57 protein-coding genes and 1 pseudogene (1 of these 58 running past the window's edge) are annotated in these 57,671 nt (G+C 40.7%); 30 read left to right on the top strand and 28 right to left on the bottom strand.

Translation table 11 applies throughout. From position 1 onward, the window contains the following. The 5 genes in view from ABJV04_RS13490 to ABJV04_RS13470 are tightly spaced (at most 3 nt apart) and all read left to right on the top strand, a layout consistent with a single transcriptional unit that may run on beyond the window. Positions 1–665: the 3' portion of an FAD-dependent oxidoreductase gene (locus ABJV04_RS13490; RefSeq protein WP_348492063.1), read on the top strand. The gene continues 625 nt to the left of window position 1, outside the view; the window shows 665 of its 1,290 coding nt (coding positions 626–1,290); the start codon falls outside the window, past its left edge; its stop codon occupies positions 663–665. After that, complete coding sequence (locus ABJV04_RS13485) at positions 665–1,408, top strand: DUF1365 domain-containing protein (RefSeq protein WP_348492062.1); 744 nt, start codon at positions 665–667, stop codon at positions 1,406–1,408. The genes ABJV04_RS13490 and ABJV04_RS13485 overlap by 1 nt, the downstream gene beginning before the upstream one ends. Then, the gene (locus ABJV04_RS13480; protein WP_348492061.1) at positions 1,398–2,651 is read left to right on the top strand and encodes a cyclopropane-fatty-acyl-phospholipid synthase family protein; all 1,254 of its coding nucleotides are present in this window, start codon (positions 1,398–1,400) and stop codon (positions 2,649–2,651) included. Before ABJV04_RS13485 ends, ABJV04_RS13480 begins: the two co-directional genes overlap by 11 nt. A gap of 3 nt (positions 2,652–2,654) precedes the next feature. Continuing rightward, positions 2,655–3,161, top strand: coding sequence for a chalcone isomerase family protein (locus ABJV04_RS13475; RefSeq protein WP_348492059.1), 507 nt, complete (start codon positions 2,655–2,657; stop codon positions 3,159–3,161). Between the two features lie 2 nt (positions 3,162–3,163). Next, positions 3,164–3,712 (top strand): DUF3833 domain-containing protein, encoded by a 549-nt coding sequence (locus tag ABJV04_RS13470; protein ID WP_348492057.1) that lies wholly within the window; start codon positions 3,164–3,166, stop codon positions 3,710–3,712. Positions 3,713–3,736: 24 nt separating this feature from the next. On the opposite strand, the gene ABJV04_RS13465 is transcribed toward ABJV04_RS13470, so the two are convergent. Both ABJV04_RS13465 and pomA read right to left on the bottom strand, forming a co-directional pair. Continuing rightward, the gene (locus ABJV04_RS13465) at positions 3,737–4,666 is read right to left on the bottom strand and encodes a flagellar motor protein MotB (RefSeq protein ID WP_348492056.1); all 930 of its coding nucleotides are present in this window, start codon (positions 4,664–4,666) and stop codon (positions 3,737–3,739) included. Positions 4,667–4,669: 3 nt separating this feature from the next. Then, positions 4,670–5,434 (bottom strand): flagellar motor protein PomA, encoded by a 765-nt coding sequence (gene pomA / locus ABJV04_RS13460; protein WP_348492055.1) that lies wholly within the window; start codon positions 5,432–5,434, stop codon positions 4,670–4,672. 314 nt (positions 5,435–5,748) lie between these two features. On the opposite strand from pomA, the gene ABJV04_RS13455 reads away from it, so the two are divergent. Genes ABJV04_RS13455 through dxs form a run of 3 tightly spaced genes read left to right on the top strand, consistent with a single transcriptional unit; the run spans position 5,749 to position 8,791 of the window. After that, positions 5,749–6,000: an exodeoxyribonuclease VII small subunit gene (locus ABJV04_RS13455; RefSeq protein WP_348492054.1), complete on the top strand. Its 252-nt coding sequence runs from the start codon at positions 5,749–5,751 to the stop codon at positions 5,998–6,000. After that, positions 5,997–6,890: a (2E,6E)-farnesyl diphosphate synthase gene (gene ispA, locus ABJV04_RS13450; protein WP_348492052.1), complete on the top strand. Its 894-nt coding sequence runs from the start codon at positions 5,997–5,999 to the stop codon at positions 6,888–6,890. Before ABJV04_RS13455 ends, ispA begins: the two co-directional genes overlap by 4 nt. A gap of 38 nt (positions 6,891–6,928) precedes the next feature. After that, positions 6,929–8,791, top strand: coding sequence for a 1-deoxy-D-xylulose-5-phosphate synthase (dxs, locus tag ABJV04_RS13445; protein WP_348492051.1), 1,863 nt, complete (start codon positions 6,929–6,931; stop codon positions 8,789–8,791). 154 nt (positions 8,792–8,945) lie between these two features. Here dxs and ABJV04_RS13440 read toward each other — a convergent pair whose 3' ends face one another. The 8 genes from ABJV04_RS13440 to nrdR form a co-directional block, all read right to left on the bottom strand. Continuing rightward, positions 8,946–9,434, bottom strand: coding sequence for a phosphatidylglycerophosphatase A (locus ABJV04_RS13440; protein ID WP_348492050.1), 489 nt, complete (start codon positions 9,432–9,434; stop codon positions 8,946–8,948). Continuing rightward, positions 9,431–10,396 (bottom strand): thiamine-phosphate kinase, encoded by a 966-nt coding sequence (gene thiL, locus ABJV04_RS13435; RefSeq protein ID WP_348492049.1) that lies wholly within the window; start codon positions 10,394–10,396, stop codon positions 9,431–9,433. Before thiL ends, ABJV04_RS13440 begins: the two co-directional genes overlap by 4 nt. A gap of 1 nt (position 10,397) precedes the next feature. Continuing rightward, entirely contained in the window at positions 10,398–10,829 is a 432-nt protein-coding gene (nusB, locus tag ABJV04_RS13430) for a transcription antitermination factor NusB (protein WP_348492048.1), read from the bottom strand. 2 nt (positions 10,830–10,831) lie between these two features. Beyond that, entirely contained in the window at positions 10,832–11,305 is a 474-nt protein-coding gene (gene ribE, locus ABJV04_RS13425) for a 6,7-dimethyl-8-ribityllumazine synthase (RefSeq protein ID WP_348492047.1), read from the bottom strand. A gap of 65 nt (positions 11,306–11,370) precedes the next feature. Continuing rightward, positions 11,371–12,468, bottom strand: coding sequence for a bifunctional 3,4-dihydroxy-2-butanone-4-phosphate synthase/GTP cyclohydrolase II (gene ribBA, locus ABJV04_RS13420; protein ID WP_348492046.1), 1,098 nt, complete (start codon positions 12,466–12,468; stop codon positions 11,371–11,373). A gap of 46 nt (positions 12,469–12,514) precedes the next feature. Further along, the gene (locus tag ABJV04_RS13415) at positions 12,515–13,177 is read right to left on the bottom strand and encodes a riboflavin synthase (protein WP_348492045.1); all 663 of its coding nucleotides are present in this window, start codon (positions 13,175–13,177) and stop codon (positions 12,515–12,517) included. A 35-nt stretch (positions 13,178–13,212) separates the two neighbouring features. Next, positions 13,213–14,346: a bifunctional diaminohydroxyphosphoribosylaminopyrimidine deaminase/5-amino-6-(5-phosphoribosylamino)uracil reductase RibD gene (gene ribD, locus ABJV04_RS13410; protein ID WP_348492044.1), complete on the bottom strand. Its 1,134-nt coding sequence runs from the start codon at positions 14,344–14,346 to the stop codon at positions 13,213–13,215. 32 nt (positions 14,347–14,378) lie between these two features. Next, the gene (gene nrdR, locus ABJV04_RS13405; RefSeq protein ID WP_303474342.1) at positions 14,379–14,834 is read right to left on the bottom strand and encodes a transcriptional regulator NrdR; all 456 of its coding nucleotides are present in this window, start codon (positions 14,832–14,834) and stop codon (positions 14,379–14,381) included. 68 nt (positions 14,835–14,902) lie between these two features. Between nrdR and ABJV04_RS13400 the strand changes: the two genes are divergently transcribed. Further along, the gene (locus tag ABJV04_RS13400) at positions 14,903–15,373 is read left to right on the top strand and encodes a DUF6265 family protein (protein WP_348492043.1); all 471 of its coding nucleotides are present in this window, start codon (positions 14,903–14,905) and stop codon (positions 15,371–15,373) included. Positions 15,374–15,385: 12 nt separating this feature from the next. On the opposite strand, the gene ABJV04_RS13395 is transcribed toward ABJV04_RS13400, so the two are convergent. The 3 genes from ABJV04_RS13395 to ABJV04_RS13385 form a co-directional block, all read right to left on the bottom strand. Next, positions 15,386–15,790, bottom strand: a complete 405-nt coding sequence (locus ABJV04_RS13395; RefSeq protein WP_348492042.1) for a rhodanese-like domain-containing protein — start codon at positions 15,788–15,790, stop codon at positions 15,386–15,388. A 137-nt stretch (positions 15,791–15,927) separates the two neighbouring features. Continuing rightward, positions 15,928–17,184, bottom strand: coding sequence for a serine hydroxymethyltransferase (gene glyA, locus ABJV04_RS13390; RefSeq protein ID WP_348492041.1), 1,257 nt, complete (start codon positions 17,182–17,184; stop codon positions 15,928–15,930). A gap of 209 nt (positions 17,185–17,393) precedes the next feature. Further along, positions 17,394–18,386, bottom strand: a complete 993-nt coding sequence (locus tag ABJV04_RS13385) for a Gfo/Idh/MocA family oxidoreductase (protein ID WP_348492040.1) — start codon at positions 18,384–18,386, stop codon at positions 17,394–17,396. A gap of 225 nt (positions 18,387–18,611) precedes the next feature. On the opposite strand from ABJV04_RS13385, the gene ettA reads away from it, so the two are divergent. From ettA to ABJV04_RS13370, 3 genes are all read left to right on the top strand, one after another. Beyond that, entirely contained in the window at positions 18,612–20,279 is a 1,668-nt protein-coding gene (ettA, locus tag ABJV04_RS13380) for an energy-dependent translational throttle protein EttA (RefSeq protein ID WP_348492039.1), read from the top strand. Between the two features lie 115 nt (positions 20,280–20,394). Next, the gene (locus ABJV04_RS13375) at positions 20,395–20,748 is read left to right on the top strand and encodes a PilZ domain-containing protein (RefSeq protein WP_348492038.1); all 354 of its coding nucleotides are present in this window, start codon (positions 20,395–20,397) and stop codon (positions 20,746–20,748) included. Between the two features lie 163 nt (positions 20,749–20,911). Beyond that, positions 20,912–21,790 carry a diguanylate cyclase gene (locus tag ABJV04_RS13370; RefSeq protein WP_348492037.1) on the top strand — a complete coding sequence of 293 codons (879 nt, stop codon included), beginning with the start codon at positions 20,912–20,914 and terminating at the stop codon, positions 21,788–21,790. A 15-nt stretch (positions 21,791–21,805) separates the two neighbouring features. Here the strand turns inward: ABJV04_RS13370 and radA are convergent, their stop codons facing one another. Continuing rightward, entirely contained in the window at positions 21,806–23,170 is a 1,365-nt protein-coding gene (gene radA, locus ABJV04_RS13365; RefSeq protein ID WP_348492036.1) for a DNA repair protein RadA, read from the bottom strand. A 137-nt stretch (positions 23,171–23,307) separates the two neighbouring features. Here radA and ABJV04_RS13360 point away from each other — a divergent pair, with 137 nt between their 5' ends. Beyond that, positions 23,308–25,815: a PilZ domain-containing protein gene (locus ABJV04_RS13360; RefSeq protein WP_348492035.1), complete on the top strand. Its 2,508-nt coding sequence runs from the start codon at positions 23,308–23,310 to the stop codon at positions 25,813–25,815. A gap of 131 nt (positions 25,816–25,946) precedes the next feature. Further along, positions 25,947–26,720: an inositol-1-monophosphatase gene (gene suhB, locus ABJV04_RS13355; protein ID WP_348492034.1), complete on the top strand. Its 774-nt coding sequence runs from the start codon at positions 25,947–25,949 to the stop codon at positions 26,718–26,720. A gap of 277 nt (positions 26,721–26,997) precedes the next feature. Here suhB and secF read toward each other — a convergent pair whose 3' ends face one another. The 6 genes from secF to ABJV04_RS13325 all read right to left on the bottom strand — a co-directional run bounded on the left by secF (position 26,998) and on the right by ABJV04_RS13325 (position 33,018). Beyond that, positions 26,998–27,939, bottom strand: coding sequence for a protein translocase subunit SecF (gene secF, locus ABJV04_RS13350; protein WP_348492033.1), 942 nt, complete (start codon positions 27,937–27,939; stop codon positions 26,998–27,000). A 9-nt stretch (positions 27,940–27,948) separates the two neighbouring features. Beyond that, positions 27,949–29,793 (bottom strand): protein translocase subunit SecD, encoded by a 1,845-nt coding sequence (gene secD, locus ABJV04_RS13345; protein WP_348492032.1) that lies wholly within the window; start codon positions 29,791–29,793, stop codon positions 27,949–27,951. Between the two features lie 61 nt (positions 29,794–29,854). Beyond that, the gene (gene yajC, locus ABJV04_RS13340; RefSeq protein ID WP_348492031.1) at positions 29,855–30,187 is read right to left on the bottom strand and encodes a preprotein translocase subunit YajC; all 333 of its coding nucleotides are present in this window, start codon (positions 30,185–30,187) and stop codon (positions 29,855–29,857) included. A gap of 21 nt (positions 30,188–30,208) precedes the next feature. Continuing rightward, positions 30,209–31,321 (bottom strand): tRNA guanosine(34) transglycosylase Tgt, encoded by a 1,113-nt coding sequence (gene tgt, locus ABJV04_RS13335; protein ID WP_348492030.1) that lies wholly within the window; start codon positions 31,319–31,321, stop codon positions 30,209–30,211. A 171-nt stretch (positions 31,322–31,492) separates the two neighbouring features. Next, positions 31,493–32,533 (bottom strand): tRNA preQ1(34) S-adenosylmethionine ribosyltransferase-isomerase QueA, encoded by a 1,041-nt coding sequence (queA, locus tag ABJV04_RS13330; RefSeq protein ID WP_348492029.1) that lies wholly within the window; start codon positions 32,531–32,533, stop codon positions 31,493–31,495. Positions 32,534–32,730: 197 nt separating this feature from the next. After that, positions 32,731–33,018, bottom strand: coding sequence for a DUF6471 domain-containing protein (locus ABJV04_RS13325; protein WP_348492028.1), 288 nt, complete (start codon positions 33,016–33,018; stop codon positions 32,731–32,733). Positions 33,019–33,235: 217 nt separating this feature from the next. Here ABJV04_RS13325 and ABJV04_RS13320 point away from each other — a divergent pair, with 217 nt between their 5' ends. From ABJV04_RS13320 to ABJV04_RS13265, 12 genes are all read left to right on the top strand, one after another. Next, a complete protein-coding gene (locus tag ABJV04_RS13320) occupies positions 33,236–33,625 on the top strand; it encodes a DUF2170 family protein (RefSeq protein ID WP_303474361.1) in 390 nt (129 codons plus the stop codon). A 25-nt stretch (positions 33,626–33,650) separates the two neighbouring features. Then, positions 33,651–34,331, top strand: coding sequence for a PspA/IM30 family protein (locus ABJV04_RS13315; protein ID WP_348492027.1), 681 nt, complete (start codon positions 33,651–33,653; stop codon positions 34,329–34,331). Between the two features lie 16 nt (positions 34,332–34,347). After that, on the top strand, positions 34,348–35,400 hold the full coding sequence (locus ABJV04_RS13310; RefSeq protein ID WP_348492026.1) for a potassium channel family protein: 1,053 nt from the start codon (positions 34,348–34,350) through the stop codon (positions 35,398–35,400). Positions 35,401–35,439: 39 nt separating this feature from the next. Next, complete coding sequence (locus ABJV04_RS13305; RefSeq protein WP_348492025.1) at positions 35,440–36,087, top strand: YjfK family protein; 648 nt, start codon at positions 35,440–35,442, stop codon at positions 36,085–36,087. A 33-nt stretch (positions 36,088–36,120) separates the two neighbouring features. Then, positions 36,121–36,537 carry a DUF350 domain-containing protein gene (locus ABJV04_RS13300; RefSeq protein ID WP_348492024.1) on the top strand — a complete coding sequence of 139 codons (417 nt, stop codon included), beginning with the start codon at positions 36,121–36,123 and terminating at the stop codon, positions 36,535–36,537. Between the two features lie 11 nt (positions 36,538–36,548). Further along, complete coding sequence (locus ABJV04_RS13295) at positions 36,549–37,160, top strand: DUF1190 family protein (protein WP_348492023.1); 612 nt, start codon at positions 36,549–36,551, stop codon at positions 37,158–37,160. 76 nt (positions 37,161–37,236) lie between these two features. Next, entirely contained in the window at positions 37,237–38,403 is a 1,167-nt protein-coding gene (locus ABJV04_RS13290; protein WP_348492022.1) for a glutathionylspermidine synthase family protein, read from the top strand. A 4-nt stretch (positions 38,404–38,407) separates the two neighbouring features. Next, a complete protein-coding gene (locus ABJV04_RS13285) occupies positions 38,408–38,965 on the top strand; it encodes a rhomboid family intramembrane serine protease (RefSeq protein ID WP_348492021.1) in 558 nt (185 codons plus the stop codon). Between the two features lie 110 nt (positions 38,966–39,075). Further along, positions 39,076–39,810: a VC0807 family protein gene (locus ABJV04_RS13280; RefSeq protein ID WP_348492020.1), complete on the top strand. Its 735-nt coding sequence runs from the start codon at positions 39,076–39,078 to the stop codon at positions 39,808–39,810. Between the two features lie 30 nt (positions 39,811–39,840). Beyond that, positions 39,841–40,509 carry an ABC transporter ATP-binding protein gene (locus ABJV04_RS13275; protein WP_348492019.1) on the top strand — a complete coding sequence of 223 codons (669 nt, stop codon included), beginning with the start codon at positions 39,841–39,843 and terminating at the stop codon, positions 40,507–40,509. Beyond that, the gene (locus tag ABJV04_RS13270; protein ID WP_348492018.1) at positions 40,502–42,991 is read left to right on the top strand and encodes an FtsX-like permease family protein; all 2,490 of its coding nucleotides are present in this window, start codon (positions 40,502–40,504) and stop codon (positions 42,989–42,991) included. Before ABJV04_RS13275 ends, ABJV04_RS13270 begins: the two co-directional genes overlap by 8 nt. Continuing rightward, complete coding sequence (locus tag ABJV04_RS13265) at positions 42,976–44,088, top strand: lipocalin-like domain-containing protein (protein WP_348492017.1); 1,113 nt, start codon at positions 42,976–42,978, stop codon at positions 44,086–44,088. The genes ABJV04_RS13270 and ABJV04_RS13265 overlap by 16 nt, the downstream gene beginning before the upstream one ends. A 48-nt stretch (positions 44,089–44,136) precedes the next feature. On the opposite strand, the gene ABJV04_RS13260 is transcribed toward ABJV04_RS13265, so the two are convergent. After that, positions 44,137–45,429, bottom strand: a complete 1,293-nt coding sequence (locus ABJV04_RS13260) for an alkaline phosphatase (RefSeq protein ID WP_348492016.1) — start codon at positions 45,427–45,429, stop codon at positions 44,137–44,139. Positions 45,430–46,018: 589 nt separating this feature from the next. Between ABJV04_RS13260 and ABJV04_RS13255 the strand changes: the two genes are divergently transcribed. The 3 genes from ABJV04_RS13255 to ABJV04_RS13245 all read left to right on the top strand — a co-directional run bounded on the left by ABJV04_RS13255 (position 46,019) and on the right by ABJV04_RS13245 (position 50,961). Next, a complete protein-coding gene (locus ABJV04_RS13255; protein ID WP_348492015.1) occupies positions 46,019–47,617 on the top strand; it encodes an isocitrate lyase in 1,599 nt (532 codons plus the stop codon). A 117-nt stretch (positions 47,618–47,734) separates the two neighbouring features. Beyond that, positions 47,735–48,673, top strand: a complete 939-nt coding sequence (locus ABJV04_RS13250) for a LysR family transcriptional regulator (protein WP_348492160.1) — start codon at positions 47,735–47,737, stop codon at positions 48,671–48,673. Between the two features lie 116 nt (positions 48,674–48,789). Beyond that, entirely contained in the window at positions 48,790–50,961 is a 2,172-nt protein-coding gene (locus ABJV04_RS13245; RefSeq protein WP_348492014.1) for a malate synthase G, read from the top strand. 79 nt (positions 50,962–51,040) lie between these two features. Here ABJV04_RS13245 and ABJV04_RS13240 read toward each other — a convergent pair whose 3' ends face one another. From ABJV04_RS13240 to ABJV04_RS13210, 7 genes are all read right to left on the bottom strand, one after another. Beyond that, positions 51,041–52,060: an NAD-dependent epimerase gene (locus ABJV04_RS13240; RefSeq protein WP_348492013.1), complete on the bottom strand. Its 1,020-nt coding sequence runs from the start codon at positions 52,058–52,060 to the stop codon at positions 51,041–51,043. 9 nt (positions 52,061–52,069) lie between these two features. Continuing rightward, a complete protein-coding gene (gene tviB, locus ABJV04_RS13235; RefSeq protein WP_348492012.1) occupies positions 52,070–53,350 on the bottom strand; it encodes a Vi polysaccharide biosynthesis UDP-N-acetylglucosamine C-6 dehydrogenase TviB in 1,281 nt (426 codons plus the stop codon). 236 nt (positions 53,351–53,586) lie between these two features. After that, positions 53,587–54,708, bottom strand: a complete 1,122-nt coding sequence (locus tag ABJV04_RS13230) for a nucleotidyltransferase family protein (RefSeq protein ID WP_348492011.1) — start codon at positions 54,706–54,708, stop codon at positions 53,587–53,589. Between the two features lie 2 nt (positions 54,709–54,710). Continuing rightward, complete coding sequence (locus ABJV04_RS13225; RefSeq protein ID WP_348492010.1) at positions 54,711–55,559, bottom strand: HprK-related kinase A; 849 nt, start codon at positions 55,557–55,559, stop codon at positions 54,711–54,713. A gap of 5 nt (positions 55,560–55,564) precedes the next feature. Then, on the bottom strand, positions 55,565–55,822 hold the full coding sequence (locus ABJV04_RS13220; RefSeq protein ID WP_348492009.1) for a hypothetical protein: 258 nt from the start codon (positions 55,820–55,822) through the stop codon (positions 55,565–55,567). A 41-nt stretch (positions 55,823–55,863) separates the two neighbouring features. After that, positions 55,864–56,520 (bottom strand): hypothetical protein, encoded by a 657-nt coding sequence (locus ABJV04_RS13215; protein WP_348492007.1) that lies wholly within the window; start codon positions 56,518–56,520, stop codon positions 55,864–55,866. A gap of 146 nt (positions 56,521–56,666) precedes the next feature. Next, positions 56,667–57,437 (bottom strand): serine protease, encoded by a 771-nt coding sequence (locus tag ABJV04_RS13210; protein ID WP_348492005.1) that lies wholly within the window; start codon positions 57,435–57,437, stop codon positions 56,667–56,669. Positions 57,438–57,535: 98 nt separating this feature from the next. On the opposite strand from ABJV04_RS13210, the pseudogene ABJV04_RS13205 reads away from it, so the two are divergent. After that, a pseudogene (locus ABJV04_RS13205) lies at positions 57,536–57,671 on the top strand (phospholipase); the annotation flags it as partial.

The raw sequence follows: 57,671 nt of genomic DNA, 5'->3' as shown, positions 1-57,671 counted from the left end.
ACACCATAATTGGGGGTTCTAGAGAATATATCGCCCCACTAACAGCAGGCTTTAAAGACAGAATTTTACTGAACAGCCCCATAAGTCAGGTGGAGAATAAAGATGGAAAATACTGTATCTCTTTGGCTAAAACCGATGAAGATAATAACGCTAGATTACTTGAATTTGACGAAGTTATATTTGCCTGTCACAGTGATCAAGCACTAAAAATGATTAAAAACCCCACGGATCCTCAACAAGACATATTATCGGCGATGCCCTACAGCGCCAATGAAGTTGTGTTACATACAGACACCTCTGTGTTACCCAAACGCAAGTTAGCCTGGGCTAGTTGGAATTATTTGCTCAAGGGAAATTCAAACGAGCAACAAGAACCCACATCGTTAACCTATAACATGAATATTTTGCAGCGTTTAAGTTCACACCATACTTTTTGTGTAACTTTAAATAATAGTGAGCATATTGCCCCAAATAAGATTCTGAAAAAATTCGAATATCACCATCCGCAATTCAGTTTACAAAGCGCCAAAGCTCAGTCCCGCCGAAACGAGATTTGTGGTTTGGACGGAATGCATTTCTGCGGTGCTTATTGGTACAACGGTTTTCATGAAGATGGCGTGCGCAGCGCTTTGGATGTTTGTAGTCGATTTGGAGTTGAACTTTAATGGACAGTGCGCTTTATACAGGCCAGGTTTTTCATGCTCGACATATCCCTAAAAAGCATGCATTTAGCTACAAAATTTTTATGTTTTGGCTCGATTTAGACGAGATTGATGAGTTGTGTGAAAGCGTAAAAGGTTTCTCTAAAAATCGTTTTTCTGTGGTTAGATTTAAGCGTTCCGACTATTTAGGTAACCCGCAACACGACCTCAAATCATCAGTAGTGCAAAGGATGTCAGAATTAGCACAAAAACCCCTCACAGGAAAAGTCTTTTTGCTGGGGCAATTGCGCATGTTTGGTTTGTATTTTAGCCCGGTGAATTTTTATTATTTACAGCAAGCCGATGGTACTTTTAGTCATTTGCTTGCTGAGGTAAGCAATACACCATGGAATGAAAGGCACCATTACCTCGTTGATTTAGCCGTTCAACAAGATTGTGATAAAGCATTTCATGTTTCGCCATTTAATCCCCTCGATATGCAGTATAAATGGAATGTAAAGCAGCCTGACAAAAGGCTCAAACTGTCACTTAGCTGCTTTAAAAAGCAGAAGCATTTTGAAGCTTATTTAAATCTAGAACGTGAACCATTGAACTCAAAACATCTTTTACGCGTATTACTAAGCATACCGAGTATGACAATAAAAACCGTAGTAGGAATTTATTGGCAGGCATTGAAATTGTTTGTTAAAGGTGTGCCGTTTTATGGTCATCCTGGCAATAAGGAAAAAAAAGCAAATGTTAAATAGTGAAAACACCCTGACAGGAACGGAAACTTTATCCGCAACGGACCGTATTTGCAGAAATATATTGCTTAAAATTTTCAGTCAAATACCCCAAGGAATGATGACGATTAAAGAGCGTGGTGTGTTAGTTGACAGGTTTGGTGATGCCAAATCAGACCTTCACGCCGAAATTAATTTTCTCGACCTTACGGCTTATCGCAAATTACTGTTTGGCGGTAGTGTTGCCTCTGGAGAAACATTTACAGAAAATTTGTGGGAAACCCCAAATTTGACCGACGTAATTCGCATTTTTGCCAGAAACCTACCAATGCTAGATGCTTGGGAAGCAAAAATGAAGTGGATAGCCACTCCCCTTCGCCAACTAAGCCACTTAAAAAACAAAAACTCTAAGCATCAAGCGAAAAAGAACATCTCAGCTCACTATGATTTAGGCAATAAGTTGTATACGGAATTTTTAGATAACAGCATGATGTATTCTGCGGCTATTTATCCCACAACTGATACTAGCTTAGAGCAAGCACAACAAATAAAACTAAAAACCATCTGTGACAAATTGCAATTAACCGAGCACGATCACCTTTTAGAGATAGGTACCGGTTGGGGAGGATTGGCCATATTTGCTGCTAAACATTATGGCTGCAAAGTCACTACAACCACTATTTCTGATGAACAATTTGCCTATGCTCAACAATGGGTGTCTCAAGAAAACTTATCAAATCGTGTCACCTTACTTAAACGAGACTACCGTGAGTTAACCGGTAAGTTCGACAAACTAGTTTCCATAGAGATGATTGAAGCCGTGGGAAAAGAGTACTTACCTAACTTTTTTGAAAAGTGCTCTTCGTTATTAAAAGAAGATGGTTTGATGCTTTTACAATCCATCACTATCGACGATCGCCGCTACGAAAGTTACAGTAAAGATGTGGATTTTATTCAAAAACACATATTCCCAGGTGGATTTTTGCCGTCTCAGTTTGAGTTGAATCGCCACTCAAAATTGCATAGTGATTTAATGATCCGCGACTCACATGACATCGGTCTCGACTATGCACAAACCCTCAATCATTGGCACCAACGTTTTTTAGCTAAACGCGATGTGCTGGCCAAAGAAGGTTACGATGACAGGTTTGTGCGTATGTGGCGCTACTACTTCAGTTATTGCGAAGGTGGCTTTTTAGAGCGCACCATCTCTACTGTGCAACTAGTACTCAGTAAACCATCGTTTATCGGACAAGTGGTCAGATAAACGATGTTTAAATCTTTCGGATTTTATTTCATTTTAGTGTTGAGCATTAACCCAGCGAGTTTAGTCATGGCGAGTCCAATTGCGGAGCTAACAAAAGTTGGCTCAGCCAAGTTAGAAGTGTTCTTTTTCGATATTTATTTCTCCACCTTGTACAGCAAAAATGGCAAATATAATGAAGACGAACGGCCATTAGCACTACAGATAAAATACCTAAGAGCAATTAACAGCGACGACTTACTGGAGCGCACCGAACAAGAATGGCAAAAGTTAGGTTATGCCTCTGAAAATGTACAAAGCTGGTTGCAAACACTTGACTCCATTTGGCCAAACATCAAAAAACACGACGTACTAACCTTAAGGGTTAAACCTAACGGTCACAGCGAGTTCTTTTTTAATGATGCGCCCATAGGGGTGATAGAAGATGAAAACTTTGGACCAAGTTTTTTAGCCATCTGGTTGGATGAAAACTGCAGTTACCCGAAGCTTCGTAAGCAACTCATTGGAGGTTAGGCATGAATATTATTCGTTACAGTACTCTATGCGCTGCAATCATAGGTTTAACCGGCTGTTCAACCTCAATAGATGATTATCAAAACACCACCCCAGAGTTTAATCTAAAGGAATACTTTTCCGGCAACGTTACTGCTTGGGGAATTGTCCAAGATTTCAGTCAAAAAACCGTGCGTCGATTTTGCGTCGATATTATTGGTACTTGGCAAGGTGATAACGGCAAACTGCACGAAACCTTTTATTATGCTGATGGTGAAACCCAAGTTCGAGTATGGCAACTCAATATCCAGCAGGATGGCTCTGTAACAGGCTCTGCTGGAGACGTAATTGGCCAAGCAAGTGGTGGAGCAACTGGCATGAGTTTCAATTGGAATTATACTCTCAGAGTACCTATTGATGACTCTGAATACGATATTAAAGTCGACGATTGGATGTTTATGATGGATGAAAACCGGATGATGAATCGTTCCTACATGAGTAAGTTGGGCATCAGCGTAGGGGAAATATCCATCTTCTTCGATAAAACCCAGCCCGTCAGAAAATGTCAGTAAAAAATTCGATTACGCCATTTGCCTTTAGGGTTCAACCACTGAGATAGGTTTTGAATACATGGGTTTACCTTGGTTAATGGCAATTTCTACTCGACGATTTCGGCTTCTATCGCCAGAGTTTTCATTAGTAGATAAGGGCGATGTATCGGCTTTACCCACTACTACCATGCGCTGTTCGTCGAAACCATCAGCTCTCCTAATTTCTTCAGCCACCGCCACTGCTCTTTGCGCCGACAAGTCCCAATTAGAGCGATACAACTCATTGGATATCTGCTGACTATCACTGTGGCCAGAAATTTCAATTTCGCCAGGCACATCTGCTAATAACTCACCGATAGTTTTCAAGATAGGTCTGAATTGGGGTTGCAAAAATGCAGAACCTGCTGAAAATGAACCATTTTCTCGGATCCGAATAATAATTTGTTGACCTAACGACTCCATTTCAATAGAACCGTCGAGTATTTGTTTTTGCAACTGTTGAGCAACTTTTTTCATCAGTTCATTGGTTTGCTCTTGGCTGGATTGTTGTTGCGCAGAGGAAGAAGATTGATCAGTGGCAGTTTGTTGTGCCGCACCACCTCGTTGTTCACCCCGTTGTTTTTGACGTCCTCCGGCAGAGTCTTCGTCCCCTGCTTGGAATTCCAGCATTTCTTGCGTCATATCAACAGTCTGTTGTTGGATATTTTCAATCGGTGTGGGATCTGGCCTACCAGGTCGAAATTCCATGGCAATAACACTAGTACCTTTAGGAATATCTTTTACTTCGATTTTATTTTGAACCCCAAAAGCGAACTTCATAGAGCCGGCGATTTGTTTAAATTTCAACACATCCATTTCGGAAAACGCTAACAAAAGCACAAAGAAGCACATCAGCAGAGACATTAAATCCGCAAAAGTTCCCATCCATGCAGGAAGTCCCTCGGGGGGACATTTGGGGCATTCTTGCTCTGCCATTGACTATTCTTCCTCTGTTGCCGTACCGCGTTTATTCGCAGCAAGATAACTTTTCAATATCCCTTCGATAACCCTAGGGTTCTGCCCATCGGCAATACCGATAATGCCATCTAAAACCAGACTTTGATTCAGTTTTTCTTCATTGGCACGGTTATTCAATTTAACTGACATGGGTAAACAGATTACATTGGCAAAAAAGGCACCATACAGAGTAGTTAGTAGTGCCACTGCCATTGCCGGGCCGATTGCTTTTGGATCATCCATATTCGATAACATGGCGACCAAACCGATCAGGGTTCCAATCATCCCCATAGCCGGAGCGACATCTCCCATGCCTTTATAAATAGTTGCACCGAACTCATGGCGTTCTGTTGTCATTGCAATATCTTTAGCAAGGGTATCTCTAACCACATCTACATCGTGGCCATCCACTAACATGTCGACACCCTTTTGCATGAATGCATTTTCTATTTCAGCTTCTTCAAGGGCTAAAAAACCGCCTTTTCTTGCTGCATCTGCCATTTCTACAATTTTTTCAATCAGATCATCAGGCGATTCAATTTTAAACATGAATGCTTTCCCGCCGATTTTACCCGCGCCGAAAAACTGCCCTAGCGTGTACTGTGATAACACCACAAACAAGGTGCCCCCAAATACGATTAGGATAGATGGGACATTCATAAACATACTAATGTCGCCGCCCATAACCATAGCCATGACGACGAAACCGATTGCACCAAGCATACCTATAAGGGTCGCTAAATCCACATTGTCCTCCCTAGGATTCGATAAGCTAATCGAAAAAAGACCCGATTACCTTGCTATTTTTAGGCATTTGACCGGATAAGTCACTGAATTATTCCATTTTATCGACTGTACAAGCCAATTCTAAAGGAGTTATCTCCAAGTTATAGGAAAACATAGCATATACAATCCCAGTTTGGCATAAATGAAACACTAAATTTATTCCCTTCCATCGCTTTCAAAGTACTGAGTTAGCGTAAAATCCATTGACCATAAATGGAGGCTCAGGTATCGTTCCCCACTTTCAAAATATTCGCTATTTAAGGACACTGTACCAGATGAGTAAAGACAACGAACTGCCTGAAAATTCGTTTGAAGATACCATGCAAGAACTCGAGCAACTGGTTGCAGAAATGGAACAAGGAGACGTGCCCTTAGAGCAAGCACTAGCTAAGTTTGAAAGAGGTATTTCGTTGGCTCGAAATAGTCAAAAAATGCTTAAAGCTGCAGAGCAACGAGTTCAAATACTAATGCAACAAGATCAAGAAGATATTCTTCAGGATCTAGATCAACAACGGATAGATGAGTGAACCCTTTAGTTCAAAACCAGAAGCGTTACCACCACCGCATTGACAACCTACTCAATCAATATTTTGTAGAGCAAACGTCTGCAGCACCTCGATTGACACAAGCAATGCAATACGCTTTGCTTAATGGTGGTAAACGAACTCGTCCGTTTTTAGTCTATGCAACAGGAGAAATGCTAGGCGTTCCCTTAGAGAAACTGGATGTGCCTGCTTTTGCAGTGGAGTGTATTCACGCTTATTCATTGATCCATGATGATTTACCGGCAATGGATGACGACGAACTAAGACGTGGGAAACCCACTTGTCATATTGCATTTGATGAGGCAACGGCTATTTTGGCCGGTGATGCATTGCAAACATTAGCATTTGATATGCTAGCTTCGCCAGATTCAGTCATTCAAGATCCGAGTAAGCAATTAAAATTAGTGAAATTGCTAGCTGAGGCATCAGGAATACATGGCATGTGCGCAGGTCAAGCCCTTGATTTAGCGGCCACTGACACGCCAATTTCTCAATCCGAATTGCAGCAACTACACAACTTGAAAACCGGTGCATTGTTCAAAGTATCTGTTTCAATGGCCACCATACTAGCCGACGATCTCGATCCAAAAGTGACTCAAATGCTCGACCAATATAGTCAAGCGTTAGGCTTAGCGTTTCAGGTTCAAGACGATATTTTAGATATTGTCGGTGACTCAGATGTAATCGGAAAACCCCAAGGCTCGGACCAAGCCCAAAATAAATCCACTTACCCTTCCTTGTTAGGATTAGAGGGTGCAAAAACATATTTGCAACAACTTCATCAACAAGCACTTCACGCATTAGACGCTTTGCCATACAATACAACGTTATTGCGCGAATTTTCCGATTTTGTTGTTAATCGACGTTTTTAGACTCGCTCGCCACAAACATAATTAATACTAGGCAAAACATGACACTAGATTTAGCTCACTACCCTATCTTGGCAAAGGCCAATACGCCTGAAGATTTGCGTAAATTACCGCAAGAACAATTAAGACAGTGTGCAGATGAATTGCGTCAATACCTTTTGTCATGCGTAAGTAAAAGTAGTGGTCATTTCGCGTCTGGTTTAGGAACTGTTGAGCTAACAGTCGCCCTGCATTATGTGTATAACACTCCCTTTGATCGCTTGATTTGGGATGTGGGCCACCAAGCCTATCCACACAAGATCCTTACTGGTCGCCGAGAAAAAATGACCAGCATACGTCAAAAAGATGGTTTACATCCGTTTCCTTGGCCACTAGAAAGCGAATACGACACCTTTGCTGTAGGTCACTCATCTACCTCCATTAGTGCCGCTTTGGGTATGGCTGTAGCAGCGGAAAAAGAAGGCAAAGATCGCAAAGTAGTAGCAGTAATCGGTGATGGCGCGATGACCGCGGGTATGGCCTTTGAAGCTCTAAATCACGGTGGCGATATAAATAAAGACGTGTTGGTGATTCTCAACGATAACGAAATGTCGATATCAGAAAACGTTGGAGCCCTAAATAGTCATTTAGCACGACTGTTAACTGGCAACTTTTTTAATTCCATTCGCGATGGTGGCAAAAAGTTATTAAGTAATGTCCCACCGATTAAAGAATTTGCCAGCCGAGCAGAAGAACATATTAAAGGTATGGTGGTACCAGGCACTATATTTGAAGAGCTTGGATTTAATTATATTGGCCCCATCGATGGCCATGACGTTAAAGGTGTGGTTGAAACCTTACGCAATATGCGCTCGATTAAAGGCCCACAAATTCTTCACGTAGTGACTAAAAAGGGCAAAGGCTTTGAGTTGGCTGAAAAAGATCCGATCAAATTCCATGCTGTGCCTAAATTTAATCCAGCAGACAATGGTTTACCCAAGTCGGCTCCAAGTGGCCCAACTTTCTCAAATGTCTTTGGTGACTGGTTATGTGATATGGCCGCATTAGACTCTAAATTGATGGCCATAACACCTGCCATGCGTGAAGGTTCTGGCATGGTTAAGTTCTCTCAAGAATTTCCGCAACAGTATTTTGACGTGGCGATTGCCGAGCAACATTCAGTGACCTTTGCTGCAGGTTTAGCCAAAGAAGGGTTAAATCCAGTGGTAGCGATTTATTCAACATTTTTACAGCGAGCATATGATCAATTAATTCATGATGTCGCCTTACAAAACCTGCCGGTACTTTTTGCAGTAGATAGAGCGGGATTAGTGGGAGCGGATGGCCCAACTCATCAAGGTGCATTTGATATCCCGTTTATGCGCTGTATTCCAAACTTAATTATCATGGCCCCTTCTGACGAAAACGAATGTCGTCAAATGCTTTACACTGGCCATAAATTAAACCAGCCAGCAGCGGTACGTTATCCCCGCGGTACTGGTGTAGGTGCTAAGATTGAAAAAACCATGGAAGAAATTACCATTGGTAAATCTCGTACCCTCAGACACGGCAGTAAAGTCGCTATTCTTAATTTTGGCACCTTATTACCTTTTGCCTTAGAAGCAGCAGAACAACTCGGTGCAACTATGGTCGATATGCGCTTTGTTAAACCCCTGGATACGGCTGTGATTGACACATTGGCCGAAGACTTCGAGTTGTTTGTCACCCTTGAAGATGGAGCCATTACGGGTGGAGCAGGAAGTGCTGTGGCAGAATATCTACTCAGTCAAAAATACAACAGTAAGCTGTTGCAACTAGGTTTACCAGACGAGTTCATTATGCAAGGTACGCAACAACAGATGTATCAAGAACTGCAACTAGACGGTGCGGGAATTGTTGCGAGAATAACCGACTTTCTAGACTAATTGAGAATCTTTAATTCGGCATGTTAAGTTGGTTAATGTGCCTAATAAGCACAGCCCGAGGTAAATTAAGGTTTGTTTGGAGATTTTAAGACTAAGAAATAAGAAATGATGACAATTTTGAATGTCATTTCAACAATGCACTTAAGTCAGTAGCTTAAAGCACACCGAAGCTCAGTAACAAATGTAAACTTGATAACGCTGCAATACCGGCCAGCACATCGTCAGCCATAATCCCAAAGCCACCATGGACATACTTATCTAAGTAACTAATTGGCCAAGGTTTGAGAATATCAAAGAAACGAAATAACACGAAACCCACCAGCATAGTTTGCCAGCTCAGTGGTACTGCAATCATGGTAATCATCATGCCTGCAACTTCATCCCAAACGATAGATGAATCATCATGCACCCCCATATCATTGGCGGTTTTACCGCAAATCCAGATACCGGCAACGCTGGCTAACACACATAATAAAATATAGATATTTAGAGAAACGGATTCGAGTAACAACCAAACCAATGGCACGGCAGCAAGGGTGCCAAAGGTACCTGGCATTTTAGGGGCAAGACCAGAGCCTGCTCCTAACGCCAAAAAGTGTGCTGGGTTACTTAGCGTAACACGGCTTCGCTGTTCAGCGTTCAAGCGCTGAAGTGCTCAAAACATGCACCCTGTTGTTCATAAGGCTCATCATCAAAAACCAATTCAAGTTTTCGTTTTACGCCTGTCAGTTGACCAATGCAAGTGGCATTTATATTGGCGTTAGCTAAACCAGTTTCTAAGTTGCCTTTTTGCTCTTCATTTACCGTAAATAACAGCTCATAATCATCACCAGAGCTAAGGGCATATTGAATGGCTTGATCTAAATCCACCGTTTCTTTCAAGGCGACTGATAGGGGTAAGTTATTAACATGGATTTTAGCCCCACATTCAGAAGCATTCAGAATGTGCTGAAGGTCTTGTACTAAGCCATCGGATATATCAATGCAAGAACTCGCTGTGCGCCGCAATGCGGTGCCTGCTAGTAATCTCGGAGCAGGATAATTCAAGCGGTTTAACAAATAGTTAGCCGCCAGCTCAGAGCTCGATAAATTACCTAATTTAATATCCAGTCCTGCCCCTGCATCACCTATAGTGCCAGTAACATAAACCAGGTCGCCAGGCTTGGCCGTACTGCGCATTAACGCGTGCTCTTCAGGTACGAAGCCCTGAGCAGTAATAGTAATGGCTAAAGGACCTTGAACGGTGTCGCCCCCTATTAACTGGATAGAATAGTACTTTGAAATTTCGAATAGGGATTGAGAAAAGGCTTCCAGCCAGCTTTCATCTATCTCAGGTAATGATAACGACAAACTGAACCAAGCAGGTTCGGCCCCCATGGCAGCTAAATCACTTAGGTTAACCGCTAATGCTTTGTGTGCTATCGCTTCCGGCGGTGTATCAACGGGAAAGTGTACGCCACTAATTAGGGTGTCGGTTGTAATTGCAAGGTTTAAGCCTTCAGGCACTCGAGTGACTGCACAGTCATCTCCAATGCCATGAATTACATCTTTGCGTGATTCTCGCTCTTGTTTAAAAAAGCGATCAATAATGTCAAATTCTTTCACGTTACTCTTTTGAAGATAGTTCGTGTTTTCTGAGGGTTTTAATCGCTTTATCAAGCACACCATTAATAAATTTATGGCTTTCGTCGGCACCAAAAGATTTGGCCAACTCAATAGCTTCGTTAATAACGACTTTATAAGGGACATCAATACGCGCGGTAAGTTCGTAGGTAGCGATGCGTAAAATCGCTTTTTCAACCACATCTAACTCTTCAGGCAAACGCCCTAGGTAAGGTTTCATGGTCTTATCTAGACTTTCATGGTCTTTTACAACATTGCGCAACAATTCTTGAAAATAAGCCATATCAACTTTTTCCATATTGTTACTTGTGGCAATTCCCAATTCGATTTGTTCAACAGGGTTGTTACTCATTTGCCAAGAGTAAACAGCTTGTACTGCAAGTTCCCTTGCTTTTCTACGTGCAGATGGCTTCACGTTTATGCCTCTTCTATTTGTGCAATCACATTAACCATTTCCAATGCACCCATGGCCGCATCAGCGCCCTTGTTACCTGCTTTGGTACCTGAACGTTCAATGGCTTGCTCAATGCTATCGGTAGTAATCACCCCAAAAGAAACTGGAATACCATATTCCAATGAAACCTGCGCTAGACCTTTATTGCATTCACCTGCTACAAAATCAAAGTGCGGAGTTCCACCACGAATAACTGCCCCTAAGGCAATGATGGCATCATATTTTTTTTGTTCAGCCAATTTTTTAGCGACTATAGGCAGCTCATAAGCACCCGGAACTCGAACCAAGGTAATATCTTGATCACTGACTTCACCTACGCGATCTAGCGTGTCTAATGCACCGTCGACTAAGCTCTCAACAACAAAACTGTTAAAGCGAGATACAACCAACGCAAACTTTTTGCCTGTTGCGCGAACATTACCTTCAATGATATTCATATTTGTGAAGCCCTGTAAGAAAAACGGCGCGGATTATAGCACAACCCAATGGAAACCCAAATGGATTAATACACGTAATCCACAACTTCTAAACCAAACCCTGATAAGGCGTGATATTTTTTCGGTTTACTGATTAAACGCATCTTGCGCACACCCAATTTCGCTAGAATTTGACTGCCCACACCAACAGTTCGCGATGTTCCTTGATTTTTTGCCAGGGTAGCTCGGCTACCGAGATCTTCTGCCTCAAATTGTTTAACCTGGGCAATCAAATCTTCTTCCTTACCTAGCAATACCAACACGCCACCTTCATCAGCGATTTTTTGCATTGCTTCAGGTAAACCAACACTGCGCTCGGCCGATCTTTCTGAAGCAAACAAATCGTTAAATGTGTTATGCAAGTGAACTCGAACCAAGGTCGCTGAATCTCCGTCGATTTCGCCTTTGCACAAAGCAAAATGGACCTGATCGTCAATCACATCTTTAAAGGTATGCAGGTCGAATTCACCAAAACGTGTAGGTAATTTGCAGCTAGCAACTTGCTCAATGGTGGTTTCATTCAGGTTTCTGTATTCAATTAAATCGGCAATCGTGCCCATTTTCAAATTATGCTTTTTGGCAAATACTTCCAACTCCGGTCTACGTGCCATGCTGCCATCGTCGTTTAAGATTTCAACAATCACTGAAGCCGGTTCTAAGCCGGCCAATCTTGCCAAGTCAACACCGGCTTCGGTATGTCCCGCGCGATTTAAAACCCCACCTTCTTTGGCAATTAACGGGAAGATATGGCCAGGCTGCACTATATCTTCTGCTTTTGCATCTTTGCTCACAGCGGCTAAGATAGTTTGCGCCCTGTCTGCTGCAGAAATCCCTGTTGTTACGCCCTCTGCCGCTTCAATTGATACGGTGAAGTTAGTCGAAAATTGGGCGCTATTGTTATCCACCATCAACGGCAACTTTAATCGCTCACAGCGCTGTGCTGTCATCGGCAAGCAAACTAGTCCTCGAGCATGGGTGACCATAAAATTAATTGCTTCAGGGGTCGCATGTTCTGCGGCCATAATCAAATCACCTTCGTTTTCCCGGTCTTCATCATCCATCAGGATAACCATCTTGCCTTGTTTGATGTCTTCGATTATTTCTTCGATGCTATGCATTGCCATTGTGTGGGGTACTCTATTATTTTAAATTATTCAGTTTAAATTCGGGTTACTTCAAATAACCATTCTCAGCTAAGAATTGAAGATCAATGCCCTGTTGCTTTTGACTATGTGCGGCTTTATCTCCTAAAATCAAGCGCTCTAGATACCGGGCTATCAAGTCCACTTCTAAATTCACTAAGCTACCAACTTGGTAATTACCTATTATGGTTTCTTGCAGTGTATGGGGGATCAAAGTCAGCATAAATTTGGCACCATCCACATCATTAACAGTTAAGCTAACACCATCAATGGTTATAGAGCCCTTTTCGGAAATATATTTGGCCAGTTCATCGGGGGCTTGGATCCAAATTTCTAACCAACGATCGATAGGATTAATGGCAACAATTTTGCCAACTCCGTCAACGTGGCCACTAACAATATGCCCACCGAAACGTGAACTCGCTTGCATGGCTTTTTCTAAATTTACTTTGTCGCCGACGGTGTAATTAGCAAAGCCTGAACGTTTAATTGTTTCAGGAGAGACATCCACGCTGTAGTGTTTATCTGAAAAATCCACAACGGTTAGACACACGCCGTTGGTGGCGATACTGTCACCTAATGCAACATCAGACATATCGAGTTTCTGCACGGCAACGGTCAAACGAATATCATCGCCCTTAGGTTGTAATTTTGCGATGTGACCGACATCTTCTATTATTCCAGTAAACATTTTTTATAATCCGATATTTGCAGAAGTTTAAATTGCTATTCAGAGGCTGAGTTAAAATGGGCTGTCATCTTCAAATCATCACCTACCATTCGAACCCCAGACCATTTTAATAGTTTAGCTTGATTCATTTGCGTCAGTTCATCCATCACAAATAAATTCTGACCTTTGTCACCTAATAGTTTGGGCGCTTGATATAAAATCAATTCATCCACTAGATTTTGTTGTACTAATGCTCCAGCGAGCATGCCACCAGCTTCAACCCAAATTTCATTTAATTGTTTGTCAGATAGAACCTGTAGCATCGCCACCAAATCAAGTTTATTGCCAATACTGTCTATCTGAATTTGTTCTACGCTGTCTCTAATTAACGGGTTCACTTTACGATTGATAATTAAGGTTTGACCTTCCAGGTCGAACATTTTGAGATTGTCAGTGAGTTGATTTTTACCATCTACAATAATTCGTAAGGGTTGCCGAAGCTCAGACTCTAACACCAAACTTTTAGCATGATTTAATTCGTTAAATCTTACATTTAGACTTGGGTTGTCAGCTAAAACCGTTCCAGATCCAGACAATATTCCGCAGCTTTTAGCCCGATGGTCTTGCACATCCGCTCTTGCATGTGGGCCAGTAATCCATTGGCTTTTGCCATTTGCTAACGCCGTTTTACCATCTAGACTAGCGGCTAGTTTAACCGTTACCCAAGGGCGGTTTAGTGTCATTCGCTTAATAAAACCACGATTGAGCTGATGTGCTTGCTCACTCAATAGACCGTGAGATACATCAACTCCCTGTTCGGCTAACCGTTTTAACCCCCTTCCCGCGACGTTGGGGTTTGGATCCACCATAGCTGCGACCACTCGTTTCACCCCCGCTTGGATAAGCGCATCGGCACAGGGTGGCGTTCGACCAAAGTGACTGCAGGGTTCTAGTGTGACGTAGGCGGTTGCGCCTTGGGCTTGCTTTCCAGCCTGCTTTAAGGCGTGTACTTCAGCGTGGGGAGTCCCCGCTTTATGATGCCAACCTTGGCCGATCACTTCACCATTTTGATTAGCGATAACACAGCCGACATTAGGGTTTGGCGTGGTGGTATATTGACCTTTTCGAGCCAGCTTTATGGCAATACTCATAAAGTGGTGATCTAAAGTCGAAAAATTGTAGGAAGGCATTAGGTTGCAAATTCCCTAAACAGATAATTCAATCAGGGTTTTTCACCTAATTTGGCAATTTCTTCACCAAACTCTCGAATGTCTTCGAAAGAACGATAAACCGAAGCAAAGCGCACATAAGCCACTTTATCTAGCTCTTTAAGAGCGTCCATAATCAAGCCGCCTAAAAACTCGCTACTGATTTCCCGCTCTCCAGTTGCACGCAAAGAAGATTTCAGCTGACTAATGCAATGCTCTACTTTTTCAGTGCTCACTGGACGCTTTTCTAACGCTCGTAGCAAACCAGCTCGAAGTTTATCTTCGTTGAAAGGTTCTCGCGAACCATCCCGTTTGACCACGCGAGGCATGACTAATTCTGCAATTTCAAAAGTCGTAAATCGCTCGTGACAGGTTGTACACTCTCGTCTGCGACGCACCTGATGACCTTCGGCAACCAATCTGGAATCGATAACTTTAGTTTCTTGTTCAGAGCAGAAAGGACAAAACATAGTCTTATTTTCTTTTCACTATCTATAGATGCTCGCTAAACTAGCATAAAAAAGCAAAAAGGTGATATATGCAAAGGTTAATTTATCTATTATCAATAGTGATAATTATGCTGAGTTCATCGGCAACAGCTGCCGATTCAAAATGTGTTGACCTATCTCAACTGCATTGGATTGTAGGTGACTGGCAAACGATGCCTGATGGTAATACTCAAGAAAAGTGGTTGCAAATAAGCGAGGATACATTCACCGGTTCAGGTAGTAGTCGAGATGCTTCTGGAGATTTACAGCAACACGAAAGTATGCGTTTAGTGCAGATGCAAAGAGAAATCTTTTATTTAGCAAAAGTAGGCCACAATAGTCTTCCTGTGGCCTTTAGGGCTAAAAACTGCGAGTCAAATAGCGTCACCTTGGAAAATCCAAACCACGACTTTCCAAAACAAATAGTTTATCTACGCAAAGGTAACAAACTCGTGGCCGAGGTATCAGGTAACAATGGCAAAGGATTTACAGTGCATTATGAATTGAAGCCCGATAATTGATCATTGTGCTGGTTAGATAGATTCATCTTTAACCAGCTCAAACCCTTCATCTAACCATCCTGTTATGCCACCAATTAATTTTTTTACTGGGCGTCCCAATTCAGCAAGCTTTAGGGCTGCCTTGTCAGCACCATTACAATGGGGACCGGCACAATACACCACAAATAAGGTGTCACTAGGATATGATTGAATTGTCTCAGGTTTAATATTCTTGTGGGGTAAGTTTATTGCGTTAGGTAAATGCCCTTGGTCAAAAAGCAATAAACTTCTTACATCTAGCAGCACAAAATCTTGACGGTTATTGCTGATGGCAAAATGCGTGTCCCAACAATCCGTTTCTAAACTAAGTAAGCTCGCAAAATGAGCTTTAGCGACTTCCGCTGCAGCCGCAGGGACTCTTGATACTACTGATGACATAAACGCCTCCATTAAAATGTGAATTTTATTATCAACAACTTAAATGGAATGACCAAGTACCTTGTCGGCCAAATAACGAAGCTTTTGAGACAAAAAAGCCGCTTTAAAAAGCGGCTAATTTTTATTTTGAATAAATGCTAGCCGTAGACTGGGAATTGCTCACACAATGCAACAACTTCAGCTTTCACTCGATCAATAGTGTCAGTACTTTCGATATCATCCAGCACATCACATATCCAATTGGCCACTTGTTTAGCTTGCTCTTCGCCAAAACCTCGGCGAGTAATAGCTGGAGAGCCAATGCGTAAACCACTGGTTACGAAGGGTGAACGAGGATCATTGGGTACTGAGTTTTTGTTCACTGTAATATTGGCACTACCCAAAGCAGCGTCAGCGTCTTTACCAGTGATATCTTTATCAATTAGGTCAAGCAAGAATAAATGGTTATCTGTGCCATCAGAAACGATTTTATAACCACGTTCTTGCATCACGCTCACCATGGCTTTTGCATTTACCACAACTTGTTTTTGATATTCTTTAAATTCTGGCTCTAAGGCTTCTTTAAACGCCACCGCTTTTGCCGCAATCACGTGACACAAAGGACCACCTTGATTACCAGGGAACACAGAACTGTTTAACTTTTTATAAATAGTCTCATCACCACAGGCTGATAAAATCAATCCACCACGAGGGCCTGCCAAGGTTTTGTGGGTTGTGGTAGTAACAACATGAGCATGAGGTAATGGATTAGGGTAAATTCCCGCAGCGACTAGACCTGCAACATGGGCCATATCAACTAACAAGTAAGCGCCTACTTTGTCGGCAATCTCACGAAATTTCTGCCAATCAACAATGCCTGAATAGGCTGAGAATCCACCAATAATCATTTTAGGTTTGTGCTCTAGTGCTAATGCTTCCACTTGCTGCATATCAATTTCGCCAGTGTCTTCATTTAGACCATATTGCACAGCATTATAGGTTTTGCCTGAAAAGCTTACATGGGCTCCGTGGGTAAGATGACCACCATGAGCTAGACTCATTCCTAACACAGTGTCTCCAGCGTCAAGTAACGCCATAAATACCGCTGAGTTAGCTTGAGAGCCTGAATGCGGTTGTACGTTGGCGTAATCAGCACCAAATAGTTGCTTAGCTCGCTCTATGGCTAAATCTTCAGCGATATCCACGTATTCACAGCCGCCGTAATAACGCTTGTGTGGGTATCCTTCTGCATATTTGTTGGTAAGTTGAGAACCTTGCGCTTCTAATACGCGAGGACTACAGTAATTTTCAGATGCAATAAGCTCAATGTGATGCTCTTGACGTTGAGTTTCTTTTACGATTGCATCATATAACTCGGGGTCAAAGTCAGCAATATTCATATTACGTTTCAGCATGGTGTCTCCTCAACAACTCGGCACAAAGTTCGGGTGAAAACGCTTAATTTCACCCTCGCAGGGATAAAAAATGAGCGCTTATTCTAGTCATTTTGATTGTTTTGTACATACCTTTGCAGAAAAATGATCCAAACCCTTAAGTATAATTTATAGCTGTTAGGTAGACACCTGCGAAATTCTTCACCAACAGCTGATTTATGCCTGGATAATCAATCGAGGGACTCGATGACTTCTGGGTATTTGAGATGTATCTGTTGGCGAATTGTATCTAAGGTAGTCATTACATTAATACTGTCTGCGTGATTCATTCTTGGATCACAACTTCTATTAAGGAGAATTGACTCCATGGTAGATTCTATTTGATATTCAAAACCATTGACTGGATGAGGAAAGTCCAATGTGCGGATCAATTTATCGTCTTGGTATAACTGAGCTTGCCCACCCGTCCAAAAATAAGCAGGGATGGATATATACCCTTTCTTGCCGTGTATACTCATGGTGTTCGAACATTGAGCCGCCATCGTGCAGGTAAATTGGCTTATCACGCCAGAAGGATAAGTCATATTGACAGCCGTATTTAGGTCAAGACCATCTTTAGATAGTCTGGCCGTAGCCTGAATATCGCTAGGGTATTCGGCTAATAAATATTGACTTAAACTAACGCTGTAGACCCCTAAATCTAATAATGCACCTCCTGCCAGTGCAGGATCGGTCATACGATGATTTTTTAGGTGTGAAAAAGCAAAACCGATTTGCGAATTTATATATTCTATTTCACCAATTTGCTGTTCTTCAATCCACTCTTTAAGCTGCTCGAAACATGGCATAAAACGGCTCCACATCGCTTCTTGAAGCACACATTGGTGTTGTTCACTAAGGCTGACTAACTCCTTCGTTTGCTGAGCATTTACTGTGAGTGGTTTTTCCACCAACAAGTGTTTACCCGCCTTGAGGCATGCTCTTGCTAAGGGAAAATGCTGGGAATGGGGAGTAGCAATGTAGATAACATCAATGTTTGGGTCGGCAATTAGCGACTCATAATCTCCATAGGCCACAGAGGCTCGGTATTGTTCAGAAAATGCCTTAGCACGTTCCAAGCTTCGACTAGCAACGCCGTACAATTTTCCTTGCACTGAACTTGCTAACGCAGTCGCAAATTGATTTGCAATGCCTCCAGGTCCAATGACGCCCCAATTCAACATTATTCATCCTTATTTAGTTGCTTTGATATTTATTCTGAAGTCAGAGAATAAAATTTCAAGCTTTTGATCCTGAGCTTCTAACTGTAAATAAGTCTAACTGATAGTTAGTTGCTAACAATACTTGAATATTCAATACACCATGATATTCAAAAAATATTCTTTCAGCATTGGACTGCGAGCCGGTCTGGATTACACTATCGTTTTATCCTTCACTAGATTGGCACTATGGCACAATACGTATATAGCATGCACAGGGTGGGAAAAATTGTCCCCCCGAATAGACACATACTCAAAAATATTTCTTTAAGCTTTTTCCCGGGCGCGAAAATTGGCGTTTTGGGTCTAAACGGCGCCGGTAAATCGACTTTACTGCGCATCATGGCTGGTATTGACACAGATATAGAAGGAGAAGCTCGACCCTCTCCCGAATTAAAAATTGGTTACCTTCCCCAGGAGCCGCAGCTCGATGAAAGTAAAGATGTGCGCGGAAATATTGAAGAAGCCGTTGCCGACGTTGCTCACGCCTTAAAACGTTTAGATGAAGTTTATGCAGAATATGCAGAAGAAAATGCAGATTTTGATGCGTTGGCAAAAGAACAAGGTCAACTAGAAGCGATCATTCAAACCAAAGATGGGCACAATCTTGAAAACGCCTTAGAACGTGCAGCAGATGCCCTTCGCCTTCCCCCTTGGGATGCAGATGTCAGCAAGCTGTCAGGTGGTGAAAGACGTCGGGTAGCCCTATGTCGATTGCTTCTAGAAAAGCCAGATATGTTGCTTTTAGATGAGCCAACTAACCACTTGGATGCAGAATCAGTGGCATGGCTTGAGCGTTTTCTTCACGATTACGAAGGCACTGTTGTGGCTATTACCCATGACCGTTACTTCCTTGATAATGTAGCAGGCTGGATTTTGGAGCTTGACCGCGGTGAAGGTATTCCTTGGGAAGGCAACTATTCATCTTGGCTAGAACAAAAAGATCAGCGCCTTGCTCAAGAAGAGCGCACAGAAAGTGCTCGTCAAAAATCCATTCAACAAGAATTAGAATGGGTACGTTCGAATCCCAAAGGTCGCCAAGCTAAAAGCAAAGCAAGAATGGCAAGATTTGATGAATTAACCACAGGCGACTATCAAAAACGGAATGAAACCAATGAGTTGTTTATTCCCCCTGGAGAGCGTTTGGGTGACAAAGTCATTGAAGTAAGCGGACTATCCAAATCTTACGGTGATCGACTACTTATTGATGATTTGTCTTTCAGCATACCCAAAGGAGCCATTGTCGGTATTATTGGTCCCAACGGCGCGGGGAAATCAACTCTATTTCGCATGCTCACAGGTCAAGAGCAACCTGATTCCGGTGAAATTGTGTTAGGTGACACCGTACAATTAGCAAGTGTTGAACAGTTTCGCGACCATATGAACGAAAAAAATACCGTTTATAAAGAGATTTCCGATGACTCAGATATTATCCGAATTGGTAACTTTGAACTAAACAGTCGTGCGTATTGCAGTCGTTTTAATTTTAAAGGCACGGATCAACAAAAATTTATCAAAGATCTCTCTGGTGGTGAACGTAATCGAGTTCATCTGGCCAAGCTATTAAAAGCCGGTGGCAACGTATTGCTGCTAGATGAACCTACCAACGATCTAGATGTTGAAACCTTACGAGCGTTGGAAAATGCGATTCTGGAATTTCCAGGCTGCGCTATGGTTATTTCCCATGACCGTTGGTTTTTAGATAGAGTCGCGACTCATATCATGGATTATCGGGATGAAGGGAAAATAAACTTTTACGAGGGTAATTACACTGATTACGAAGCTTGGTTAAAAGAAACTCTAGGCGAAGATGTAGTTGAACCTCACAGACTTAAATACAAAAAAATAAGTAAATAGTCCTAACAACAATGGGTTAAATAGTAAAAACAATGTGCTCGGGGTAAAATCTTGGGCGCATTTACGCTCTTTTTATGCTTAAATATTGTTATTAATGGCAACGTTGAGGCTTATAATGGAAAAACGTCAATTTAATCGCGTAGATTTTTCAGCTCCTGCCATTTTATTTCAGCAAAATCACCATTGGCAAACCCACATCATTGATATTTCGTTAAATGGTGCACTTATTGGCTATCCGGATGACTTTGTCGGCAATTTAGAGCATGAGTTTGAGCTGAATGTTGAAATTGAAGGCACAGCTCAGGTAATCACCATGTTTGGTGAAATTGTACACAATGCTAACCATTGTTTAGGTTTCCACATTAAGTGCATGGATATTGACAGTATTTCAGATTTACGCAGATTAGTGGAACTAAATTTAGGTGACATATCACTATTGCAGCGAGATTTAGCATCTTTGGTTTCTTAATCCTAAGTATAATAAACATTCGTTTAAATATTGGATACACTACGTTAAGAATAAATAATCAGATCATAGTCAAACGTTATAAAGTGTTTTGCGGAATAAACTTAAGAAAGGAGTTTGAGTTATCTTCAGAGTTGTTGATCAGTTATTTGAAAAAGACAAAGTTTTGATTCTTATTGTAGAAGACGAACCCATTAGTGCTTTAATTGCAGCTAAAGCTCTTTCAGATAATTTTATTACCCATCATGTTAGCTCAGGGCAAGAAGCATTAGATTTTTGCGATCATAGGCTACCAGACATCATATTGATGGATATCAACATGCCTGTAATGGACGGCTTAACTGCGTGTAGAAAGCTTAAAGCTAACGAGAACACCCAAGAAATACCGATAATATTTGTTAGCTCTCAAAACTCACCTGAGGCCGAAGACGAATGCTGGGAAGCTGGCTGCACAGATTTTATTAACAAACCCTTTTCAGTGACAACGTTACGCCATAGAGTAAATTCACATTTAGCTGCTAAATTAATGTCAGATAAATTGAAACGCTTGGCGACTATCGATGGATTAACAGACGTGCAAAACCGCCATTATTTTGATGGCTTTTTAGCTGATCAAATAAAATTGTGTACACGCATGAAACATCACTTAGGCCTTATTTTAATCGATATCGATAATTTTAAGCTTTACAATGATACCTATGGACACATCAAAGGTGATGAATGTTTACGCGAAGTGGCGGATACTTTGAGGAAAGTACTAAAACGTCCCACCGATTGCCTAGCAAGATATGGTGGAGAAGAGTTTGCAATTGTTCTTCCCCATACAGACATTAGCGGCGTTAAATATGTTGCTGATAATATGCTCAAGGCTATACGTGACTTAAATTTACCCCATAAATTATCAAGTTTAAGCCGAGTGACTATTAGTGCTGGCGGTATTTGCGTCTCACCTCAGAATTTAAGCCAAACGGCACTCATTCAAAAAGCTGATAAAAACTTGTATACAGCAAAAGACGCAGGACGCGATCAATTTATTGTTGCCTGAATTCCGTTTAGGGATTTATAGGGCTTCCAAAGCTTCCGAAAGACGCGACACTGCAACGATTTCAATACCTGCTATGGGTTGCTTAGGTTTATTGCCTTTTGGAACAATTGCGCGTTTAAAACCGTGCTTGGCTGCTTCTTGAATGCGTTCAGTGCCATTAGGTACTGGACGTATCTCACCTGCTAAACCAACTTCACCAAATGCAATTAACTCTCTGGATAAAGTATGATTTCTAAAGCTTGAAATCATAGCTAACAAAAGGGCTAAATCAACACTAGTTTCAGCAATACGCACACCGCCCACTACATTGACAAACACATCTTGATCGTTCATTTGTACGTTACCGTGACGGTGCAATACTGCCAACAACATAGCTAACCTATTAGCCTCTGTACCTACGGCAATGCGCTTAGGGTTTGCCATTTGTGAATAATCCACTAAGGCTTGAATTTCCACTAGCAAAGGACGAGTTCCTTCCCAAACAACCATGACAATGCTGCCTGGTGATTGCTGCTCTTCACGACTTAGAAAAATTGCAGATGGATTGCTCACTTCCTTTAGACCTTTATCGGTCATCGCAAACACACCCAACTCGTTTACTGCGCCAAAACGGTTTTTATTACCTCGTAAGGTGCGGTAACGACTATCACTTTCACCCTCAAGCATCATTGAACAATCTATACAATGCTCCAGCACTTTAGGACCCGCTAAATTTCCCTCCTTAGTAACATGCCCCACTAAAAACATCGCAATGTGATGTTGTTTGGCAAAGCGAGTTAAAAATGCAGCACTTTCTCGCACTTGAGAAACACTGCCAGGAGCGGATTGAATATCACTCACATGCATAACTTGGATGGAATCAATTACCATTATGTCGGGTTTATGTACCAGCGCTAACTCGCAAATTGTTTCTACATTCGTTTCAGCTAGCACTTTCAATTTAGAGGTAGGCAGGCCTAAACGTTGGGCTCGCATTGCAACTTGTTGCAGGGACTCCTCACCAGTGACATATAACGTATTTCGCCCTTGGGCCAAATGACACATTACCTGTAATAAAAGAGTACTTTTACCCGCCCCTGGGGATCCTCCAATTAACATTGCAGCACCCGGCACTACACCGCCACCTAAAACTCGATCAAGCTCTTTAAAACAAGCACTGAAACGAGGCAAAGCTTGTAAATCAATTTGATCGAGGGTTTCTACTTTTGCATGGGTTTGACCTGCATATCCTTTTAAGTTTCGTTCTGGCGAATGTTTATCATTACTAAGAACGACTTCAGAAATTGTGTTCCATGCCTGACAATCATTACATTGTCCTTGCCAGCGAGGGAACTCTGCTCCACAATCAGTACATACAAAAGCGATTTTACGTTTAGCCATAAGTTATTGAACTACATTAAATTAGGGCTAGTTGATTAATTCAACTAAACCGGTAAGTTGGGATCAAAGGTTATTTATTCGTTGCCGATAAAAGAATATCATAACGACGCCTTAACCATAGCGAACATTTGATTGGCATGAGTCAAGATTTAGAAAAGTACCACGACATTATAGAACAGTTAAAACCAATGATAAATGAACCTGAGTTCAATCAGGTACTGTCACAGGTAGCTTCGGGCATCCCGAAACAAAAACGCTTCTTAATCAAAATGGAGTTAAAACGCCTATCTCGCCCATGCCTGCGTCTCATCGATCTCAGAGGCCAAGTAGCTGGTGACTGTCGAGAATTTACGTACCAAGATAAAACACATTATTTAGATGACACTGCCATAGATGTTTTCGAAAAGCAGGTGCGACTCTTTGGTGAATATACCATGGGAGTGTATGAGGCAGTTAAAAATACCGAAAACAGTTATCGCGTGATTTATCAAAAACAACGCGAAGAAGCTGAAAAAGAAGGTACGGTAGTAGAAGAACGTAAACCACACCACGCTTCTGTTTTGCGCTTTGGGGAATATGCTAAACGCTGTGAAGAGCGTATGAACTTCGCAGTCAATATTGAGTTGTTTACGGAATTAAATAAAAGTATTCAAGCCACCACTATAGATGTTTCAGTTAGTGGTTTAAAAGTTAAAGTCGCCAATGAACACCTTTTTAAAGTAGGTGATCGCGTAACGGTTCAGTTTAGGGGTTTAGAAGGCGAATACTCCATAGATCGTAAAGCCGGCGTGGGGTACAACATTGTTGATGTAGAGAGTAGCAAACGCGAACAGCGTATCTCATTGCAAAAAAATGATGAACAAGCTCAGCACTCTTTTAAAGACTTCTTTGAAAAGTTCATACATGGCAACAAACGTCGCTACAAAGTAAATATGGATAATACGCTCACTGCGATTAACCTGAAAACCTACGAACAATATTTTATTCCTAATGTAACCTCAGTTCCCATTTACATCGAAAGAGTCAATGATGTTTATGTCCCTAAATACGCTTTAATCAATAACTGCAATAAAGATCCCCTATATTATTGGAGTGATGAATTATTTGAATTGCGGCTAGGCTATGTAATTGGGCATCAGCGTGTTGCAAGGCTTTTGAGCCAACCTGAAAACAATCAAGAAACCATTGTCTACTCGTTCAATCATATAAAAGATGACAAAGTCTATTTTTATTCTGCCACGCAAGAAGAGCTGTTTGAGCGTCCTGATTTGATGAAGGTTTTTCTAGGCTATGGTGGCCGGAAAGCAAGTTGGCGAGTGTTCAAGTTACAGATTACAGATGTTGATCTAAACCAAGTCCATATACCACTGTCATTACCCGATTCGGTTAGCAGCGCAGTTAAACGTCAAAATCATCCTCCCGCCCCAAGATTGATGTCTCGTCTTAAAAATCTTAGGTACATGGCACTTTTAACCGATATCACTGATGAAGTCGGCACGCAAAATTATGAAAAAATTCCCATTCGGCGCGGGGAAATATCGCAATTAAAAGTATTCGGACATCCAAGGAATAAGCTACCTCCAACGGTGCAAATGTTCCGTTTTAAATACCATAATCAACGCAAAGAAACCCGCTATCAATTGCGAACTAAAGTGCAATTAAACTTTGGAGATATGACAATTGAAGGTAGCAGTGAAGATGTGTCTACTCGAGGAATGCGCATTGAGTTAAATGACTTTTTCCATGGTGAGGAAAATGATTTAGTTAAACTTAGTTTTCCACTTTTGCAGAATGTCACCAAAAAATTTAAACTTTCCGATTTACCTTATGTAGTCAAAGGTATTTCATACGGACGCAATGTATTGCACCTTCAAGCCGTCGTCGATTCGGTTAACAAAACTGCACAACGCTTTTTTGAGGAGCTTATTCGCAACAACCGTGGAAAATTAAAAGCCCATAATGAAGAAGAAGAAATACCAGGAATTGGTTCAGCATTGCGTAACCTTTATGCTAAGAATGTATTAAATACCGCTTTTTTTATTCGTAAAGAAGGAATTGATTTCCTGCCCGATGCAATTGTAACGAGTAACCCTAACAGTCGACTGAATAATCTATTAGCCTTTGACGCTGAAAGTGGTCAGTACAATATGCATTTTTTGTATTCCACTTATGGAGTTGAGTTAGACTTTATTCAATACACTCTAAAACGAATTAAGACCAATAAAAAACCAGTAATGCGCGAAATATTTGTGGCCTTTGATCCAAGTCGTGAATATATTGATGAGGCCATTAAAAGCCGTTTTTCAGACCAATTTCACGGCGATAAAGAACGCAAGAATTTTATCAATCAAGCCCGTGAGGCCGGCCAATTTATTGCGGTCAAAGTGTTTCTGGCCAGAGCTGGCCGCCCCGATATCGAGCGCCTACAAGCAGAAATTAGTTATGTCGGTATTTATGCGATTCATAAAGCGAAAATTCTTGAAGAGCAGCTTTGGAATATTATTGGTGTAGGTGATTTAGTCGATGTAACCGATGAAGTATTGATTCGACACAACTTTAGCCAACAACAGATCATTGATAATCAGCAAATGCCGGCTTATCACAAAGTAAATTCGGACAAAATCGAAAATCTATTAAAAGCCTAGTCTGTATTACTAGAATTTGATTGCATCTACACGTAAAACTGGTAGACTTCGCGGCGAAATTTTGTGCGGTTTTGAAATCAATAGATAACTCAAAACTGCTCGTCCGTTCTTTTAAAAATTGGTGGTAACTTATGCATCCTATGCTGAATATTGCGGTGCGCGCTGCTCGCGCTGCTGGAAATGTGATAACTCGTGGTTTTGAAAATCGTAATGATTTGTTGTTGGAAAAAAAAGGTGAGAACGACTTCGTCACTAAAATCGACAAAGAAGCCGAAAAAATCATTATTGAAAAAATTCAGCAATCTTTCCCCGATCACTCATTTTTAGGTGAAGAAGGCGGCATAGTAGAAGGCAGTGACGAATTTAAATGGATCATTGACCCTCTAGACGGTACCACTAATTTTATTAAAGGCATTCCCCACTTCGCTGTATCCATAGCCCTAATGCACAGAGGTCGTATCGACCAAGCGGTTGTATTTGATCCAATCCGTGGTGAATTATTTACCGCAAGTAAAGGCGCTGGTGCACAATTAAATGGTTTTAGAATTCGTACAGGTAAAGCAAAAGACCTAAACAGCACTGTTCTTGCCACAGCATTCCCATTTAAAGCCAAAGAAACATCTGATGATGCCATCGCTCGATTCTCAAACATTTTCAAACAATGTGGAGACGTTCGTCGTTGCGGCTCTGCAGCCTTAGATTTAGCTTATGTAGCTGCAGGTCGATATGATGGTTACTGGGAACGCGGTATCAAGCCTTGGGACATTGCTGCCGGTGAACTATTAGTTCGTGAGTCTGGTGGCCTGGTAACCGACTTTAAAGGCGGAAACGACCCTCTGCATAAAGGTGAGATAGTAGCTGGTAACCCTCGCGTGGTTCAGTCACTGGTCAAACACTTAAAATAATTAGTGATGATAATCACTGCTGATTAATTTCGTTTTCAGCGATTAAAAAGGAAGCCTTTGGCTTCCTTTTTTTATGCCCTATGTCCCATCCTGAAATACGTTGAGATAAAGAAGACTTCTTTATCTCAATATCAAATGAAATACGCAGTAAACGCTCACAACGAGAGTAAAATTATTTAGCCTCCACTCCTGTCTTGTTTGCTTAATATAAAAACAGAGTGGATTACAGATATAAAAAAACCGGGTTAAAAACCCGGCTTTTTGAAACACAAAAAGATTAAGGAAGAGGATCTAAGTCCGCACCTTCTTTTTCCACCACTGTGGGCATTAAATCTTCGCGACTTATCCCCAACATTAATGCCACCAAACTGGCTACATAAATAGACGAATAGGTTCCGATTACCACACCAAATAGTAATGCTGTAGCAAAACCATGTATAAGTGCGCCACCTTTATAAAACAACGCCATCAAAACCAAGATAGTGGTCAATGATGTAATAATGGTTCGATTTAAGGTTTGCGTCAAAGAGGTGTTAATGATCTCTATAGGCTCACCTTTGCGGATTTTACGGAAGTTTTCACGAATACGATCCGATACAACAATGGTATCGTTTAGTGAATAACCGATTACCGCTAGCACCGCAGCCATAACCGTTAAGTCGAATTCAAGTTGTAACACTGAAAACAAGCCTAAGGTTAAGATCACATCATGAGCCAATGCAATAACCGACCCTAATGCAAAACGCCATTCAAATCGCATAGCAACGTAAATAAGAATACAAATCAGCGCAACCAACATAGCGAGGCCGCCCTGCTCTGTTAATTCTTCACCAACGTTTGGACCAACAAACTCAATACGACGCATGTCAACATTGTCGCCTGCTGCCCGCAAAGTACTCAATACTTGGTCACCCACCTCTTGTGCTTTAACGCCATCACGAGGAGCTAGACGTATTAGCACATCTTCGCTACTACCGAAGTTTTGTACTACTGCATCACCAAAATCAGCGGCTTCAAGTTGCAGACGAATTTGGTCTAACTGAGCTGGTTTGTCATAACCAACTTCAATCAAAGTACCACCAGTAAAGTCCAAGCCCCAATTGAGCTGATTAACCCCCAAAGAGACTAACGAACCAATAATCAATATTCCCGATATAATCATGGCGGGAATGCGCATTGACATAAAATCAATACTTTCTTTTAGTTTAAAAAATCGCATGTCCGGCTCCTAAATCGACAATTTCTGAAGACGTCTACCACCCCAAACACCGTTTACGATTACACGGGTTAAGATAATTGCGGTAAACATCGAAGTAGCTATACCTATCATTAACGTGATAGAGAAGCCTTTGATTGGTCCGGTTCCCACTGCAAAAAGAATAATTGCAGCAATAAAGGTCGTGATATTCGCATCTAAAATGGTAGAAAACGCACTATCATAACCGTAATGGATAGCTTGTTGCGGGCTTCGTCCTTCACGTATCTCTTCGCGGATACGCTCGAATATCAACACATTGGCATCAACAGCCATACCAACTGTCAGTACAATACCAGCCATACCAGGCAGCGTTAAGGTAGCGCCAGGAATCATTGACATAACACCAACAATCATCACTAAGTTAGCCGCCAGTGCAAGATTGGCAACTAACCCAAAGGAACGGTAGTAAAACAGCATAAAGGCAAGAACTAAGGCAAATCCCCATAAAATGGCTTGCATGCCTAAGTCTATGTTTTCCTGTCCCAAGCTAGGGCCTACGGTACGCTCTTCAACAATAGTGATAGGCGCAATCAAAGCACCAGCACGTAACAATAAGGACAAATCACGGGCTTCTTTAGGTGAATCTAAGCCAGTAATTTCAAATCGACTTCCTAACTGCGCACGAATGGTTGCCACACTAACAACTTCACGCTCTGGAACGAAAATGATTTTACCTTTTTCATTTTTTTCACCCGTTGCTTTATATTCGATAAAGACGGTTGCCATGGGCTTACCAATGTTGCCCTTAGTGGCTAAAGACATTTTGCTACCACCAGCAGAGTCTAATGAAATGGACACTTTTGGCATGCCATATTCATCAACGCCAGCGTTTGCATCAATAATGTGACTACCTTCTAACATGACTTTTTTAAGCAGTAATTGCGGCACACCTTGTTGGTCTTCAACAATTTCAGAACCTGGAGGTACGCGGCCATTTAATGCATCACGTAAATCATGTTCTTGATCTAGCATTTTAAATTCTAAGGTAGCAGTCGCATTTAGAATTTCTTTCGCGCGAGCCGTATCTTGAATACCTGGTAGCTGTACAACGATGCGGTCGGCACCTTGACGCTGAATAACAGGTTCAGCTACACCAAGTTGGTTTACTCGGTTACGCATTATGGTGATATTTTGTTTTACCGCATAATCCCGAATCTCAGACAGTTTCTGTTCTGACATTTTGGCCACGAGAATCAAATCACCTTGCTCAACTAAGGTAATATCACGGTTACGATTTTTAAGGAAAAATTCCGCTTTATCCAAGGTCTCTTGATCACGAAAACGAATCTGTACAGACTCATCAATAATGCTCACTCGTGAATAACGAATTTTCTCTTCACGTAGTGACGTTTTAAAATCACCTTCCATATCCGTTAAAGATTTGGTGATGACCGAATTCATATCCACTTCCATTAAGAAGTGCACACCGCCACGTAAATCCAAACCTAACTTCATGGGTGTACCGCCTAAGCTGTCCAACCAATCAGGAGTATCAGGGGCTAAATTCATCGCTACTGTGTAGTCTTTGCCTAGTGATTCGGCGAGGGTTTCGTTAGCCAACCTTTGTGCACTATCATCGTAAAGACGAACCAATATTTGCTCATCTTCAAGTACGATAGACTTTTTTTCGATACCGGCATCGGCTAAGTCTTGATTAACTTTATCTATCAAAGGCAAATCTAGGACTGCGTCACGACCAGCAGATATCTGCACAGCATAATCTTCACCATAAAGATTAGGGGAGGCGTATAAAGCGCAAACGGCAACAACCATCAACACTAAAATATACTTCCACAGGGGAGTTTTATTTAACACTTGCTATTCCTTTTCTACTTAAACGAAAAAGGCAAACTTGCGTTTGCCGTTTTCAATTTAGTTAGATTGATTTCATTGTACCTTTAGGTAGCACAGCAGTGACTGCGCCTTTTTGAATCACAATATTGGTATTGTCATTTAACGAAATCTCAATAAAGTCCTTTTCTTCAGACACTTTTGAAACTTTACCAACCATACCACCTTGGGTAAGCACTTCATCACCTTTACCAATAGAAGCTACTAGGTTTTTATGCTCTTTAACCCGTTTTGCCTGTGGACGATACAGCATAAAATAGAAAATTAATCCGAAAACACCTAACAAGATAAGCATTTCGAAACCACCGCCTTGTGCGCCAGCTTCTTGTGCGTAAGCATTAGAAATAAAAAAACTCATAAATTCCTCATATATTTTTAGTTATAAAGCCGGAACCGGCATGTTCTTCTGTGCGTAAAATTGTTCAACAAACTGATCAAGTTTTTGTTCAGCTATAGCATCACGTAACCCTTGCATAACTCGTTGATAGTACCGCAAGTTATGGATGGTGTTTAATCTAGCACCGAGTATTTCATTACATTTGTCCAAATGATGTAAATATGACCGTGAATAGTTTTTACAAGTGTAACAGTCACATTTCTCATCTAAAGGTCCAGTATCTGTTTTGTGCTTGGCATTACGTATTTTAATAACGCCCTCAGTAACAAATAAATGACCATTTCGGGCATTTCGAGTTGGCATAACACAATCGAACATGTCGATTCCACGGCGAACCGCTTCAACAATGTCTTCTGGTCGTCCTACTCCCATTAAATAACGTGGCTTTTCAGCTGGGATTTTATCTGCTGTGTGATCCAAAACCCGAATCATATCTTCTTTTGGTTCACCTACGGATAAACCACCAATGGCATAACCATCGAATCCGATATCTTCGAGACCTTTCAAGGATTGATCGCGTAGACCTTCGTACATGCCACCTTGAATAATACCAAATAACGCTGACGGATTACCTTCATGAGCTTGTTTACTGCGTTTAGCCCAACGTAAAGATAACTCCATGGAGCGTCGAGCTTCAGGCTCAGTGGCGGGATAAGGAGTGCACTCATCAAAAATCATCACGATGTCTGAACCAAGATCGCGTTGCACTTCCATAGACTTTTCTGGAGTAAGCAGTATTTTTTCACCATTAATTGGCGATCTGAACGTTACCCCTTCTTCAGTGATTTTACGTAAATCTCCCAAACTAAACACTTGGAAACCACCACTGTCCGTAAGGATCGGCTTATCCCAATGCATAAAGTCGTGCAAATCACCATGTTGCTTCATGATTTCAGTGCCTGGACGTAACATCAAATGAAAGGTATTCCCTAAACAGATGTGTGCACCTGTCTCGTCTAACTCTTCCGGCGTCATCCCTTTAACGGTGCCATAGGTACCAACAGGCATAAACGCTGGGGTTTCAACCACACCTCGGTCAAACACTAATCTACCGCGGCGTGCTTTGCCATCGGTTGTATCTAATTCAAATTTCATTTTTAACCTTTTAAAATTTCTGCATACCGGAAAACAGTCCAGTGCTGAAAAACAGCGGGGATTATAAAGGAATAATGAGCAAGCTGAAATCATCTAAATAGAATTTCAGCTTGAAAGTTGCCTTAATAAGCGAAATGAGACGATTTATCGCCTAAATTTACACATCAGTGGTTACGATTTTTCAATAAACATGGCATCACCGTAACTGAAAAAGCGGTATTCGTTTGTTATCGCCTGTTCATATGCGCCCATCACGTTTTCTCTACCCGCAAACGCGCTAATCAACATGATTAATGTGGACTCAGGTAAGTGAAAATTAGTCAGCATTGCATCGACTATTTCAAATTGATAACCGGGATAAATAAAAATATCAGTATCCTCAAAAAAAGCCCCAAGGGGTTTACCTTTTTTAATGCTTGCAGCAGCGGCAGATTCCAATGAACGAACCGAAGTTGTGCCTACGGCAATTACTCGTTTACCCTTGGATTTAGCTGAGTTAATGGCATCCACAACATCTTCAGGCACTTCAGCGTATTCAGAGTGCATGTGGTGATCTTGAATATTATCGACTCTTACTGGCTGAAAGGTACCAGCACCAACGTGCAGGGTAACAAAGGCGGTATTGACCCCCTTGTTTTTTAGAGCCTCAAGAGTAGCCTCGTCAAAATGCAAACCTGCCGTAGGTGCAGCTACCGCTCCAGGTTTTTCAGAATAAACCGTCTGATAACGTTCCTTATCTGAATCTTCATCTGGTCGGTTGATATAGGGAGGCAACGGCATATGTCCGTATTTTTCTAATAGACTCAAAACAGGTTCTTGATTAACAACCTTTAATTCGAACAGTTGATCGTGACGCGTCACCATTTCCATTTGGATATGCTCTTCTAGTACCAATAAAGCCCCGGGTTTTGGGGATTTGCTCGATTTCACGTGGGCTAAAACGGTTTTTTCATCAATAATGCGTTCAACCAACACCTCGACTTTTCCGCCGGTTGATTTTTTTCCAAGTAACCGCGCGGGTATCACCCGAGTATTATTAAAAATAAGTAAATCACCTTCATCCACTAAATCAACAAAAGCAGAAAAATGGGTATCTTTTAAACCGCCAGTTTTACCGTCTAAACACAGTAACTTGCTGGCGGTTCTTTGTTCTGTGGGGTATCGAGCGATCAGCCGCTCAGGTAAATCAAAATGGAAATCAGATAGTTTCATGAAGTCTGGTTAGCCCAACTGTAAGTTAATATTCAGTATTTTACGTATTAAAAAATATACCTGCAACGCTTTATCGATACTCGGTTTTCCTTGAGTTTTGGCGCTGACAGTATAAATTATAATCAACTTGTTATTTCGATGTTTCTCCCAAACATAGTTTCCCCAGCCGCCCTAGCTGGGTTTTTTTTGTGCGTTTTTCAAAGCTCATCTTCATCTAATGAAATTTGCATATCCGCAAATATCTCAATGATATCTTCACGCTCAATTCGACGCATTTTTAAAACGTACATAATTTGTAAAAGTAAATCTGCGCCTAAAATTCCCTTATTTACCTTATTACGTAAGTTATCTGCGCTTTGAACAACCCCAATTGAATTCAATCGCTCGCTGAGGTCTTGATATTTCACCCCGCGCTTAGACATTTCAGCCTTAATAATACGTTGAACTAGTTGTCGCCAATTTGCGTTATCGTGTTTTTTAGCCACTTTCCACCTACTCTAAAATGAACAACTTTGTGAATTATAATTTACAAAAATAAACTATACAACTCAAAAAAGTAAAATAAAGTTTGACATTAAAAATCATTTGTCAGTACAATCTGCCCCGTTACAAAAAAACTTACAATTCATTTTGAACTGATCATGTTTTTTCGTATACAAAGGTAACATACTATAGTCATTACACTGACAGGAGAGTAGGCATATGACTTGGGACCTTGATCAACTTGAGACCCTATTATCAGATAACGACAATATTGTTGTCACCCGTGAAGAAAATTGTTTATTGATCGGAAATGGTGATGGTTTAGATGCATGGTTAGCACTCAGTGGAGAGCAAATTATTATCGAATCCATTTTATTTTCAAGTTCAGAAGTCAAAGACAAAGCGGCCTTGAACGAAGAGATATTGAAAACCCATATGTTGTTTCCATTAACAACGATTGGAATATCCCAAGTTGCTGAACAAGATTATTACACTGCATTTGGCGCATTAAGTTCACAATCTAAAGCAGAAAGCATCAAAATTGAACTCGATGCCTTATTCCACAATGTGGCTGCATTTTTAGACGCTTATCAAGAACATTTGCACTAAACATTTAGGTATTTTGGAGAAGATTATGTCGGTTTGGAGAAAGTTAGTTACAGCTGTTAAAGGTGGCGCAACAGAAGCGGCTCAATCAGTTGTAGACAGTCAAGCCATTCGAATTCTAGAACAAGAAATTCGTGATGCAAAAGAAGAGTTGCGTAAGTCAGACCATGCTCGAACGCAAATTTTAGCAAAATGTAAATTGGCTAAACAAAAGGTTGATAGCCTCAAAGTATCAATCGGTCAATATGAAGAACATGCTCGCAAAGCCATAGGCTCAGATCGCCAATTGGCATTAGACTGCGCGCAAAAAGTAGCAGATTTGACCGCTGAAATGGAAACCGAACAAGAGTTTCTAGACCAGTTTACTCAATCAGAAAAACAACTTGCTGCCAATATTAACCAAGCAAAAGATAACTTGAAGCGTTTGGAACAGCAGGTTGATATGGTTAAGGCAACAGAATCAGTGCAAAAAGCACAGGTTGCGGTTTCATCCAGACACATGGGTGCAAATAGTAAAATGAAAACCGCTACTGAGTCTTTGAATCGCATTCAAGACAAGCAGAAGTTACGCAGTGCAGAGCTAGAAGCTGCAGAAGAGCTTGCTTCTAGCGACTCATCCACTGATTTAGAAAAGCGCTTAGCTGAGGCTGGAATCAAGGGTGGTAAAAGCTCTGCTGATGACGAGCTAAAACGCATTTTAGGCGAATAAATTGGTTAGCCTCTAAATGTTATTAGTCCTTAAAGTACGTAAAGTACTCACCCGAGTATTTTCCGAGATGCGCTGGTACACCATTGTACTAGCGCTTTTGTTTTATGCCCTGAGCACATGGATTTTATTATATGTATCAGGTGAAGATGCCCTACTCAATATTAACGATTTTATTTATTGGCTAGTCGTCACCGGTTCTACTGTTGGATATGGTGATATGTCACCGGTCACAAGTGCGGGTAAATATATCGTTTCTTTTTATGTAATCCCCTTAGGGTTGAGTATATTTGCCTTGGTGCTAGGACGCGTAGCTGCTTGGGTATCTATGCAATGGCAAAAAGGAGTGAAAGGTTTGAAACCATTAGATCTTGAGAACCATGTTTTAGTAATTGGCTGGAATGGTCAGCGCACCATTCAATTGCTTAATTTGCTGCTTAAAGAGCGAGCTGAAACGGAAAACAAGCCAGAGATTGTTTTGTGTGTTAAAGCTGATATAGACAATCCCATGCCCGATAAAATTGAATTTATCAAAGTAATGTCATTTAACAATGATAAAGAAATGGATAGGGCTTGCGTAGGTAAAGCTGCGGTTATTGTCATGGATAATGAAGAAGATGATGTCACTATGACCACTTCTTTATATTGCAGCAAAAGGAATAACAGCGCCCATCTGCTAGCTTACTTTAAAGATGAGTCCTTAGTGGATTTATTACAGACTCATTGTCCTAATATCGAATGTACTCCCAGTGTCGCCGTTGAAATGTTAGCTAAATCGGCATTTGATCCTGGCTCTAGTTTATTGCAACACGACTTATTGACTGTTCAAGAGGGACAAGCCCAGTTTTCAATTGAAGTGCCAGAATCCGTTCCTCAAATATCCGTTGAAAAACTATTTATCACCCTTAAACAACGCTACAACGCTACCTTCATTGGCTTTGTCGAACCAAGCGTTCCCGCTAAAGTTACTTTAAATCCTAATTTTGATGTGACTATCTTGCCCAAATACAAACTTTTTTATATTGCTGAACAGCGTATCAATCATTTTGATTGGCAAATATTGTCGGAATAAAAAGTCGCAATAACTGGACAGATTAAAAACGGAGAAATCATGTTTTCAAAATGGTTTAGCAAAAAGAACAAGCAAGCTGACATAAAAGCACCGGAAATAATGGGGTTGTATTTAGGCGGGTCTTTTGAGCTTGATGATTTAAAACTCAAGCTTATTGAGCCTGAACTGGTAATTGAAGGTGCTGCTAGACATCATTTGATTCAAGCCGTGGGCGAAGCTCATTTAGATACAGGCGGCAAAATTCTACGTTATTACACCGATGACGATGCTTTTTTACAGGTAGTATTAGATGGTGGTGACACAGAAAACCACATCACTGATGTGAAGTTATGGTACTTTTACGATACACAAACCGTGGGTACCGATAAGCAATGGAAAGACCTCATTGCCCAACAAGTTTCTCAGCCCCATTATCAAATTGAAAATAACAACTATAGACGTGTATGGAATGCTGTTGGCGAGGAGTCACCTCCGGTAGCAATGACAGAGAAAACCTTTGAACTTGATGGTGATAGCAGTCAAACGGATCAATTTGTGATGTTATATGAACGACAAATAGATCACGACGCCTTCGAAACCTTATTGGTTTGTGCAGAAGAAAAAATTGTTGATAATAATCATGATCGCTGCCTGGTCATTAGCACTGGCTTCGATATTTTGCCCGCCGATATTAAAATAAACGGTTAGCAAATCTACATTTACACAGAAAAGGAAAAATCGATGGATATATTATTGGAATCAATAGCCGGATTGGGTAATTTTGCAATCTATTTTGTGGTCTCAATAGTGCTTTTATTTTTATTCAAAATCGTTTACGCATGGGTCACTCCCCATGATGAATGGAAATTGGTGAAAGAAGAAAAAAACACAGCTGCTGCAATTGGGTTTGGTGGTGCTATCGTCGGTTTTAGTATTGCGTTATCCGGTGCTGTAACTAATTCAACGTCTCAATATGACTTTGCTATTTGGGGCTTCATTGCACTTATCGCGCAGGTGTTAGCGTTTTTACTATTGCGCTTCACTTTTATGCCTGCCATCGCTGAAAGGATTGATAATCAAGAAGTGTCAGCTGGCGTCATGTTAGCGTCTATGTCCATCGGCGTTGGTTTACTCAATGCGGCTTGCATGACCTACTAGGAGGCATAAGCATGACACGTAAACGCAGTGAACAAATCAATCTAAGCAGAATGCGTAAGCATTTTTCCCCTAAGCCTTTGGCAATTGGTGTTGCCTCTGTATTTTTGGCGGCTTGTACAGGTAATCGTCAAGAAGCAACTATCTACACCACGCCCGAAGATTGTGCCAAAGAGAATCCAGAACAGGCACAAGTGTGTGAAACCGCTTATCAAGAAGCTTTGGCAGAAGCGGAACGAACAGGACCTAAATATAATACGGAACGGGATTGTGAAAGTGAGTTTGGGCCAAACCAATGCCGTCAGGTAGAGCGCAGTTCGGGCTCCTTTTTTATGCCTTTTATGGCCGGCTACATGTTAAGTAACCTGTTGTCGCCTAATCGTTACCAGTATCAACCCATGTTTACCTCTTATTCTCCCTACTCTCCCTATCGTTACCGGTGGATTGGCGCCGGTGGATACGATTATGGTTCATTGGGTAAGCGCAACCACAAAGTCAGTCCAGATGCATTCAAACCTAAACCCGCGGTCACTCGAACAATAAAACGAGGTGGATTTGGCAGCTCTGTTCGCGCTAAATCAAGTTGGGGAAGTAGAAGTGGCTCTAAAGGTGGTTGGGGTGGTTAACCCCCTTCCACTGGCAACATTAATCCATGCAGCCCATTGATCAACAACAGCATTAATCCACAGCAATAGAGTCCCGATGTTCAGAATACCAAGTGATCCCCGTAAAAACTGGCAACAAAAAGCAAAGGACTTTGGCTTTTCATTCCATAGTATGTACGGCGAGCCATATTGGGATGAATCTGCATATTATCAGTTCAATTTACAGCAAATTGAAAATGACTTAGAAGATCCTAGCGTCGAAATTCACCAAATGTGTTTACAAGTTGTAGACAAAGTAGTGAATAACGACGCTTTACTGTCTGCTTTTAAAATTCCAGAAGACTTCTGGCAAGGGGTGAAAGATTCCTGGCGCAAGCAAGATCCGTCGTTATATTCTCGACTCGATTTTGCCTATGATGGTAGTGGTCCGGCTAAGTTGTATGAAAATAATGCTGATACACCGACTAGTTTATATGAATCGGGATTCTGGCAATGGTTGTGGTTGCAAGATTTAGTGGATGGCAATCAACTTTCTCGTCAGGCAGATCAATTTAACTCATTACAAGAAAAGTTAATTGCACGGATAGATGAAATCGCTAAACATTATCAAACCGAACATATTCATTTTGCCTGTTGTCAGGACACCATTGAAGATCGTGGCACCGTTCAGTATTTGCAAGACTGCGCCGCAGAATCAGGCCTACATGCTCCTTTTGTTTTCATTGAAGATATTGGTTTAGGAGAGTCCGGTCGTTTTACCGATTTAAAAAATAACCAAATCGATACTTTGTTTAAACTCTATCCTTGGGAGTTTATGCAGCGTGAGGAGTTTGGGGATTTTGTGGAAAGCTCACAAACCAATTGGATTGAACCCCTGTGGAAAAGTATTTTGTCTAACAAAGCACTGATGCCCATGTTGTGGAAGATGTTTAAAGGCCACCCTAACCTGTTACCTGCTTATTTCGAAGATGAACTGCATTTATGTGACCACCAGCGCATTGTTAAAAAGCCGATATTTTCCCGAGAAGGGGCAAACGTTAGTATTTTAGAAAAAGGGCAAGAGATTATACATGCCGATGGTCCTTATGGTGAGGAAGGCTTTATTTATCAAGCATTCCATCCGCTTCCTAAATTTGACAATAACTACACATTAATTGGTTCTTGGTTAGTTAACGACAAAGCCGCCGGAATTTCAGTACGAGAAGATACCTCTTTGATTACACAAGATATGTCCCGATATCTACCACATATTATTTTAGGGTAACGTGATGGGCGCAAAAACAACGGTTCTAGCATCTCAATTGAAATTCGTTTTGTATTTGATGTTATTTTTTACGCTTATAGAAGGCATCAATATTGTTTTTGGCCGCAGCTTAAATGTCTTTGGAATATACCCACGTGAACTCATTGGTTTGCGCGGCATAATCTTTAGTCCCTTTTTACATGGAAATTTAGCCCATTTCGCATCAAATATTGTCACTTTAGGAATATTTAGCCTACTGGTAATGCAGTACGGCAAAAAAACCTACATGGCTGTCAGTATCTATTTAATCTTTAGTATTGGTTTACTGGTATGGCTGTTTGCACGCCCAGCTATGCATATTGGTGCCAGTGGTATTATTTACGGCTACTTTGGTTTTTTAGTGCTAGGTGGCCTAATATCTGGGCGCATAAAGCTCATTATTATTTCCCTCATCGTCGGCTTTTTTTATGGCGGTTTGATTTTCGGTGTATTCCCCACAAACAGTTTCGTTTCTTGGGAGTCCCACCTCTTTGGTTTTATTGCAGGTTTATGCGCAGCAAAAATTTGGGCGAAAAAGCGCTAAAAACCTGCTTTACTTACAAAGAGCAACACGTCTAAGTCTGATTAAAATCGTAGTGGATTGATTGGGAGTTAGATATACTGACAACAGTTAAAATATAGTTTAAAGATTTTATGAATAAGCCAGCAGCAAACGAATCGACTCAAAACCCCAAGAAGAACCCACCACAAAACAATGGGTTTATGGGTAACCTTGCATTCAATATTGTAATTCCCGTATTAATTTTATCCTACCTTAGCGGCGAAGAATATTTAGGCCCAGCGGTAAGTGTAGTCTGCGCCTTAGCATTCCCCATAGGTTACGGCATCTGGGATTTAAAAAAGTCAGGCAAGGTAAATGGTTTCTCTATATTAGGCATAATTAGTGTCATACTCACTGGCGGTATCACCTTGTTGAAACTACCCGCCGAATATATTGCCATTAAAGAAGCTGCCATCCCCGGAATTTTAGGGATTGCGGTGTTGATATCTCAATACACCAATCGCTCTTTAGTGAAAATTCTTATTCTCAATGAAAATGTGATCAATTGGCCAGCATTAGACGAGGCTTTAGAGAAAAAACAAAATACAGCCTTGTTTAAGCGCAAAATAACCATCAGCTCGTATATCGTTGCCGCGTCGTTTTTTGTTTCTTCGTTCTTAAATTATATATTGGCGAAAATTATCTTAGTTAGCGAACCTGGCACAACCGCCTACACTGAAGAGTTAGGGCGGATGACAGCACTAAGTTACCCAGTAATCATGGTACCAAGTTTAATTATGCTGTTTTCTGCGCTGGCTTATTTAATCATTCAAATGAAAAAACTAACTGGTGAAGATTACCTATCCTTTATTCACGAAGAAGGGTAAAGCTGAACAAATAAAACAACTGGCGGTGCAATGATTAAAATTGAAGCCTTATCTAAGTCATATCAAGATGGCAAACAATTTACTCAGGTTTTAGATAATCTAAATTTAAACATTGCCCCCAAACAACAAATTGCCATTACTGGCGAATCGGGTTCTGGAAAGTCAACCTTACTGCATTTGTTGGCCTGTCTGGATAAACCAGACTCAGGCTCAATAATCATCAATGGGCAGAATATCTGTTCATTCTCCCCTCGTTTAAGTGATGCCTACCGGCAAAAAACCGTGGGTATTGTGTTTCAAAAATTCAATCTAATAGAGTGTTTGTCCGTTTGGGAAAACATATGTTTTCCCGCCCGTTTAAATCAAAATCTAGACGAGCCATATCTGCTTAACTTGTTACAACAATTAGGTATAGCAGAGCAACGGCATAAAATGCCAGTGGATTTATCTGGCGGAGAGCAACAGCGAGTTGCTATCGCAAGAGCCTTATCCCACAAACCCGAGTTAGTTTTAGCGGATGAACCCACGGGTAATCTTGACGACAAAAATAGCGACAAGGTCGCCAACTTACTTTTTTCTTTATGTAGTTTACATAACGCGATGCTGGTTATGGTCACCCATAGTCAACAGTTAGCGAAACAAGCCCATTGCCATTATCACTTGAGTGATAAAAAGTTAACGCTACAAGCAAATGACTAAGTCAATTCTTTCGGTATTATGGGTAATAGTAAAAAGTTACAATTTGCAAAAGTATCGTTTTTTTTTAGTGCTAATGGCGATGATAATTGGCTGCGCAGGCTTCTCATCTGTGCTGGTTATCAATGAAACCGCTATGCGAAGTTATAACCAACCCAATTTTCCCTTAGTAGAAGACGTACGCTACGCTATCTACCCTAAAGAAGGTGCATCGATCACTCAGGCAGACTATGCCGATTTACGCAAAAGTGGAAATCGAAATATTATAGCCGTATCAACTTTGGAAATAGAGAGCAAAAACAACAAGCTTGACTTTGTGGGGGTCGATTATTATGCCTTAATGAGTCTAGATCTAAGCCAACAAGGTGCGGATAGTACTGAAAAAGAAGTCGTTTTATTTACCTCAAGTCTCAATTCATCAGAGGTAGACGCAACAGAAAATAAATTCATTGTTGATCCTGCCTATGCAAAAGTATTACGCACACAAAAGCTGCTTACGAGTGATAATTTTTTACAGCTCAATTCGCAATTCCCAATAGGCCCTGTATCCATAGCCAAAGCAACTGGCCTTGGTCAGCAAATTGTTTGCGACATTGAAACTTTGTTTAATCAATTCACTACTCAGGAGATTTCTTACCTAGTGGTGGTTGGTAAATATAATGATAAGAACCCTGTCACTGTGCAATTGCCGGCACACCTCAGGTTAGTCAAGTTAACCTCAACAGAAGATACCGAACAATTAACCGCAAGTTTTCATCTTAACCTGTTTGCCATGGGTCTACTGATGTTCGTTGTGTGCATGTTTGTGGTGTTAAACGCTTTAAATTTATTGATAATTAAACGCTTGCCGACGTTTAAAATTTTAAGACAACTAGGTATTCCAATTGTCGCGATTTTCAGCGCTAGCATAATAGAAATGCTGTTCTTAGCCATAGTTTGTAGTGCAATGGGTGTCACCTTGGGTATTGAAGCAGCCAAATTGCTGTCCCCTGCCGTTAATCAAACCCTTGAGAGTCTATATAATGTGTCTTTAGGGTTTGAATCATTTTCATGGCCTAGTTTATATAGCCGAGTGCTACTGGCTAGTATTCTGGGATTAAGCCTAGCTGCCGTGATCCCATTGCGCTCCATAGACCGCCACTTAGCCTCAATTAAACTTACACCTCAGGTGGTTAGTAATGAGAACAGATGGTTAGCAGTATCTGCAATATTGCTGTTAGTGAGTTTAATTTTGTATTTTTGCTACACAAATATCCTTAGCTCTTTTGTGATCATCGGGTTGCTGATAACCAGTGGTTGTTTCATGGTGTTGTTTATATTGCCCAAGTTACTTGTATTAACACGACCCTTTATTCCATCAAACGCGCCTAGTTTAAGCTGGAGTTTTGCGGATGCTAAACGAGTATCAAACAAAAGCAGTATCGCTCTTTGTGCATTTTTCATTGCTGTAACGGCAAATGTCGGCATGAATTTAATGGTCAATAGCTTTCGAGTTGCCACTGATACATGGATAACCCAGCGACTTGACGCCGATGCTTATATTTATACTCAGGATGCAGATAAAGTAAGTACGCTTATCAAACTAAATTTCCCGGAGATTTCAATTTTTGTCAGGCAGGCAGAAAAGGTCAGCTATCAGGGCAACGACCTGCAAATCCGCTCCTACCCAAGTCAATTAAAACACCGCCAGGCACTATTATTGGAAGATACTCTGGATACTTCTTGGGATAAGTTTTCAAATGGATATGGGATTTTTGTCAATCAGCAGTTTGCCCTTTCCAAGCAGCTAAAATTAGGCCAAAAACTAGAAATTAGTCGCCAAGATAATACCCAGTTGGCAGTACAAGTGGTTGGTATTTATTATGATTATGGTAACCCGAACGCACAAGCTCTAGTCAGTGAGTGGTTAATTAAAAATCCACTAGGCGGCAGACAGGTTATGGCTTTATATAACCAAGGGGCTCACCCACTTGAGTGGACTGAACTCAAGAAGCAGTTAGGGTTAAACATGCCTGATGCACAAATGATGGAAACCCAAACATTACTGAAAGCCTCTATGCAAACCTTTGATAATACTTTTGTGGTAACCCAAAGTCTTAATATTATTACCTTATTGGTCGCTGCATTCTCGTTAGCTTCCTCCCTGATTGTGATCGACTTCGATAATAAACCTCAACGGGCTTTGCTTCGTGCTATGGGTGTACCGGCAAGTAAAGTACTGTTATTAACCTTGTTCCAATACACCCTATTGTGCTTATTTATCTGTGCTATTGCTATTCCATTTGGCATATTATTAAGCTGGCTTTTGATCAATTTGATTAATGTGCAGGCTTTCTATTGGTCCTATCCGCTGGTTATTGAATTGGAAACCATTGTTCAGCTAGTTTTTTCAAGCTTAACTGTCGTGCTATTGGCTGTATTATTGCCAGCAGCTAGGGCAATATTAATACCGCCTATTGAGGATATAAAATGGCTCAATGGTTAAAGTTTAGAAAAACACCTTGGCTATTAACAAGCCTATTGTCGGCCAGTATAGTGTTGTCTGCCTGTTCAGAGTCTGATACTTCCTCCTCTAGCATGTACGGGGGTATGCTTGATCAGGAAAACTTTACCAGTGCAAAAGCCAATACCGAAATAGCCATTGAATTTCCACGAGATCATCTCAGTCACCCTGAATTTGCTATTGAATGGTGGTATTTAACCGCTAACTTGTTTGATAGTCAGGGCAATCAATATCCTATGCAATGGACATTATTCCGCTTTTCAGGGGGAGTTAGCGACTCCAATTGGAGTAACGGCCAACTATATATGAGCCACGGTAAACTGAGTTCTGATAAACAAAGTTGGTTTGAAGAAATTTTTGCCAGAGGTGGAGTTGGCAACGCTGATGTTTCACTCAATGAGGAATCTAACAATTTTGAGGCATATTTAGATGATTGGCATTGGCGTTCATCATCTGCGGATTTGTTGCCAGCCTCTTTGAATTTTAACCTCAATGGGCAGGTTAATATAATGCTGAACATGCAAGCCAAAGGCCCGTATATTTTAAATGGTCAAAATGGCTACAGTGTTAAATTGGCGAATGAACAGCATGCTTCTATGTATTACAGTCAGCCCTTTATTGCTATTGATGGGTCCATAGAATTGCTAGATAAAACCATTAAAGTTTCAGGAGAAGGTTGGTTTGATCATGAATGGAGTGCGGGACTTTCCGACCAAAAAACGCAAGGCTGGGACTGGTTTTCTTTACATCTAAATGATGGCCAAAAACTGATGCTGTACCAGGTTCGACATAGTGAATTGGGCAATGTGTGGTTTGGCAGCTTGATAAGCCCTGGTGGCGATAAAATTCATTTAACAGCAACAGATATCAAAGGGACCATTGATAGTTATGCAACGGTTAACGGTATACAAGTGCCACTTAATTGGTCTCTATCGTTACCTCAATATCAAATCCATATTCGCGTTTCAGCGTTTAAACAAGATCAATATAATCACGGAATGTTTCCGTATTATGAGGGTGCGGTAGTGGTTGAGGGCAGCCATCAAGGTATCGGCTTTATGGAACTAACGGGATATTAGCAGTCAAACTCGTTCCCTAACTTGACTGCTAATATAGATAGCTTAAAGCTATTTAGATTGCATTAACTCAAAAATAATTTTTGGAATATTAGTGTTGTCCATATGACCACGGAAATGCTCTTTTCCAGCTCCCATAGCAAAAATTTGAACATCTACGGCTGTGTGGCCTGAGCTAGTCCAACCTGTATTTGAACGGATATCCATCAACTTCTTAAGCTGTACATATAGCGCTTTACTGTTAGTCATATCAACTTTCTGTAAAAGTGACTTTTCAGTTTCGTTTAGCTTGAAGCCCAACCCCGCCTCAGCTAAATCCATTGGTGTTTTGCTGTTTACCATTGATTTTGCCAAAGTGCTTAGAGATTGTGTTACTGCTTTTAACGGTTCAGGATCCCATTGGTAGTTGCCATTTGCAGCAATAGTAAAACCACCTGTACTATGATCTGCTGTCACGACCACTAAGGTATCGGGATTTTTTTGTACATATTGCTCTAACCATTCCAATGTTAACGCTAGGTCATGCATTTCAGCCATAGCTGAGGCAATATCATTGGAGTGTCCAGCCCAATCAACTTGACTGCCTTCTACCAATAAAAAGTAACCTTTGTCATTGGTTAGTTGTTTAACTGCTGTTTTAACTAATGCTGGTAAGCGCTGCTTGTCAGGCATATCCAGAGCCCAAGGCATGCCCTCATCGCCAAATAGACCGATTACAGGTCCAGGCTTAAGACTGTCTAGCTGCGTTAAGTCATCAATATATTGATAACCCGCTGTTTTAAATTCATCAACAATATTGCGGTCATCACGAATAAAATACTTCCAACCGCCACCTAACATTACATCAAGAGCAAACTGCCCATTCAGTTTGTCATCAAAATAACTATTTGCAATTGCATCATAGTTACGACGACTTTCATTATGAGCAGAAAAGGCTGCAGGAGTTGCATGATTGATTTGCGACGTCACCGCAACGCCAGTTTTCAAGCCATTAAGACGCGCTTGTTCTAAAACGGTTTTTACCGATTGTTTATTCTCATCTACCGCGATAGCACCATTGTATGATTTCACACCTGCAGATAAGGCGGTCGCACCGGCAGCAGAATCTGTTACATAACCACTGACTCTAGCAGGATAAGTACTAGCCATTCCCACAAGATGACGATCAAACACTGTTGGCTCAATCATCGGTGATGTTTTTTTATCTGCAAAATAGCGATAGGCAGTGGTGTACGCAGGTCCCATACCATCGCCGACTACCATTATAATGTTTTTAGGTTTTTCTTGACTTGCTTGTGCTGCGGAAACAAACAGCAATAAGGTAACAGCCGATAGCCACTTCATTTTATCTCCAAACTTAACAATAATTTTGCTGGAAATAATACGTGAAATTTAAGTCTTATAAACAGATTTTTACTAGATTGCGCAAAGTAATGTCTGAATGACTCGCCTACACAGTGAAATATTGCTTAACATCTGTATCGCCGTTCATCAATACGCTGATTTCAATTCAGGTACCACAGCTAAACACCTCCTATCCATCACTAACTCATGCTCTACTCACAATATCCACAACTTCGTTGGGTAAATACAGTAACTGTGTCGACTAAAAATTGAAAAATAACAAAAAAATGGGAAATAAATCATCCTGACTAGTCTTATTTCGATTTAAACGCTGTAATTATCGCGCAGTCAATAATTAACTAAACAAACTTTAGTCTCTGATTTTTAAGGAAATACAAACAAACATTCACCATATCTATTTCGAAAATCATTAATATACGTTTTTTTTATTATGCTTGTAGGGCTAGGATAATTGCATCGACACAAAATAATAATCAGGTGAATCGATACCGGTCGTCTAGATGTGTTCACAATAATTATGCACTAGACCTCAGTTCCCTACACATGTAATAGAAAAAAGGAAAATATGATGTCTCAATATCAAAATGACCTAAACGCTGTAAGCCAGCTATGCCAAAAGAATGGTTCTGGATGGAATGCGATTAACCCTGAATATGCGGCAAGAATGAAAGCACAAAATCGTTTCCAAACTGGACTTGATATAGCTAAATATACCGCAGCCATCATGCGTAAAGATATGGAAGAGTATGATGCAGATTCTAGTCAATATACTCAATCTTTAGGTTGCTGGCATGGTTTTATTGGACAACAAAAAATGTTGGCTGTTAAAAAACATCAAGGTACAACAAATAAGAAGTATCTATATCTATCAGGTTGGATGGTTGCAGCACTTCGCTCTGAGTTTGGTCCTCTTCCTGATCAATCTATGCATGAAAAAACAACAGTCTCTTCATTAATTGAGGAACTTTATACTTTCCTACGTCAAGCTGATGCTAAAGAGCTAGGTGAATTATTTCATGAACTAGACGCAGCACGAGCTGCAGGTAAGAGCACTTCAGAAATTCAAGCCAAAATTGATAATTATGAAACCCACGTAGTGCCTATTATTGCGGATATTGATGCAGGCTTTGGTAATGAAGAAGCAACTTATTTGTTAGCTAAGCAAATGATTGAAGCAGGCGCGTGCTGTATTCAGATTGAAAACCAAGTATCTGATGCTAAACAATGTGGTCACCAAGACGGTAAAGTAACTGTACCTCATGAAGACTTCCTAGCAAAAATAAACGCAGTTCGTTACGCATTCCTTGAATTAGGTGTTGACGATGGTGTTATTGTTGCTAGAACTGATTCATTAGGTGCTGGCTTGACACAAAAAATACCAGTATCGACCTCAGAAGGCGATTTGGCGTCTAAGTACAATGCATTTTTAGATACCACTGACGTTAACTCTGTTGATGATTTACAAGATGGTGACCTAGCCCTTCGTCAAGACGGTAAACTGGTTAAGCCTGTTCGTCTACCTAATGGTTTGTTCAAATTTAAAGATAATACTGGTGTTGACCGTGTAGTACTTGATTGTATTACTTCACTACAAAACGGTGCCGACCTGTTATGGATTGAAACTGAAAAACCTCACGTTGGTCAAATCGGCGCAATGGTTGACGAAATCCGTAAAGTAGTTCCGAATGCGAAGTTGGTTTACAACAACTCACCTTCATTTAACTGGACTCTTAACTTCCGTCAACAAGTGTTTGATGCTTGGGTTGAAGAAGGTAAAGATGTTAGCGAATACAACCGCGATGAGCTTATGCAGGTGAAATACGATGACAGCGAATTGGCTCAAGTAGCTGATGAAAAAGTACGTACTTTCCAAGCAGATGCTGCCCGTGAAGCAGGTATTTTCCATCACTTAATCACCTTGCCTACTTACCACACTGCTGCGTTGTCTACTGATAACCTTGCCAAAGGTTACTTCGGTGATGAAGGTATGCTGGCTTATGTGAAAGGTGTTCAACGTCAAGAACTGCGTCAAGGTTTAGCCTGTGTTAAACACCAAGCGATGGCTGGTTCAAATATGGGTGATGATCACAAAGAATATTTCAGTGGTGACCAGGCGCTTAAAGCGGCCGGTGAAGATAACACCATGAATCAATTTGATGTCGCCTAATTAAGCTAACTTATAGCTCAGTAAGAAAAGCAAGACTAATGTCTTGCTTTTTTTTTGTGGTAACCCTTATAACCATTGGTATAATCAATGAGAACTCAGTTTAGAAGTGAAGTTAATTTGAATATTGCTAAAGTTGATCTAAATTTATTGGTATATCTGGATGTGTTATTACGAGAAGGAAGCGTAACCAAAGCCGCGAATCAACTCAGTATCACTCAACCCGCAATGAGCAATGGTCTTAAACGTCTCCGTGACTTGTTTAATGATCCACTTTTAGTGCGCACCAGTGAAGGTATGACACCAACAAAACGAGCCTTAGAGCTACAACCTATTGTTCGTGATGTGTTAGCCAAACTGGAAACCACTATTCAACCAGAAACCGAATTTATTCCTAGTACTAGCCAACGAACGTTTCGAATCATGGCCAGTGACTACGCTGAATCAACCCTGTTAATTGAAGTTATTCGTCAACTAGGGAAGATAGCGCCGAATATCACATTAGATGTAATTACGCCCAGTGACGTGACTTTCCATGATGTTGAACACGGTAAAGTTGACATGGCCATTAACCGATTTGATGAATTGCCTCTTTCGTTCCATCAAAAAGTCATTTGGTATGATGCGTTTTCCTGTGTATTAAAAAGTAATAATCCAATGGTTTCCCATTTTGATTTGAGTAGTTATTTGTCTGCACAACACATTTGGGTGAGCAAAACCGGGTTTGGTGTCGGCGTTGGGGTAGATCCTAACGAAGTTCAAAAACTTGGCTGGGTTGATGCAGAATTAACTAAACTAGGTAAAAAGCGCGATATTCGTGTGTTCACGCGTCACTATCATGTGGCATTACAATTAGCGAAAGCACAAAACCTAATTGCTACCCTACCCAGCAAGGCAGCTAACTTATACCGCAACGATCCTGACGTAGTTATTTTGGAACCGCCTTTTGATATTCCCCCCATTGGCTTAAAAATGGCCTGGAGCGCATTGTTGCACCACGATGCTGGGCATATTTGGTTCCGTCGTCTTATTAGTGAAGTCGCCAATCAACTTAGTTAGTTGGCGCTTTCGCACCCTACATTCACCGCATTTATCACAAAGATAAAAGCCATAAATTAAACATATTCATTAGAAGTCGGTAGTATTAATCCATTGGACAGCTTTGGAGTATTACTATGCAAAACTATATATCGCGCGGAAAATTGCAAATAGCAGAAGAGTTAGATTGTTTCATTAAGGAAGAAGCAATCGAGCAAACGCAAGTAGAATTAGGCGCTTTTTGGGACGGATTTGAACAGCTGTTAACTGAGTTTATGCCAAAAAATCAAAAGCTTTTACAGAAGCGTGATGATTTACAGGCAAAAATAGACAATTATTGTCAGCAAAATCCCCAGTATAAATTAACCGACTACAAAGCTTTCTTAGAAGAAATTGGTTATCTTTTACCGCAACCTAAACCATTTCAAATTACTACCGAAAACGTTGATCCTGAAATCGCAACTATGGCGGGTCCACAATTAGTAGTGCCAATCAATAATGCGCGTTATGCCATTAATGCGGCAAATGCGAGATGGGGCAGCCTTTACGATGCCCTTTATGGAACCGATGTAATTAGTGAAGAAGGTGGAGCCCATAAAAGTGGCCCTTACAATAGTGTTAGAGGTCAAAAAGTTATAGAGCATGGCCGTCAATGGTTAGATGTTGCAGCCCCCCTTGAAACTGGCAGCCACCAAGATGTAACCGCTTATTCAATTGAAACGTCAAGCTTGACTTGTACATTGAGTAATGGCGACCAAACCAGTCTACGTGACCCTAAACAGTATGTGGGTTTTGTTGGTGAAATCAGCGATCCAACATCTATTTTCTTAACCCATAATGGGCTACATATTGAGTTACAATTCGACCGATCTCACCCAGTAGGCGCAGCAGACCCAAGTGGATTAAAAGATATCGTCCTTGAAGCGGCTTTAACCACTATCATGGATTGTGAAGACTCTGTTGCCGCGGTTGATGCAGAAGATAAAACCTTAGTTTATCGAAATTGGTTAGGCTTGATGAAAGGCACACTTTCCACTTCTGTGCAAAAAGGCCAAAAGACCATTGAGAGAACACTCAGTAACGATAAGGTTTTTACAAATCTAGATGGTCAAACGACTAGCTTGAAAGGTCGCAGTTTGATGTTTATTCGAAATGTTGGCTTACTAATGTCAAACGATGCCATTTTGTTTGATGGTGAGGCAATACCTGAAGGCATTATGGACTGCATGATCACCTCTTTGATAGGTAAACATGACTTATTAGGTCATAGTCCATTTTCGAACAGTGATAAAGGCAGTATCTATATAGTGAAACCTAAGATGCATGGCCCTGAAGAAGTTGCGTTTTCAAATGCTTTATTCGCAAAAGTCGAAAAAATACTGGGCTTACCGGAAAACACTATCAAAATGGGTATTATGGATGAAGAAAGACGCACCTCTGTTAATCTCAGCGCCTGTATAGAAGCCGCGAAAACTCGGGTAGTGTTCATTAATACTGGATTTTTAGACCGTACCGGTGACGAAATCCATACTTCTATGCAGCTAGGTCCATTTGGTCTAAAAGGTCAGTTAAAAACACTACCTTGGATCACCGCATACGAAAAAGATAATGTTGGCCATGGTTTAGCCGCAGGATTATCTGGCAAAGCACAGATTGGTAAAGGAATGTGGCCAATACCGGATCATATGGCTGAAATGATGAAAGCGAAAATACAACATCCTAAAGCTGGCGCGAATACAGCTTGGGTGCCCTCGCCTACGGCTGCCACTTTACATGCATTGCATTATCATCAAGTTGACGTATTTGCGATTCAATCATCACTTAAACAACAGCATACTAACGGTTTAGACGATATCCTGACCGTTCCTGTCATGGAAGCTGGCACAGTGCTTGATGATGAAGCCAAAACCCGCGAACTAGACAATAATGTTCAAGGCATTTTAGGTTACGTTGTTCGCTGGGTAAACCAAGGTATTGGCTGTTCAAAAGTTCCAGATATCAATAATGTGGGACTCATGGAAGACAGAGCCACCCTCAGAATTTCCAGTCAACATATTGCCAATTGGTTATTACATGGCATTGTGGATGAATCTCAGGTAAATGCGTCTTTAAGCAGAATGGCGAAACTGGTAGATGAACAAAATGCTGGGGACCCTGAGTATATCAACATGTGTCCCGATCTTGATAAATCTATCGCCTTTGAAGCAGCTAAAGCATTGATTTTTGAAGGAGTAGCTCAGCCGAGTGGGTATACCGAACCTCTACTACATGAAATGCGTCGTAGAATGAAACAGCAGTTAGCCTCATAAGGCTGACTGAACCACAAATAAAAACGCAAGGTGACTTATATTAAGTACCTTGCGTTTTTTATTGGGAATTAGAAAGTGATTAACTTACATTGAAGTAGTCTTTATACCAACCCACAAAGTTTTTAATTCCCGTTTGAATTGTTGTCTGTGGACGATAATCAACATCTTTTACTAAAGCTTCAACATCCGCGTAAGTATCAGGAACATCGCCCATTTGCAGAGGTAAAAGCTCTTTCTCTGCAGTTTTTCCAAGGTTATCTTCCAAAGTCTCAATATATTCCATTAACTGGACAGGTGATTGGTTACCGATATTGTAAACCCGCCAAGGTGCTTTACTTGTTCCAGGATCTGGATTCTTACCAGACCAATCTGGATTAGACTCAGCAGTGTGATCTAGAGTACGGATAATACCTTCGACAATGTCGTCAATGTAGGTGAAGTCACGTTTATGATTACCGTAATTAAATACCTTAATGGGTTTATCTTCTAAAATCGCTTTAGTGAATAAGAACAGCGCCATATCTGGACGTCCCCATGGACCATACACAGTAAAGAAGCGTAATCCCGTTGTCGGTAAGTTAAATAAGTGACTATAGGTATGAGCCATTAGTTCATTGGCTTTTTTACTTGCTGCATATAAAGATACAGGATGGTCGACGTTATCGTGCACAGAAAAAGGCATGGATTCATTAGCGCCATAAACTGAGCTAGAGGATGCATACACTAAATGTTTAACTTTATTGTGTCTGCAACCTTCCAATATATTCATAAAGCCAACAATATTGGCATCAATGTAAGCATGAGGGTTTTCAAGTGAATAACGCACTCCGGCTTGAGCCGCCAAGTGCACTACCTTGTCAAATTTATGTTCCTCAAACAATTCAGCCATTGGCTCTTTGTCTTCCACAGACATTTTAACAAAGGTAAAGTTATAGCTATTTTTATGTTGCTCTACTCGTTTCAATCTATCTAATTTGAGGTTCACGTCATAATAATCATTGAGGTTATCTAATCCTACAACCTCATCACCTCGTTCAAGCAAATATAAACTTACGTGAGATCCAATAAAACCGGCAGCCCCAGTTACTAAAATTTTCATTTACTTTTCCTAAAGTCTTAAATCAACTATTTCTTTATCAATAATATATTTCAAGTCAAACACAACACAATTATCTTTGCCTAAACCACGTAGTTCTTGGCTAGACATTTGTTTAAACTCTTGGTGAGCAACAGCTGCGATGATAGCGTCGTATTTGCCAACTTCCGGTTGGTTAACTAATTTTAATCCATACTCAGCATCCACTTCCTCGGATTCTGCCCACGGATCGTATATATCAACATTTACATGGTAATTATCAAGTTCAGTGGCAATATCCACCACCTTGGTATTACGAATGTCTGGACAATTCTCTTTAAAGGTAATTCCCATTAAGAGTACATTGGCACCGTTAACCATAATTTTTTTGTTTAGCATTTTTTTGACTAATCGGCTTACCACGTACTCACCCATTTGGTCATTGATGCGGCGTCCAGCCAAAATCACTTCAGGGTGATAACCAATTTCTTCGGCTTTATGGGTTAAATAGTATGGGTCAACACCGATACAGTGGCCTCCCACTAACCCTGGGCGAAATGGTAAAAAGTTCCATTTACTGCCCGCTGCCAGTAACACCTCTTCAGTATCTATCCCAAGTCGTTCAAATATCATCGCTAATTCATTGATTAATGCAATATTCAAATCTCTTTGGGTATTTTCAATTACTTTGGCCGCTTCGGCGACCTTTATGGAAGAAGCTCTATGAGTACCCGCTTCAATAATACTTAAATACAATTCATCGACTAAATCACCAATTTCAGGTGTAGAGCCACTGGTTACTTTGATAATGCTTTCCAAGCGATGGGTTTTATCCCCAGGGTTAATTCGCTCAGGACTATAACCAGCATAAAAGTCCTGGTTGAATTTCAAACCAGAATACTTTTCGATAAGGGGAATACAGACTTCTTCAGTAGCACCTGGATATACTGTTGATTCGTAGATAATAGTCGCACCGGCTTTGACTACTTTACCAATCATTTCACTGGCTTTTCTTAACGGAGTTAGGTCAGGCTGTCGATTTTTGTCTATTGGTGTTGGAACGGTAACAATAATAAAATCGCACTTGGACAGATCTTCGGGTGCAGATGAAAACGTTAATGAGGTAACACTTTGCAACTCTTCAGGAGAAACCTCTAAGGTGTGGTCTTCACCTCGATTAAGCTCTTCAATCCGCTGTTGATTGATATCAAAGCCAAGGGTAGAGAATTTTTTCCCAAACGATACAGCTAATGGTAAACCAACGTAACCTAACCCAATGATGCCTATGCGCTTTTCATAGATATTATCCGTCAAACCTAACCTCTCTTTTAAGCCCAGAAAATGATTATTGCTAACCTCATAGTTTGCACCTAAATTAACAGAATTAGTAGTGCTAATTGAAATACCTAGGTATCAATTTTACCTAAGTATGCAATCAAAATATCCACGGATTTTTTTAACTATGTAATTGAAAGTATGTGATTAAGTTTAATTTTAGTGTTCGATAAAAAGATCAAAAGTAAAACCAGCAGAAACCTAAAACATTGAAATTACCAATTGGGATTTTCAGGTAATTTCGGATCAAAATGATGTTTTCCCATAATTTGATCTCGAATCGCAAAAAACGACTTAAATGCAAAATGTTTTATCAATACGTTAAATGGCATCTTTATCCAGTGACCACGAAGATAGACTAACATTTTAGCGCGTTTAATTTTAGCCGTTAGCATAAGATCATGTTCTGGACAAATGGCGGGGAGGATACCCTCACGTAATATCCAGAGTTCGCCTTTACTAAACTTGTAATTTTCCAAATAAGTATTAGCCACATCAGGTAAAGGTTTATCAGAATATAACTGTAAGGCTTTTAAACAACTCACAAACTCAAAGTCAAAATCCGTTTTATTACTGAGCTCTATAAGAGACCGCCAGAATTCGTCACTAGCAAACTCTTCGATTAACAACATGATATCAAACAGATCTCTCATCCAACTGCTGCTGTCTTCGTTGGCAAACATATGAATGATACTGTGCATCACAGTAGTAGCCGGATCTAACACGAAACAGCCTGATGGTGTTTTCTGTCGTGATGAAATGAACTGATTAATATTGGTAGCGCGACCACTAATAGGAGGGTAAAGATTATGATGCATATCAACCACAGTAGCACGGTTAACATGGATTAACGGGGGTACTTCATGTGCCCATTCACGATAGTATTTTTCGTCGTAATCACTCAACTCTTCTGATTGCCAACGGTTCTTTTTTAGATGTGCTTCAGCAATATTTAAGTCTTTTTTATTAACCAAAACATCAATATCAGAACAAACTCTTCCGTAGCTATTTAGACTCTTACGCAAAGTATAAGCTGCACCTTTCAAAAATACCGCGGTAATACCTACTTGCTCTAACAACAGTCTAAACTCAACGGCCTCAAAACAGATTTGTTGTGCTTGTCGCTTAGCATACACTTGAGCTGAATATAGATGGCGCTTTGTAAAGTCAGGGTAATCTTGATAGCAACCATCACGCTTAGCCACATGATATAGGCTTGCCAGTAATTTAGTCTCACGTAATATGAAAATAACCGATTGCCACTCTTTCGTAGAAAGTGTTAGCCCTAATTTAGGTGCTAATAACAATTCATATAAGGTTTTGGTAGTAAACTTCATAGCTAACCTATTATGTCTTCGATGAGAAATTCATTTACTTCATTCAGGTCATTATATTGAATTTCAAATAGGCTAGAAGATTGGATGATTTTCGCTACCGCATCAAAACCTGTAGCACCTAATACATTATAATTGAATGCATTTTTACTCAGAGTATTAAATGCGTCAAGTTGGCTTAATTGATAAATGGTTAACTCTGTTTCAGGAGAGTATTTAGGAAAAACCACTGCAACAATTTGCGCTGGTTGTAGAGTCGAGTATTGCTTCCAGTTCGACACTTTAACATGGGCAACATCACCTTTTTGTGTGTCCCTGCAAATTGGTGAAAATAGTGCATTTGGATGCCATTCTTTGACTAAATCAATTGAATTGTTTTTTAAGCAGACTGGTCTGTATAAGGGCGAAACCTCGCAAGATGAGGTATCGATGATAGCCATTTCATCTGAATACACTTGCCAACCAGACAATCCTAAATGGGCAGTCAAGGTGCTCTTTCCCGAGCCAGGGAGTGCAGGAAAAATGATTGCTTTGCCGTTTTTAACGAGTACGGCTGAATGAATTAATAATCGTCCATATTCATGTGCGGCAATACACCAATTCATGCCCCACTCTAAAACCGCGGCAGCTTGTGATATTGGTAAGGGTTTGAATGGCGAGTGCTGATCGGAATAAAAGCTAATCTGCGGTTTAATAAATCGTCTCAAAAAAGACTCAAAAACCAAGCTTACTGAAAAATCAATAGGACCGTCGTTATTTGGTGTGTCTGAATATAAACTGTCAACTACGTCGTAAACATGGCGTATATCAGAGGTTAGTTCGAAACGATAACATCCTGTATCAATAATTTTCATTTATATCATTCAGTCCAGAATACTTTTTCAGAAATTAAACGTTGGATCAAATTATCAGCAGAATCTTCTGTAAGACTTAAACAGTTAATTAAATCTAACTTAGTGATACCTTGAGATATATCTGGAAAGTTACTAGATGATGATTGGGGATTTTTGTTAATCAGAAAAGTGGTATTACTACTATATCCACTATAAATAGCAACGCCACTGTTGTCCCCTAAACAAATCATTCTAGATTCAGGTGGTAATCGGTAGCGTTGCATAGTGCTTAATGCGCCTATTTAAAGTTTAGATTACGCTAAAATTAACAAACAACAGGTGACCAATCAGTACTTCCTTCGTCATAACCTAACTCTGACTCGCTAATACCGCTAAAAGACGAACTATTCTTTGATATATACCAGTAAAGGAACACTTCGCTAATAGCTTGCTGTGCTGCTGCTGCCCCTTCAGTGTAGGTTGAATAAAAACCGAAGTAAGTGTTCAGGTATACCGCGGCTAGATGGAAATAAATGTTGTTATCTCCACTTCCATTTGAAGCCAACGCTTCAGAAACTGTCAAAGTTCTAGATGGAAGATCACTTGGAAGAGTTAACGTGTGCTGATAAACCTCTTCGATTGATTCAGCATAACAAGATTCCATAGTTTTATACTCAGAACTATTCTTTCCATAGTTATTTTTACATGTTTTCAACTTTGTAAAGGTCGAATGCATGTTGTTTGAGTATTTTTTCCAATTACCTGGTGAACGACCACCATTAAGGTAAGGCATGGTACAAGTATGACGATCTGTATTAGTTGACAAATTACCTGACAATGCTCCGGAAACCGAACAGGCTCCCCAGACTGATTTGGCTGGAAGGCTAACAATCACTGCTCCGGTGGCCGACTTTTTAAGAAAATTACGGCGCTTATTCACAGCAGAAACATCCTTTTTATACGACTTATCGAATTCATTCATTGATTAAAACCCTTTTTATGCGACTTCTAAAACGCAATTAACTTTATTGAGATCGTAGAAGCAAAAACCACGCCAACACAACAATCCATTGATTTATATATGTTTAATTTGTGTAATATAGTGCAACTGTAAATTTTTTCGACAAGCTAATTTATATCTACATTAGCCGATCGCAAAAGCTGTTTGACATATTTTACAGGTATTGAGTAAGTAATTCCACTAGGCTCGGATAAAATAGTTTCTTTTGTTTCCTTTACAAACACTTTATTAATAACTGCAACGACTTTTCCAGTCTCTACTTCGTATACTGCACTACCGCTATTACCTGGATAAGCAGTTGCATCCATTTGGTAAACTAAGTATGGCTCTCGTAACCGTCTCAAGGTTTTTGCATCCAATTGACTGGAATGTTCAGTGGGGACAATCACCGGCGTCGATGATGCGATAATTCCGCGATGTGTTGCTGGGTATAAACCGAGGATTGCACCAATAGGAAACCCAGTGAAAGCCACTTCTGTTCCATCTGGAATCAAATTGCTATCCGCTAGCTGAAAAGGCTTTAATTTTGTGCTAATGCGCAGTAATGCTAAGTCATGTAATTCATCGACTTCTACTATGTATGCCTCAAACATTTTAGGATAACGGCCAACTCCCGCTAAAACCACACGCTTTTGTTTCGCTGTCTCATCTAAAGGTTTAGCAATGACATGATTATTAGTAACAATATATTGCCCGTTTGCAACAACAAACCCTGTGCCGTGTAAACTGGTTTGCGGCGCTTTAATTGGATCGTAAATTCCAATTCCGACCACAGATTGTTTCGCCTCTTTTACAATATCGACAATATTGTGGGCGTAACCAGCAGAATGTGTAAGTAAAATTGCAAAGGCAAACAAACTTTTAACCAAAATAGACATAAAAGATGCGTTCCATTAAAAAACAAAAAAGTTGTGCAAAAAACTGAATTCTAAGTCATATTTGAATGAAAACCAGCTTTATACGAAGTGAAGTAGCCATGTCGCATCCATACAATAACAATAAAAGTCAGATCGTACCTATTTTTTCAGGCGGAGGCACTCGGTTATCTTGCCATATTGGAATACTTCAGGCTTTACTTGAAATGAATCTGTCATTTAGTCACGTCGTAGGGA

Source organism: Aliiglaciecola sp. (genome assembly GCF_039982535.1).
GTDB lineage: Bacteria > Pseudomonadota > Gammaproteobacteria > Enterobacterales > Alteromonadaceae > Aliiglaciecola.
The sequence above is the reverse complement of the archived record's forward strand: the minus strand, read 5'-3'. Positions and strand labels throughout refer to the sequence as shown.

Excerpts from the sequence above, each read along its gene's own strand:
- ABJV04_RS13485 (WP_348492062.1), top strand. The coding sequence starts at position 665 with ATGGACAGTGCGCTTTATACAGGCCAGGTTTTTCATGCTCGACATATC.
- ABJV04_RS13480 (WP_348492061.1), top strand. The coding sequence starts at position 1,398 with ATGTTAAATAGTGAAAACACCCTGACAGGAACGGAAACTTTATCCGCA.
- ABJV04_RS13475 (WP_348492059.1), top strand. The coding sequence starts at position 2,655 with ATGTTTAAATCTTTCGGATTTTATTTCATTTTAGTGTTGAGCATTAAC.
- ABJV04_RS13470 (WP_348492057.1), top strand. The coding sequence starts at position 3,164 with ATGAATATTATTCGTTACAGTACTCTATGCGCTGCAATCATAGGTTTA.
- ABJV04_RS13465 (WP_348492056.1), bottom strand. The coding sequence starts at position 4,666 with ATGGCAGAGCAAGAATGCCCCAAATGTCCCCCCGAGGGACTTCCTGCA.
- ABJV04_RS13455 (WP_348492054.1), top strand. The coding sequence starts at position 5,749 with ATGAGTAAAGACAACGAACTGCCTGAAAATTCGTTTGAAGATACCATG.
- dxs (WP_348492051.1), top strand. The coding sequence starts at position 6,929 with ATGACACTAGATTTAGCTCACTACCCTATCTTGGCAAAGGCCAATACG.
- ribE (WP_348492047.1), bottom strand. The coding sequence starts at position 11,305 with ATGAATATCATTGAAGGTAATGTTCGCGCAACAGGCAAAAAGTTTGCG.
- ribBA (WP_348492046.1), bottom strand. The coding sequence starts at position 12,468 with ATGGCAATGCATAGCATCGAAGAAATAATCGAAGACATCAAACAAGGC.
- ABJV04_RS13415 (WP_348492045.1), bottom strand. The coding sequence starts at position 13,177 with ATGTTTACTGGAATAATAGAAGATGTCGGTCACATCGCAAAATTACAA.
- ribD (WP_348492044.1), bottom strand. The coding sequence starts at position 14,346 with ATGCCTTCCTACAATTTTTCGACTTTAGATCACCACTTTATGAGTATT.
- nrdR (WP_303474342.1), bottom strand. The coding sequence starts at position 14,834 with ATGTTTTGTCCTTTCTGCTCTGAACAAGAAACTAAAGTTATCGATTCC.
- ABJV04_RS13400 (WP_348492043.1), top strand. The coding sequence starts at position 14,903 with ATGCAAAGGTTAATTTATCTATTATCAATAGTGATAATTATGCTGAGT.
- ABJV04_RS13395 (WP_348492042.1), bottom strand. The coding sequence starts at position 15,790 with ATGTCATCAGTAGTATCAAGAGTCCCTGCGGCTGCAGCGGAAGTCGCT.
- glyA (WP_348492041.1), bottom strand. The coding sequence starts at position 17,184 with ATGCTGAAACGTAATATGAATATTGCTGACTTTGACCCCGAGTTATAT.
- ABJV04_RS13385 (WP_348492040.1), bottom strand. The coding sequence starts at position 18,386 with ATGTTGAATTGGGGCGTCATTGGACCTGGAGGCATTGCAAATCAATTT.
- ettA (WP_348492039.1), top strand. The coding sequence starts at position 18,612 with ATGGCACAATACGTATATAGCATGCACAGGGTGGGAAAAATTGTCCCC.
- ABJV04_RS13375 (WP_348492038.1), top strand. The coding sequence starts at position 20,395 with ATGGAAAAACGTCAATTTAATCGCGTAGATTTTTCAGCTCCTGCCATT.
- radA (WP_348492036.1), bottom strand. The coding sequence starts at position 23,170 with ATGGCTAAACGTAAAATCGCTTTTGTATGTACTGATTGTGGAGCAGAG.
- ABJV04_RS13360 (WP_348492035.1), top strand. The coding sequence starts at position 23,308 with ATGAGTCAAGATTTAGAAAAGTACCACGACATTATAGAACAGTTAAAA.
- suhB (WP_348492034.1), top strand. The coding sequence starts at position 25,947 with ATGCATCCTATGCTGAATATTGCGGTGCGCGCTGCTCGCGCTGCTGGA.
- secF (WP_348492033.1), bottom strand. The coding sequence starts at position 27,939 with ATGCGATTTTTTAAACTAAAAGAAAGTATTGATTTTATGTCAATGCGC.
- yajC (WP_348492031.1), bottom strand. The coding sequence starts at position 30,187 with ATGAGTTTTTTTATTTCTAATGCTTACGCACAAGAAGCTGGCGCACAA.
- tgt (WP_348492030.1), bottom strand. The coding sequence starts at position 31,321 with ATGAAATTTGAATTAGATACAACCGATGGCAAAGCACGCCGCGGTAGA.
- queA (WP_348492029.1), bottom strand. The coding sequence starts at position 32,533 with ATGAAACTATCTGATTTCCATTTTGATTTACCTGAGCGGCTGATCGCT.
- ABJV04_RS13320 (WP_303474361.1), top strand. The coding sequence starts at position 33,236 with ATGACTTGGGACCTTGATCAACTTGAGACCCTATTATCAGATAACGAC.
- ABJV04_RS13315 (WP_348492027.1), top strand. The coding sequence starts at position 33,651 with ATGTCGGTTTGGAGAAAGTTAGTTACAGCTGTTAAAGGTGGCGCAACA.
- ABJV04_RS13310 (WP_348492026.1), top strand. The coding sequence starts at position 34,348 with ATGTTATTAGTCCTTAAAGTACGTAAAGTACTCACCCGAGTATTTTCC.
- ABJV04_RS13305 (WP_348492025.1), top strand. The coding sequence starts at position 35,440 with ATGTTTTCAAAATGGTTTAGCAAAAAGAACAAGCAAGCTGACATAAAA.
- ABJV04_RS13300 (WP_348492024.1), top strand. The coding sequence starts at position 36,121 with ATGGATATATTATTGGAATCAATAGCCGGATTGGGTAATTTTGCAATC.
- ABJV04_RS13295 (WP_348492023.1), top strand. The coding sequence starts at position 36,549 with ATGACACGTAAACGCAGTGAACAAATCAATCTAAGCAGAATGCGTAAG.
- ABJV04_RS13290 (WP_348492022.1), top strand. The coding sequence starts at position 37,237 with ATGTTCAGAATACCAAGTGATCCCCGTAAAAACTGGCAACAAAAAGCA.
- ABJV04_RS13285 (WP_348492021.1), top strand. The coding sequence starts at position 38,408 with ATGGGCGCAAAAACAACGGTTCTAGCATCTCAATTGAAATTCGTTTTG.
- ABJV04_RS13280 (WP_348492020.1), top strand. The coding sequence starts at position 39,076 with ATGAATAAGCCAGCAGCAAACGAATCGACTCAAAACCCCAAGAAGAAC.
- ABJV04_RS13275 (WP_348492019.1), top strand. The coding sequence starts at position 39,841 with ATGATTAAAATTGAAGCCTTATCTAAGTCATATCAAGATGGCAAACAA.
- ABJV04_RS13270 (WP_348492018.1), top strand. The coding sequence starts at position 40,502 with ATGACTAAGTCAATTCTTTCGGTATTATGGGTAATAGTAAAAAGTTAC.
- ABJV04_RS13265 (WP_348492017.1), top strand. The coding sequence starts at position 42,976 with ATGGCTCAATGGTTAAAGTTTAGAAAAACACCTTGGCTATTAACAAGC.
- ABJV04_RS13260 (WP_348492016.1), bottom strand. The coding sequence starts at position 45,429 with ATGAAGTGGCTATCGGCTGTTACCTTATTGCTGTTTGTTTCCGCAGCA.
- ABJV04_RS13255 (WP_348492015.1), top strand. The coding sequence starts at position 46,019 with ATGTCTCAATATCAAAATGACCTAAACGCTGTAAGCCAGCTATGCCAA.
- ABJV04_RS13245 (WP_348492014.1), top strand. The coding sequence starts at position 48,790 with ATGCAAAACTATATATCGCGCGGAAAATTGCAAATAGCAGAAGAGTTA.
- ABJV04_RS13240 (WP_348492013.1), bottom strand. The coding sequence starts at position 52,060 with ATGAAAATTTTAGTAACTGGGGCTGCCGGTTTTATTGGATCTCACGTA.
- ABJV04_RS13230 (WP_348492011.1), bottom strand. The coding sequence starts at position 54,708 with ATGAAGTTTACTACCAAAACCTTATATGAATTGTTATTAGCACCTAAA.
- ABJV04_RS13225 (WP_348492010.1), bottom strand. The coding sequence starts at position 55,559 with ATGAAAATTATTGATACAGGATGTTATCGTTTCGAACTAACCTCTGAT.
- ABJV04_RS13220 (WP_348492009.1), bottom strand. The coding sequence starts at position 55,822 with ATGCAACGCTACCGATTACCACCTGAATCTAGAATGATTTGTTTAGGG.
- ABJV04_RS13215 (WP_348492007.1), bottom strand. The coding sequence starts at position 56,520 with ATGAATGAATTCGATAAGTCGTATAAAAAGGATGTTTCTGCTGTGAAT.
- ABJV04_RS13210 (WP_348492005.1), bottom strand. The coding sequence starts at position 57,437 with ATGTCTATTTTGGTTAAAAGTTTGTTTGCCTTTGCAATTTTACTTACA.